This window comes from Actinomadura livida (genome assembly GCF_014648675.1).
GTDB lineage: Bacteria > Actinomycetota > Actinomycetes > Streptosporangiales > Streptosporangiaceae > Spirillospora > Spirillospora livida.
The window spans coordinates 455529-497771 of sequence record NZ_BMRO01000007.1 but is presented as its reverse complement, the minus strand read 5'-3'; the positions used below and the strand labels follow the sequence as shown (position 1 = coordinate 497771).

General features: G+C 71.9%; 36 protein-coding genes and 2 tRNA genes. 7 read left to right on the top strand and 31 right to left on the bottom strand.

Going from position 1 to position 42243, the window contains the following annotated elements:
- The first annotated feature begins 490 nt into the window (after nucleotides 1–490).
- The 3 genes from IEZ03_RS19680 (at nucleotide 491) to IEZ03_RS19670 (ending at nucleotide 2637) form a co-directional block, all read left to right on the top strand.
- Complete coding sequence (locus IEZ03_RS19680) at nucleotides 491–748, top strand: DUF7218 family protein (RefSeq protein ID WP_184882185.1); 258 nt, start codon at nucleotides 491–493, stop codon at nucleotides 746–748.
- Nucleotides 749–967: 219 nt separating this feature from the next.
- Nucleotides 968–1477: a DUF1360 domain-containing protein gene (locus IEZ03_RS19675; protein ID WP_184882183.1), complete on the top strand. Its 510-nt coding sequence runs from the start codon at nucleotides 968–970 to the stop codon at nucleotides 1475–1477.
- A gap of 56 nt (nucleotides 1478–1533) precedes the next feature.
- Nucleotides 1534–2637, top strand: coding sequence for a baeRF2 domain-containing protein (locus IEZ03_RS19670; RefSeq protein WP_184882181.1), 1104 nt, complete (start codon nucleotides 1534–1536; stop codon nucleotides 2635–2637).
- Nucleotides 2638–2719: 82 nt separating this feature from the next.
- Here the strand turns inward: IEZ03_RS19670 and IEZ03_RS19665 are convergent.
- The 7 genes from IEZ03_RS19665 to IEZ03_RS19635 form a co-directional block, all read right to left on the bottom strand.
- Nucleotides 2720–2792 (bottom strand) — tRNA-Ala (locus tag IEZ03_RS19665).
- 84 nt (nucleotides 2793–2876) lie between these two features.
- Nucleotides 2877–3284 carry a hypothetical protein gene (locus IEZ03_RS19660; RefSeq protein WP_184882179.1) on the bottom strand — a complete coding sequence of 136 codons (408 nt, stop codon included), beginning with the start codon at nucleotides 3282–3284 and terminating at the stop codon, nucleotides 2877–2879.
- Nucleotides 3285–3577: 293 nt separating this feature from the next.
- Nucleotides 3578–3650: transfer RNA gene (locus tag IEZ03_RS19655), tRNA-Ala, on the bottom strand.
- 81 nt (nucleotides 3651–3731) lie between these two features.
- A complete protein-coding gene (locus IEZ03_RS19650; RefSeq protein WP_184882177.1) occupies nucleotides 3732–4394 on the bottom strand; it encodes a histidine phosphatase family protein in 663 nt (220 codons plus the stop codon).
- Nucleotides 4387–4791: a ribosome silencing factor gene (gene rsfS, locus IEZ03_RS19645; RefSeq protein WP_131986380.1), complete on the bottom strand. Its 405-nt coding sequence runs from the start codon at nucleotides 4789–4791 to the stop codon at nucleotides 4387–4389. Before rsfS ends, IEZ03_RS19650 begins: the two co-directional genes overlap by 8 nt.
- Before the next feature lie 146 nt (nucleotides 4792–4937).
- Complete coding sequence (nadD, locus tag IEZ03_RS19640) at nucleotides 4938–5543, bottom strand: nicotinate-nucleotide adenylyltransferase (RefSeq protein ID WP_184882175.1); 606 nt, start codon at nucleotides 5541–5543, stop codon at nucleotides 4938–4940.
- Nucleotides 5544–5592: 49 nt separating this feature from the next.
- Nucleotides 5593–6879: a phenylacetate--CoA ligase family protein gene (locus IEZ03_RS19635; protein ID WP_221480612.1), complete on the bottom strand. Its 1287-nt coding sequence runs from the start codon at nucleotides 6877–6879 to the stop codon at nucleotides 5593–5595.
- Nucleotides 6880–6972: 93 nt separating this feature from the next.
- Between IEZ03_RS19635 and IEZ03_RS19630 the strand changes: the two genes are divergently transcribed.
- Nucleotides 6973–8007: a M48 family metallopeptidase gene (locus IEZ03_RS19630; RefSeq protein ID WP_184882173.1), complete on the top strand. Its 1035-nt coding sequence runs from the start codon at nucleotides 6973–6975 to the stop codon at nucleotides 8005–8007.
- Nucleotides 8008–8062: 55 nt separating this feature from the next.
- Here the strand turns inward: IEZ03_RS19630 and IEZ03_RS19625 are convergent, their stop codons facing one another.
- The 18 genes from IEZ03_RS19625 to IEZ03_RS19540 form a co-directional block, all read right to left on the bottom strand.
- Nucleotides 8063–9811 carry a TIGR03767 family metallophosphoesterase gene (locus IEZ03_RS19625; protein WP_184882171.1) on the bottom strand — a complete coding sequence of 583 codons (1749 nt, stop codon included), beginning with the start codon at nucleotides 9809–9811 and terminating at the stop codon, nucleotides 8063–8065.
- 94 nt (nucleotides 9812–9905) lie between these two features.
- Entirely contained in the window at nucleotides 9906–11162 is a 1257-nt protein-coding gene (locus IEZ03_RS19620) for a glutamate-5-semialdehyde dehydrogenase (RefSeq protein WP_184882169.1), read from the bottom strand.
- 14 nt (nucleotides 11163–11176) lie between these two features.
- Nucleotides 11177–12286: a glutamate 5-kinase gene (gene proB / locus IEZ03_RS19615; protein ID WP_184882167.1), complete on the bottom strand. Its 1110-nt coding sequence runs from the start codon at nucleotides 12284–12286 to the stop codon at nucleotides 11177–11179.
- A 27-nt stretch (nucleotides 12287–12313) separates the two neighbouring features.
- The gene (gene obgE / locus IEZ03_RS19610) at nucleotides 12314–13705 is read right to left on the bottom strand and encodes a GTPase ObgE (RefSeq protein WP_184882165.1); all 1392 of its coding nucleotides are present in this window, start codon (nucleotides 13703–13705) and stop codon (nucleotides 12314–12316) included.
- 81 nt (nucleotides 13706–13786) lie between these two features.
- Nucleotides 13787–14044, bottom strand: coding sequence for a 50S ribosomal protein L27 (gene rpmA, locus IEZ03_RS19605; protein WP_131986394.1), 258 nt, complete (start codon nucleotides 14042–14044; stop codon nucleotides 13787–13789).
- Between the two features lie 14 nt (nucleotides 14045–14058).
- Nucleotides 14059–14373 carry a 50S ribosomal protein L21 gene (gene rplU / locus IEZ03_RS19600; RefSeq protein WP_131986396.1) on the bottom strand — a complete coding sequence of 105 codons (315 nt, stop codon included), beginning with the start codon at nucleotides 14371–14373 and terminating at the stop codon, nucleotides 14059–14061.
- 513 nt (nucleotides 14374–14886) lie between these two features.
- The gene (locus IEZ03_RS19595; protein WP_184882162.1) at nucleotides 14887–17859 is read right to left on the bottom strand and encodes a ribonuclease E/G; all 2973 of its coding nucleotides are present in this window, start codon (nucleotides 17857–17859) and stop codon (nucleotides 14887–14889) included.
- A gap of 208 nt (nucleotides 17860–18067) precedes the next feature.
- On the bottom strand, nucleotides 18068–18928 hold the full coding sequence (locus IEZ03_RS19590) for a TIGR03936 family radical SAM-associated protein (protein ID WP_184882160.1): 861 nt from the start codon (nucleotides 18926–18928) through the stop codon (nucleotides 18068–18070).
- Nucleotides 18929–19121: 193 nt separating this feature from the next.
- Nucleotides 19122–21044 (bottom strand): TIGR03960 family B12-binding radical SAM protein, encoded by a 1923-nt coding sequence (locus IEZ03_RS19585; protein WP_184882158.1) that lies wholly within the window; start codon nucleotides 21042–21044, stop codon nucleotides 19122–19124.
- A gap of 52 nt (nucleotides 21045–21096) precedes the next feature.
- On the bottom strand, nucleotides 21097–22266 hold the full coding sequence (gene rodA, locus IEZ03_RS19580) for a rod shape-determining protein RodA (protein WP_184882156.1): 1170 nt from the start codon (nucleotides 22264–22266) through the stop codon (nucleotides 21097–21099).
- Nucleotides 22267–22291: 25 nt separating this feature from the next.
- The gene (mrdA, locus tag IEZ03_RS19575; protein ID WP_184882155.1) at nucleotides 22292–24364 is read right to left on the bottom strand and encodes a penicillin-binding protein 2; all 2073 of its coding nucleotides are present in this window, start codon (nucleotides 24362–24364) and stop codon (nucleotides 22292–22294) included.
- The gene (gene mreD / locus IEZ03_RS19570) at nucleotides 24361–24960 is read right to left on the bottom strand and encodes a rod shape-determining protein MreD (RefSeq protein ID WP_132045326.1); all 600 of its coding nucleotides are present in this window, start codon (nucleotides 24958–24960) and stop codon (nucleotides 24361–24363) included. Before mreD ends, mrdA begins: the two co-directional genes overlap by 4 nt.
- Before the next feature lies 1 nt (nucleotide 24961).
- Nucleotides 24962–25966: a rod shape-determining protein MreC gene (mreC, locus tag IEZ03_RS19565; RefSeq protein WP_184882153.1), complete on the bottom strand. Its 1005-nt coding sequence runs from the start codon at nucleotides 25964–25966 to the stop codon at nucleotides 24962–24964.
- Nucleotides 25967–26019: 53 nt separating this feature from the next.
- Nucleotides 26020–27054, bottom strand: a complete 1035-nt coding sequence (locus tag IEZ03_RS19560) for a rod shape-determining protein (RefSeq protein WP_131984785.1) — start codon at nucleotides 27052–27054, stop codon at nucleotides 26020–26022.
- A gap of 180 nt (nucleotides 27055–27234) precedes the next feature.
- Complete coding sequence (gene ndk, locus IEZ03_RS19555; RefSeq protein ID WP_184882151.1) at nucleotides 27235–27645, bottom strand: nucleoside-diphosphate kinase; 411 nt, start codon at nucleotides 27643–27645, stop codon at nucleotides 27235–27237.
- Between the two features lie 45 nt (nucleotides 27646–27690).
- Nucleotides 27691–29220, bottom strand: coding sequence for a hypothetical protein (locus IEZ03_RS19550; protein WP_184882149.1), 1530 nt, complete (start codon nucleotides 29218–29220; stop codon nucleotides 27691–27693).
- Between the two features lie 102 nt (nucleotides 29221–29322).
- Nucleotides 29323–29667 carry a DUF4233 domain-containing protein gene (locus tag IEZ03_RS19545; protein WP_184882147.1) on the bottom strand — a complete coding sequence of 115 codons (345 nt, stop codon included), beginning with the start codon at nucleotides 29665–29667 and terminating at the stop codon, nucleotides 29323–29325.
- Between the two features lie 7 nt (nucleotides 29668–29674).
- Nucleotides 29675–31045 (bottom strand): bifunctional folylpolyglutamate synthase/dihydrofolate synthase, encoded by a 1371-nt coding sequence (locus tag IEZ03_RS19540; protein ID WP_184890443.1) that lies wholly within the window; start codon nucleotides 31043–31045, stop codon nucleotides 29675–29677.
- A 108-nt stretch (nucleotides 31046–31153) separates the two neighbouring features.
- Between IEZ03_RS19540 and IEZ03_RS19535 the strand changes: the two genes are divergently transcribed.
- Nucleotides 31154–32356, top strand: a complete 1203-nt coding sequence (locus IEZ03_RS19535) for a folylpolyglutamate synthase/dihydrofolate synthase family protein (protein WP_184882145.1) — start codon at nucleotides 31154–31156, stop codon at nucleotides 32354–32356.
- On the opposite strand, the gene IEZ03_RS19530 is transcribed toward IEZ03_RS19535, so the two are convergent.
- Together IEZ03_RS19530 and IEZ03_RS19525 are read right to left on the bottom strand one after the other, a co-directional pair.
- Nucleotides 32325–33350, bottom strand: a complete 1026-nt coding sequence (locus IEZ03_RS19530; RefSeq protein ID WP_184882143.1) for a hypothetical protein — start codon at nucleotides 33348–33350, stop codon at nucleotides 32325–32327. The genes IEZ03_RS19535 and IEZ03_RS19530 overlap by 32 nt on opposite strands.
- A 116-nt stretch (nucleotides 33351–33466) precedes the next feature.
- The gene (locus IEZ03_RS19525) at nucleotides 33467–36085 is read right to left on the bottom strand and encodes a valine--tRNA ligase (RefSeq protein ID WP_184882140.1); all 2619 of its coding nucleotides are present in this window, start codon (nucleotides 36083–36085) and stop codon (nucleotides 33467–33469) included.
- 235 nt (nucleotides 36086–36320) lie between these two features.
- Between IEZ03_RS19525 and IEZ03_RS19520 the strand changes: the two genes are divergently transcribed.
- Entirely contained in the window at nucleotides 36321–37109 is a 789-nt protein-coding gene (locus IEZ03_RS19520) for a sensor histidine kinase (protein ID WP_184882138.1), read from the top strand.
- Nucleotides 37106–37759, top strand: coding sequence for a response regulator transcription factor (locus IEZ03_RS19515; protein WP_184882136.1), 654 nt, complete (start codon nucleotides 37106–37108; stop codon nucleotides 37757–37759). The genes IEZ03_RS19520 and IEZ03_RS19515 overlap by 4 nt, the downstream gene beginning before the upstream one ends.
- A gap of 183 nt (nucleotides 37760–37942) precedes the next feature.
- Here the strand turns inward: IEZ03_RS19515 and clpX are convergent, their stop codons facing one another.
- From clpX to tig, 4 genes are all read right to left on the bottom strand, one after another.
- On the bottom strand, nucleotides 37943–39217 hold the full coding sequence (gene clpX, locus IEZ03_RS19510; protein ID WP_131984768.1) for an ATP-dependent Clp protease ATP-binding subunit ClpX: 1275 nt from the start codon (nucleotides 39215–39217) through the stop codon (nucleotides 37943–37945).
- A gap of 173 nt (nucleotides 39218–39390) precedes the next feature.
- Nucleotides 39391–40062 (bottom strand): ATP-dependent Clp protease proteolytic subunit, encoded by a 672-nt coding sequence (locus tag IEZ03_RS19505; RefSeq protein WP_229808418.1) that lies wholly within the window; start codon nucleotides 40060–40062, stop codon nucleotides 39391–39393.
- A gap of 37 nt (nucleotides 40063–40099) precedes the next feature.
- Nucleotides 40100–40732, bottom strand: coding sequence for an ATP-dependent Clp protease proteolytic subunit (locus IEZ03_RS19500; protein ID WP_229808417.1), 633 nt, complete (start codon nucleotides 40730–40732; stop codon nucleotides 40100–40102).
- A 282-nt stretch (nucleotides 40733–41014) separates the two neighbouring features.
- On the bottom strand, nucleotides 41015–42243 hold a 1229-nt coding region (gene tig / locus IEZ03_RS19495; RefSeq protein WP_229808406.1), incomplete at its 5' end, for a trigger factor.

The following is a 42243-nucleotide window of genomic DNA, read 5'->3' as shown; positions in this document are numbered from 1 at the left end:
CACCATCTCCCACGCGACAACCAACCCACAGGCCAGAAGACCTGAAGAAGATCGTTTCGTAGGAGGTGCCCTACGGGTCGGCCACCGCTCGGTGTCCTGCACCCCGTCTGGGCTTGCCACTCCAGAGTACCTCGGCTCAGAGCAAGCTGCGAACCGTTTTCCTCTTGTTGGCTTCCCCGGGGCCGTCCGCCTTGATGGCGTCCCGCATCCCTCGGGGCATGAGAGAGATTAGGCACCCGCACGCCGTCCGTCAAATCGGCTCGTCCCGCACGCTCTCCGGCCGTGATGGCCCCGCTCACAAGGGCTCCGGCGTCCCCCATCCAAGCCCGCCGGCGCGGCGACCCACCCTCATGCCGAACAGCGGACACCTACCGACAGGGTGCAGATGCCGAAGATCGAGCCGACCGAGCGATGTGACCACTCGCGTTTGCAGCTGCTTGGTGGTCCGGTGGCCGATGTGTGGAGTCTGCGTGTCGGGTAGATGTCCGCTATGCCCAGAGCGCAGATCAAGGACGAGAAGACGTACCAGAAGCTCCGTGACCGAGGCGAGAGCAAGGAGAAGGCCGCGCGGATCGCGAACGCGTCTGCGGGCCAGGGCAAGAAGAAGGTCGGCCGTAAGGGCGGCAAGAGCCCCTCCTACGAGGACTGGACGAAGGACGAGTTGCTGAAGCGCGCCCGGGAGCTCGGCGTGGAGGGACGGTCCTCGATGAACAAGTCGCAGCTGGTGGACGCCCTCCGCAACCACTGAGCGGCCCTCGCCTCGGCGGCCGGGACGCACGGCCGGCAACGGCCGGCCTGAAACGGCTGCCCGTTCCGCTCCTCAAGCCGTGAAGAGCCGCATGCCTTCGGGACGTGGATGCCGACCTGACCTGACTCCAGCCCTCATCGCCCACGTCCCATTTGCAACACCGCCGTCGCGTGCGCCGGCGGTGCGATCCGCCGGAGTCCCGCCGGGGAAGGGAAAGTCATGAACGCGGTCGTCGACACCGCACGCAGGGAGAAGGAGCAGTACACCGGCGGAGCGGACCGTCCGCTCGGCTCGTACCTCGCCACCCTCGCCGTCTACGGGCTGACCACGGGGACGATGGTGCTCCTGGGGCGGCGGATGCGCGACCGGGCCCCCTCCATAGGGCTTTCCGACCTGGCCTTGATGACGATCACGACGCACAAGGTGTCCCGGGTCATCGCCAAGGACCCGGTGACGAGTCCGCTGCGCGCCCCGTTCACCCGCTACTCCGGGACGGCCGGGCCGGCCGAAGTGGCGGAGGAGGTGCGCGGGAAGGGCGTGCGGCACGCCGTCGGTGAGCTGGTCACCTGCCCGTTCTGCATCGCCCAATGGGTCGCGACGGCCTACAGTGCCGGGCTCGTGTTCGCACCGCAGGCGACGCGGCTGGCGGGCGCCACGATGACGGCGGTCGCGGGGTCGGACTGGTTGCAGCTCGCGTACGCGCGGCTCCAGCAGGCCGCCGAGGGCTGAGCCTCAGCGGTCACATTATTTACGTTTGCCCCAAATGGGGCGGGTACGGCCCCTCCATGGATCTGTCATTCCTCAAAACGCTGTACCAACGTCCGGGCCCCTATGCGTCGGTGTACGCGGACCTCTCCCGGACCACCGAGGACGCGTCCAAGGCCGTCGAGCTGCGGTGGCGGGCGCTGCGCGCGGACCTGGAGGAGCAGGGAACTCCGGAGGACACGCTCCGCGCGATCGAGCAGACCATCGACGGGGAGATCACCCGCCGCCGCTCCGAAGGGCTGGTGCTCTTCGCGGCGGACGGCAAGGTGGTGCACCTGGAGCGACTGGACGACCCGCCCCCGACCACCCAGGCGACCCTCGCGCCGCTTCCCGACGTACTGCCCTACCTCGCCCAGCGCGGCGAGAGGTTCCCGCATCTGCTCGCAGTCGTCGACCGCCGCGGGGGCGCGATCGACTGCGTCACCGCGGACGGACGGCGTCACCACATCAACGTGCAGGGGGACGAGGACTACCCGATCCGCAAGACGAAGGCGGGCGATTGGAACCAGTCCCGGTTCCAGCGCTCGTCGGAGAACGTCTGGAAGCTCAACGCGAAGAAGGTGGCGCGCGAGATCGACCGCATCGCCGACATGTGCGGGGCACAGGCCATCGTCATCGCGGGCGACACCCGCGCCCGTACGGCCGTCCTGGACGAGGTCTCCGAGCACGTCCTGGCGCACACTGTCGAGACCGACAAGAACACCACGGTCGACGACCCCGACCTGGAGACGGAGTTGCGGCGCGTTCTGGAACTGAAGACGACTGAGCGGATCATGACCGTCGCCGAGCGCTTCGACCGCGAACTCGCCAACGGCGAGCGCGCCGTGGAGGGCTTGCCCGCCACCGCCAAGGCCGTCCGCGAAGGCCGCGTCGAGACGCTCCTCCTGGACGACGACCTGGATTCGAGCGCCCGCCTCTGGGTCGGCCCCCATCCGGCGCATATCGCCACCACCGCCGAAGAACTCCGTGACGAATTCGGCGTGAGCGACCCCCGAGAGGTGAAGGCTGACGCCGCGCTGGTCAGAGCTACAGCCGCCACCGACGGCGAACTGGTGGTCCTACCGTCGAACGGCGGCCCGGCGCAGAACGTCCACGTAGGCGCCGTGCTGCGCTTCACCGCCTGACGCAAGAACCCGAGGTCGCTACGAAATGACGAAGGAGTGGCGGCCCGCGCTCTCCGCGGGCACACCACTCCCAACTCGTTCGTGGAGCTATGGGGATTCGAACCCCAGACCTCCTCCATGCCATGGAGGCGCGCTACCAACTGCGCCATAGCCCCGCGATCGAGGAAAAGCTTAGTGCACTTTGGGACCGCTCGGGACGCGGGCCGCGGCGGAAGCCCCGCCGCGGCCCGTGCGGCGTCTCAGTGCTGCCCCGGGGTGTCGGACTGCAGGTTGACCGTCGAGACGTACGTGGTGAGGTCCTGGATCAGCTCGGCAGGAAGGCCGAGGAGGGCGTTCTGCTGGGCGGGCTGGCCGGGCTCGGTGAGGTGGGCGCCGTTCGGCTCGTCGGCGTGCGCGTCTTGCTGCGTCGCGCCCTCCGGCGCGCTAGCGACGCTGATCGAGCAGAGCACCCGGCCGAGGTCGGGCTGGTTAGGCAGCAGCTTGAAGTAGGACAGGATCTGGACCGCCTGGGTGCAGTCCTGCTCGCTGTAGGTTGCCTCGGCCTGGGGCGGCGGTGCCTCCTCCGCGGACGCGGGCGCGCCGATGGCGGTGACGGTCGCCGCGGCCAGCGCGACGGGAAGCAGCCTTACGGCCATACGGCTCTTCATGGGTCAGCCTCATTTCGATCATGCATCGCCACCCGAGGCTGTTCCCTCATGATCGACAAGGTGAAGCGCCGCAGGACCGAAAGGTAGCCGCCACCATGGCGAACCTTTAGCAGAGCCCCGTGCATGGACGTCCAGCAGCCCGGCGACCTGCAACGGCCTCAGAGACCCCAACCACCGGGGGGCGTGGGGGCGGAGCCCCTACACCGGGGGTTCCAGGGGGTCGCCCCCTGGACGAAATGACGAAGGAGTGGCGGCCCACGCTCTCCGCGGGCACACCACTCCCAACTCGTTCGTGGAGCTATGGGGATTCGAACCCCAGACCTCCTCCATGCCATGGAGGCGCGCTACCAACTGCGCCATAGCCCCGCCGCTGCGTGGACGTTCATCCCGCAGCGCCTGGCCAGTGTATAGGACGGCGGAGCCAGGTCTCGAATCGTTTCGGGCGTGTCAGGTTCCGGTGTCGGGGCGGTCGTCGCTGAGGACGGGCTCGGGCAGGGTGCCGGCGTTGTGCTCCGTCAGGCGCCAGCCTCCGTCGCGCATCTCGGTGACGACGGACCAGCAGCAGTTCGACAGGCCGCCGAGGCGTTCCCAGGTCTCCTCCGGCAGGCCGAGGAGGTGGGACATGCCGAGCCGCAGGGCCGCGCCGTGCGAGGCGACGACGAGCTGGCCGGTGGGCGGCAGGTCGTCGAGGGCGCGTTCGAGGGCGGCGCCGACGCGCTTGGCCACCTGGGCGCTGGTCTCGCCGCCGGGGGGCTGCCAGGCGGCGTGCTCGGCCGGGTAGCGTTCGCGGATCTCGTGGGAGGTGAGGCCCTCCCAGGCGCCGCCGTCCCGCTCGATGAGGTCGTCGTCGTACCGGATGGGAAGCCCGGTGATGTCGGCGAGGGCCTGGGCGGTGGCGGCGGCCCGGCGGAGCGGCGACGACAGCAGGGCGGTGGGGCGGAGCCCGGCCAGGAGCCGGGCGGCGCGCTCGGCCTGCTGGACGCCGGTCTCGTCGAGCGGGATGTCGGTCTTGCCTTGGAAGCGGCGTTCGACGTTCCAGGAGGTCTGGCCGTGCCGCCAGAGGACGAGACGTCGTTTGCCGGGCTCGCGGGCCGGCCGGGCGTCAGTCACTCGGGCTCCCGACGGCGCGGGACTGCGGGGCGGTGACGCTCTCGGGCAGTTCGAGGACGGGGCAGTCTTTCCAGAGCCGTTCGAGGGCGTAGAACATGCGGTCCTCTTCGTGCTGGATGTGGACGATGATGTCCGCGTAGTCCAGCAGGATCCAGCGGCCTTCGCGCTCGCCTTCGCGGCGGACGGGCCTGGCGTCGGCTTCCTCGCGGAGGCGTTTCTCGACTTCGTCGACGATGGCGCGGACCTGGCGGTCGCTGGGGGCCGAGCAGAGCAGGAACGCGTCGGTGATGACGAGCTGCTCGCTCACGTCGTAGGCAAGAATGTCGTCGGCCAGCTTGTCGCCCGCCGCCTCGGCGGCGATCCGGACGAGCTGCGCCGCCCTCTCGGATGCGGTCACGATGCGCTCGCGATCCTCCCTGTAGGGGTCGTCTCCACCACCACCTTCTCACGGGTGCCGGTCGTCGGACCTCTTTGTCGCTGTACGACCGCTATGCCACTGCGGTCCTTGCGCCTACCAGGGTATGCGGCGGGTGGGACGGGTGTTCATTCCGCTGCGGCGTCGCGGTAGAGGTCGCGTTTGTTGATGTATTGGACGATTCCGTCCGGGACCAGGTACCAGATGGGTTCGCCCGAGTGGACGCGGTCGCGGCATTCCGTGGACGAGATGGCCAGCGCGGGGACCTCCATCAGGGAGACCCGCCCGTTGGGGAGACCGGGATCGGCCAGCCGGTGGCCGGGGCGAGTGACGCCGACGAAGTGCGCCAGCTCGAACAGTTCGTCGGTGTCGTGCCAGGTCAGCATCTTCTCCAGCGCGTCGGCGCCGGTGATGAAGAACATGTCGGCGTCGGGGCCGTGGATGCCGCGCATGTCGCGGAGCGTGTCGACGGTGTAGGTGGGGCCGGGGCGGTCGATGTCGACGCGGCTGACGGAGAAGCGGGGATTGGACGCGGTGGCGATCACGGCCATGAGGTAGCGGTCCTCGGCGGGGGTGATCCCGTGGTCCTGCTTGTGCGAGGACAGGCCGGTGGGCACGAAGACGACCTCGTCGAGCGAGTAGAAGTGCGCCACCTCGCTCGCGGCCACGAGGTGCCCGTGGTGGATCGGGTCGAACGTGCCGCCCATGATCCCCAGCCGCCGCTTTTGCGTCATGACGACGAGAATAGCCAGCGGGTCGCGAGCCCGGAACGACGGGCGGGGGTCAGGCCAGGCCGGGCAGCGGCGGGCCGCCGTCCTCCCAGGAGACGACGCGGACGGCCTTGCCGACCTCGACCCTGGGCACGGTGCCCTCGGGCAGGACGAACACCTCGGCGGTCAGCCCGAGCGACTCGTGGAGGCCGTGGACGAGCTCGGCCCGGGGGTCGCCCGACAGCGCCTCGCAGGCGACGACAAGGCGAACCGCCGGCCCGCGACGGTCGACGACGAGCTGGTAGTGCGGCCGGACCAGCCCGGATCCCAGCAGGACGCGCTCCACCTCGCTCGGGTACACGTTGACGCCCCGGACGACGATCATGTCGTCGGTACGGCCCAGCACCTTGCTCATCCGGACCAGGGTCCGCCCGCAGTTGCACTCGTCGCGGTCCAGGGACGCGATGTCGCCCGTCCGGTAGCGCAGCAGGGGAAGGGCCTGCTTCGTCGGCGTCGTGAACACCAGCTCGCCGGGGGTGCCGTCCTCGACCGGCTCGCCCGTCTCCGGGTCGACGGCCTCGACGATGAAGTGGTCCTCGTTGACGTGCAGGCCGTTCTGCTCCAGGCATTCGGTCGCCACGCCCGGGCCGATGACCTCGGACAGGCCGTAGATGTCCATCGCCTTGATCGGCAGGACGTCCTCGATGGCGGTGCGCAGTTCCTCCGACCAGGGCTCCGCCCCGAACAGCCCGGCCTTCAGCGCGGGCGCCTCGGCGCCGGCCTCGGCGAGCGCCTCGCCGAGCCGGAGCGCGTAGGCGGGGGTGCAGGTCAGGATGTCGGCCTGCAGGTCGGTGAGCATCCGTACCTGCCGGTCGGTCATGCCGCCGGACATCGGCACCACGGTCGCGCCGAGCGCCACGGCCCCCTGGTGGATGCCGATCCCGCCCGTGAACAGCCCGTAGCCGTAGGCGTTGTGGACGATGCTGCCGGGCGACGCGCCCGCACACGCCAGGGAGCGCGCGCACATGGCCGCCCACAGGTCGAGGTCGGCCTTGGTGTAGGCGACGAGCGTGGGGCGTCCCCGCGTGCCGCTGGACCCGTGCACCGCCGCGACCTGGTCGCGGTGGACGGCCAGCATCCCGAACGGGTAGTTGTCCCAGAGGTCCTGCTTGATGGTGAACGGGAGGTTCCGCAGGTCGGCGAGCGTCACGTCGGAGCCGCCGGCGACCCCCGCCTCCTTGAGCCGCCGCCCCTGCACCCCGCCCGCGGCGAGCAGCCGGTCGACCAGCCCCCACAGCCGGTGCCGCTGCAGCGCGGCGCGCTCGTCCGGAGGCATCGCCTCGGCTTTGGGGTCGAACATGGGTCTCCTCCCGGACGGGGGCCGGAGCCGGACGGGGACCCGGCGCCGGGGAACCCTGCGGCTCGGCGGTTCGTCGGAACTACCATGCCAGACATGACGGAGAACACACCGGATCGAGCACGTACGCGGTTCCCGGGGATCAGTTCCCGGGCCTACGAACACCCGGCGGACCGTTCGGCGCTGGTGGCGCTGCGTTCGCTCTCCGGGTTCGACGTCGTGCTGCGCAAGATGTCGGGCCTGATCAACGAGCGGTCGCTGCGGCTGATGTTCCTCGGCGGGACGGTGCGCGTGGGCGAGGACCAGTTCCGCAACATCTACGACATGGTCAGGGACGCCTCGTACGCCCTGGACATGCCGGAGGTGCCGGAGCTGTACGTCCGGCAGGACCCGACGCCGAACGCGATGGCGCTCGGCTCCGACAACCCGTTCATCGTGCTGAACACCGGGCTGATCGACCTGCTGGACGACGAGGAGCTGCGGTTCGTCGTCGGGCACGAGGTCGGGCACATCCTGTCCGGGCACGCGGTGTACCAGACGATGATGCAGATCCTGCTGCAGCTGGGGTCGCGGCTGGCGTGGCTGCCGCTCGGCAACGTCGGCATCGCAGCGATCATCATCGGGCTGCGCGAGTGGTTCCGGAAGGCGGAGCTGTCGTCGGACCGCGCCGGGCTGCTGGTCGGCCAGGACCTGGACGCGGCGAAGCGGGTGCACATGAAGCTCGCCGGCGGCGTCCGGCTGGGCGAGATGAGCAGCGAGGCGTTCCTGCGGCAGGCCCGCGAGTACGACGAGGCAGGCGACGTCCGCGACGGCATCCTGAAGTTCCTGAACCTGCTCGGGCAGTCGCACCCGTTCGCGGTGATCCGGTTCGCCGAGATCGACCGGTGGGCGCGCAGCGGCGAGTACGACCGCATCCTCGCCGGTGACTACCCGCGCCGCGACGACGACGGCGGCGCGTCGGTCAGCGACGGGGTCAAGGAGGCGGCCCGGTCGTACCGGGAGTCGTGGGAGCGGACCGCCGACCCGTTCGTGGGCAAGGTTCGCGACATGGCGGACGCGGCGGCCGGCGCGGCCGGCGGGCTGTTCGACCGGTTCGCCCGGCGCGACGGCGGGCCGACGGACCGCAACTAGCGATCAGCGCGGGCGGGGCCGCCGCGGCACGGACGCGGCGGCCCTTTCGCGTGCGCTAGAACGGCGCGGGGATCAGGAGTTCGACGTTGCGGTCGGCGGCCTCGCCGCGGCGCTCGGTGTCGCGGTCCTGCCAGTCGTTGCCCGCCAGCTCGCGGGACAGCGACGCCAGCCGGACGGGGTCGTCGATGCGTCCGCCGTAGGACGCGGGGCCCGCCGAGTCCAGGATCGTCGTGAAGATCGACAGGGTGCCGTCGCCGTTGTCGGCGAGCTCGACGATGCGGCTCTGCTGCGGGAAGTCGATGTGCGCGGCCGTGTTCACCTCCCAGAAGCCCCCGCCGCCCTGCCGGGTGTGCGGGATCACGTGGTTGCGGTGCGTGTGGCCGTTCACCCACAGGACGACGTTCGGGTAGCGCAGCAGGAGCGCCTTCACCTCGTCGCCGAGGACGCGGTCGCCGCCCAGGCCGTTCTCCATCGACCCGATCGGGTGGTGGCTGAACAGGACGAACAGCCGGTCCTTGACGGCGTGCCCGGCCACCGAGCCGTCCGGCGCGAAGTAGCGGCTGCTGCCGGCCTTGAGCTGAGCCTCCAGCCACGCGAACTGCGCCTTGTCGAGGGACCCCTCGGAGTAGCCGTTCTGGTTGACGGTGTCGAGGACGAGGCCCCGCACGATGCCCTTGTCGAACGCGTAGTACGCCGTCCCGTCGCGGAGGTTGGCCCAGGTGAAGCCGTGGCCGCGCAGCTTGCTGGTCTTGAAGTGCTCGGCGACCACCTCGGCGCGGGACAGCAGCCGCCGGTTCCAGTCCGGGGTGACCTGGCGGAACAGTCCCCCGGAGGCGCCCTGCTCGCGGCTGAGGCGGACGAGTTCGGCCGCGTCCCCCTTGCTGACCATGCGGGCGAGGCGTTCGGCCTGGCCGCCGTCGGCCGGTGCGCCGATCTTGATGCCGCCGGTGGCGAGGCCCGAGATGAGCGGGTTGACCGGCAGGTTGCCCTGGATGAGGCCGTCGTGGTTGCCGAACACCGCATACCACGGGGAGTGGAGGCCGGTCGCCTTGAACGGCCTGCGCGCGGCGTCGAGCAGCCCCTTCACCTGCGGGAAGCCGTACTCGGCGATCGCGAAGTCGGTCCCGGCTCCGGGCGGCGCGCCGTCGGGGTGCCAGTAGGCGCGGTCGTAGGCAGCCCAGTCCATGACGCCCTCGTACCGGTTCGGGTCGCCTGAGTCGGGGCGGACGCGCTCGCCGTCCAGCAGGTCGATGATCCAGCGGACCTCGTTGTACTGGGCGTTGTCGGTGGTGTCGCCGGTGTTGATGGTGAACGCCAGCCCGAGGCCGGTGGCGGGACCGCGCCCGACCTTGTTCACCGCCTGCACCATCGCCTCGCCGACCTGCGTCGACAGGATCTCCTGCGGGCGGTACCCGCCCTCGGGGAACCCGCTGATGATGTCCCGGAAGCGGTCGATGAACTCGACGCGGGCCGGGGACTGCGCGTCCAGGACGTGCACGTCGGTGAGGTGCCCGAAGGCCAGGACGCCGCGGCGGGTCGCGGCACGGCGCGCGGACGCGGCGCCGCCCAGGTCGCGCCGCAGGATGTACGGCTCGCCGGGCCCGGTGACCACGGGACGGTACCCGCCGGTGCCCGCCGCGCCGAGCACGTACGTCCGGTCCAGGGTGGTCCCGGCGACCGGACCGCGCAGCGCGGGGGCGGCCGCGGCGGGGCGCGACGGGTAAGCGGTCAGTCCGGTGGCGGCGATTCCCGCGCCCAGGGCGGCGCCCTTCAGGACGCGGCGGCGGCTGTACTCACGAGTCACAATCGTGAATCAGACCACACCCACAACGTGACATCAATGGCAAAAGTGTCACAACTTGCACGCCACCGCGCCGGACGGGCCGTCGGGCCAGGTGTCAGCCCCGCAGGTGGCCCTCACCGGTCACCACGTACTTCGTGGACGTCAGCTCCGGCAGCCCCATCGGGCCGCGGGCGTGGAGCTTCTGCGTCGAGATGCCGATCTCCGCGCCGAAGCCGAACTCCTCGCCGTCGGTGAAGCGGGTCGAGGCGTTCACCATCACGGCCGCCGAGTCGACCAGCGCGACGAAGCGCTTCGCGGCGGGCTGGGACGTGGTGACGATCGCCTCGGTGTGGCCCGAGCCGTACCGGCGGATGTGGTCGACGGCGTCATCGAGGGAGTCCACGACGCGGGCGGCGATGTCCAGGGACAGGTACTCGACGGTCCAGTCGTCCTCGGTCGCCTCCACGACGTCTTCGCCGTACGAGCGGATGCGGTCGTCGCCGTGCACCGTGACCCCGGCGCCCTTCAGCGCCTCAAGCGCGCGCGGGACGAACCTGTCGGCGATGTCGGCGTGCACCAGGAACGTCTCTGCGGCGTTGCACACCGACGGGCGCTGCGTCTTGGCGTTCAGCAGCACGTCCAAGGCCATGTCGATGTCGGCGTCGGCGTCCACGTACACCGCGCAGTTCCCGACGCCCGTCTCGATCACCGGGACGGTCGACTCCTCCACCACCGAGTTGATCAGGGAGGCGCCGCCGCGCGGGATCAGCACGTCCACCAGGCCGCGCGCCCGCATCAGGTGCTTCACCGACTCGCGGGACGTGCCGGGCACGAGCTGGACGGCGTCCCCCGGGACCTCCGTGCCGGCCAGCGCGCCCTGCATCACCCCGACCAGGGCGGTGTTCGAGTCGTACGCCGACGACGAGCCGCGCAGCAGCGCCACGTTCCCGCTCTTCAGGCACAGCGCGGCGGCGTCCACGGTCACGTTCGGCCGGCCCTCGTAGATGATCCCGACGACGCCGAGCGGCACCCGGACCTGCCGCAGCTCCAACCCGTTCGGCAGCACGTTCCCGCGTACCGACTCCCCCACCGGGTCCGGCAGCGCCGCGACCTTGCGGACGGCGTCCGCGATCGCGGCGATCCGCTCCTCCGACAGGCTCAACCGGTCGATCATGTACTCGGAGATGCCGTTCTCCCGGGCCCGCGCGACATCGGACTCGTTCGCCTTGACGATCTCCGGTGCGGCGGCGACCAGCGCGTCCGCGATCCGGTGCAGCGCGGCGTCCTTCGCCGCGCGCGGCAGCGGCGCCAGCCCCGCCGCGGCCTCCCGGGCGCGCCGCGCCACCCGCAGGAACTCCTCGCGCTCGCTCATCACTGCTCCTCGTCTCAGTCGGTGAGGACCACCAGGTGGTCCCGGTGGATTATCTCGCGCTCGTACTCGACGCCCAGCTCGCGGGACAGCCAGCGGGTCGAGCGGCCCATCAGCTCGGGGATCTCGGACGCGTCGTAGTTCACCAGCCCGCGCGCGACCACGCGGCCGGCGGTGTCGCACAGGTCGACGGGGTCGCCGGCGGCGAAGTCGCCCTCCACGCCCGTGACGCCCGCGGGGAGCAGCGACTTGCGGCGCCGCACGACCGCCTCGACGGCGCCGGGATCGAGCATGACCCTCCCCTGCCCGGTGGTGGCGTGCGCGAGCCACAGGTCCCGCGTCGACATCCGGCGCCCCTCCGCCGGGTGGAACAGCGTCCCCACCTCGTCGCCGGCGAGGGCCTGCGCGGCGGACGCGGCGTTCGTCAGCACCACCGGGATGCCCGCGATGCGGGCGGCCTCGACCTTGGTGACCATGCCGCCGGTGCCGACCCGCCCGGAGCGGCCGAGCTTCACGTCCCGCAGGTCGTCCGGCCCGCGGACGTCGCCGAGGCGGCGGGCGCCCGGCAGGCGCGGGTCACCGGTGTAGAGGGCGTCGACGTCCGACAGCAGGACCAGCGCGTCCGCGCGGATCAGGTGGGCGACGAGCGCGGCGAGCCGGTCGTTGTCGCCGAACCGGATCTCGTCGGTGGCGACGGTGTCGTTCTCGTTCACGATCGGCAGCACCCCGAGGGCGAGGAGCTGCGCGAGCGTGCGCTGCGCGTTGCGGTGGTGCGAGCGGCGCATCATGTCGTCGGCGGTCAGCAGCACCTGCCCGACCGTCAGCGCGTGCCGCGCGAACGACGAGGTGTAGCGGGCCAGCAGCTGGCCCTGCCCGACGCTCGCCGCCGCCTGCTGCGTCGCGAGGTCCCGCGGGCGGCGGGTCAGCCCCAGCGGCCCCAGCCCGGCGGCGATCGCCCCGGACGAGACGAAGACGATCTCGGTGCCGTCGGCGCGCCGGCCGGCCAGGACGTCCACCAGCGCGTCGATGCGGCCCTCGTCGATCACGCCCGCGGGCGTGGTGAGCGACGACGACCCCGCCTTCACCACGATCCGCCGCGCCTTCGCGACCGCCTGGCGCTCGCTCATGAAACGTCTCTCCTCCGGGGTCCGGCGCTACCCGCCGAGGCGGCGGTCCGTGCCGCGGGGACCGGAAGCGCCGCCGCCGGCGGCGACCTCCGGCTCCCAGTCGAAGACGACGGAGTCGTCGACGGTCCCGATCAGGACCGTGGCGCCCGCGGCGGCGCCCGCCGCGGCGAGCGCGTCCTCCACGCCGAGACGCGCGAGCCGGTCGGCGAGGTAGCCGACGGCCTCGTCGTTGGCGAAATCGGTCTGCCGCAGCCAGCGGACCGGCTTCTCGCCGGTGATCAGGTACGTGTTGTCCCCGATCTCCTTGACCTCGAAGTCGGCCCCGCCACCGACCGGCTCCGGCCGGATGACCAGGCGGGTCGGCTCCGGTGCCGGCAGCGACGCGCGGTACTGCTCCACCATCGCCGCCATCGCGAACGACAGCTCCCGCAGCCCCTCGTGCGTGGCCGCCGACACCTCGAAGACCCGCAGGCCGCGCTCCTCGAAGTCGGGCCGGACCATCTCGGCGAGGTCGCGGCCGTCCGGCACGTCCACCTTGTTCAGGACGACGATGCGGGGACGGTCCGACAGCGGCCGGTCGCCCAGGACTCGGTCGTACGCCTGCAGTTCGCGTTCGATGACCTCGAAGTCGCTGACCGGGTCGCGCCCCGGCTCCATCGTCGCGCAGTCGAGGACGTGCGCAAGGGTCGACGAGCGCTCGATGTGCCGGAGGAACTCCAGGCCGAGGCCGCGGCCCTCGCTGGCGCCCTCGATGAGGCCCGGCACGTCCGCGACCGTGAACGTCGTGTCGCCCGCGCTCACCACCCCGAGGTTCGGGATCAGCGTCGTGAACGGATAGTCGGCGATCTTCGGCTTGGCGGCGGACAGCGCCGCGATCAGCGACGACTTGCCCGCGCTGGGGAACCCGACGAGCGCGACGTCCGCGACGCTCTTCAGCTCCAGGACGACGTCGCGCGCCTCCCCCGGCTCGCCGAGCAGCGCGAACCCGGGCGCCTTGCGCCGCGCCGACGCCAGCGCGGCGTTCCCCAGCCCGCCGTTGCCGCCCCGCGCGATCACGAAGCGGGTGCCCTCGCCGACCAGGTCCGCCAGGATCTCCTCGCCCTCCTTCACGACCGTGCCGTCCGGCACGGCCAGGACCACGTCGGCGCCGTCCGCGCCGGTCCGGTGACCGCCCTGCCCCGGCTTGCCGTTGCCGGCCTTGCGGTGCGGGCGCCGGTGGTAGTCCAGGAGGCTCGCGGTGTTGGAGTCGACGACCAGGACGACGTCCCCGCCGCGGCCGCCGTTCGCACCGTCCGGCCCGCCCAGCGGCTTGAACTTCTCCCGGTGGATCGACGCGCAGCCGTTGCCGCCGTTGCCCGCGGCGACGTGCAGTACCACCCGGTCGACGAACTGCGCGCCCGATCCCGCTCCAGCGGCCACGGTGAATCTCCTCAGTGAAAAAGACGAAGGGGCGGACCGAAACCGGTCCGCCCCTTCAAAAACGTCTGGTACCCAGGCGGACTATTCCGCCGGCGGGACGACGCTCACGGCGTTGCGGCCGCGGTAACGGCGGAACTGCACCGCGCCCGCGACGAGCGCGAACAGCGTGTCGTCACCGCCGCGCCCGACGCCCGGGCCGGGGTGGAAGTGGGTGCCGCGCTGCCGGACGATGATCTCGCCCGCGTTGACGACCTGGCCGCCGAACCGCTTCACGCCGAGGCGCTTGGCATTGGAGTCGCGACCGTTACGGCTGGACGATGCGCCCTTCTTGTGTGCCATGAGACCGCTCTCCCTTACTTCCCGGCCTTGATACCGGTGATCTTGACCTCGGTGTAGGGCTGACGGTGACCCATCCGCCGCTTGTACCCGGTCTTGTTCCGGTAGTGCATGATGTTGATCTTCGGGCCCTTGACCGCGCCGACGATCTCAGCGGTCACCTCGTAGCGGGCGAGGTCGGCCGCCTTGCTGACGACGTCGTCGCCGTCCACGACCAGCAGGGCCTGAAGCTTGACGGTCGAGCCGACCTCACCGGCCAGCTTGTCGACGGTCAGCACGTCATCGACGGCGACCTTCTCCTGCCTGCCGCCTGCGCGGACAATCGCGTACACCGCGGAAACCCTTCGTCTGCGCGCGCTTCCGGAACTAACCGGTCCCACGCGTGGCTTACCAGCCCCCGGGCGGGGGCCTACCCCCGGCACCGGGCCGAGGGCGGCACACCAGAGGAAGTCCTCTGGCGCTCTCTGCTTGGTCTCACCGGATCGGCGAGGTGAGCACCGAACGGACCCCGGAGGGGGCTCGCGGTGCGAGTTCAGGCGACGCGCCGACGACGCGCCGAAGACCAAGGGTACCGGATGCCCAGAGCCGAAGCGAACTGTGCTTGCCCAGGGGGGCGACCCCCTGGAACCCCCGTTGCGCGCGGCGCACCGTGCGTCGGTTCGTGCGACCTTCGGTCGCAGCGCGACCTCCGGCCGCACGAACCGTGGGGTGATCATGCAGGTGGAGATTCGCCTTCGGTTCACTCCACAGCCGTCATTGTGCGCGTGGCCGTGAAGTCCCTGGAATGCAGGCCGGGCGGCCTTGTCTTGGCCGCCCGGCCTGCTTCCTTGAAGGCTCAGTTCTCGTTACTCGGCCTCGGCTGGGGTTTGGTGGGAGGTCGGGTCGGTGCCGTTCAGGGTCGGGTCGGTGCCGTTCGCGGTGGGGGTCAGCGGGTCGGCGCCGTCCAGGGACTCCAGGACGCCCGGGGGCGTGTCGGCCACCTCTTCGGCGGCTTCGGCGGCCTCCATCGCGGCCTGGGCCGGGGACTCGTCGTCGCCGTCGATCTCGGGCGGTGGGCCTGCGGGGCGCTTGGCCGGGCCACTCCGCCGGGGACGGGTCCGGGTGCGCACCGGGGCCGGTTCCGGTTCCGGCTTGGTCTCTTCGGCCCGGATCGGCTCCGGCTCTGGTGCCGGCTCTGGCTCGGGGGTCGGCTCGGGCTCTGGTGTTTCGTGCCTGGCCAGTTTTTCCTCTACTGCCTTCTCGACCTCGCCCTTGCGCTTGCGGCGGCGGCCGCTCTCCTTGCCGGACGCCTTGTCCGCCTTGGGCTCGACCGGGGTCAGGTGGACGTGGATGCCGCGTCCGTTGCAGGACTCGCAGGTCTCCGAGAACGCCTCCAGGAGGCCCTGGCCGACGCGCTTGCGGGTCATCTGGACCAGGCCGAGCGAGGTGACCTCGGCCACCTGGTGCTTGGTGCGGTCCCGCGACAGGCACTCCACGAGGCGGCGCAGGACCAGGTCCCGGTTGCTCTCCAGCACCATGTCGATGAAGTCGACGACGATGATGCCGCCGATGTCGCGGAGCCGGAGCTGGCGGACGATCTCCTCGGCCGCCTCCAGGTTGTTGCGGGTGACGGTCTCCTCGAGGTTGCCGCCCTGCCCGGTGAACTTGCCGGTGTTGACGTCGATGACCGTCATGGCCTCGGTGCGGTCGATCACCAGGGAGCCGCCGGACGGCAGCCACACCTTGCGGTCCAGCGCCTTGGCGATCTGCTCGTCGATGCGGAACGCCGTGAGCGCGTCCTGGTCGCCGGTCCAGCGCTCGACGCGGTCGGCGAGGTGCGGCGCGACGTACTCGACGTACTCGGAGATCGTGTCCCAGGCCTCGGCGCCGGACACGACGAGCTTGGAGAAGTCCTCGTTGAAGATGTCGCGGACGACGCGGATCGTCAGGTCGGGCTCGCCGTAGAGGAGGGAGGGCGCGGAGGCCGTCTTCACCTTCTTCTGGATGTTGTCCCACTGCGCGGCGAGGCGCGACACGTCGCGGGACAGCTCCTCCTCGGTGGCGCCCTCGGCCGCGGTCCGGACGATCACGCCGGCGTTCTCCGGCATGACCTTCTTCAGGATCGACTTGAGGCGGCTGCGCTCCTTGTCGGGGAGCTTGCGGCTGATGCCGGTCATCGAGCCGTCCGGCACGTAGACCAGGTAGCGGCCGGGCAGCGACACCTGGCTGGTGAGGCGGGCGCCCTTGTGGCCGAGCGGGTCCTTGGTGACCTGGACGAGCACCGACTGGCCCGACTTCAGCGCCGACTCGATGCGGCGCGGCTGGCCCTCCAGTCCGGAGGCGTCCCAGTTGACCTCGCCCGCGTACAGGACGGCGTTGCGGCCCTTGCCGATGTCGACGAACGCCGCCTCCATCGAGGGCAGCACGTTCTGGACCTTGCCGAGGTAGACGTTGCCCACGTACGACTGGTGCGTGGCGCGGTTGACGTAGTGCTCGACGAGGACGTCGTCCTCCAGGACGGCGATCTGGGTGCGCTCGCCCTCCTGCCGCACCACCATGACCCGCTCGACGGACTCGCGGCGCGCGAGGAACTCGGCCTCGGTGATCACCGGCGGGCGGCGGCGGCCCTGCTCGCGGCCCTCCCGGCGGCGCTGCTTCTTGGCCTCCAGGCGGGTCGAGCCGCGGACGGACTGGACCTCGTCCTCGGCGGCGCGGCTCTCGGCCGCGCGCGTGGAGCGGACGTGCACGACGGTGTTGGGCGGGTCGTCGGTGCCGTTCGCGCCGTCGCCGTCGGTCCCGGTGCGGCGCCTGCGGCGACGCCGGCGGCGGCTCGTCCCGGACTCGCCGTCGTCGTCGGCGGACTCCTGCTCGTCCTCTTCGGCCTTGGGCTTGGCGGCCCTGTCCTTCTTGGCCTTGGCGCCGTCGGTCTTGGCGGTGTCCTTCTTGCCGCTCTTGGCGGGCTGCTCGTCTCCGGAGTCGCCGGCCTCGGCCTCGGCGTCCGCGCCGTCGTGGCCGTTCTCCGTCTCGTCCTCGCCGCCTTCGCGGCCCCTGCCGCGGCCGCGTCCGCCGCGGCGGCGGCGCCGGCGGGACGGGCGGTCGTCGGAGTCGTCGTCGTCGTCGGAGGGCCGCTCGGCGGCCTCGTCGTCGCCGGTGTCGTGGTCGGCGGGTTCGGCGTCGCGCTTCGGCTCGTCCTTGGGACGGGCGGGGGGCTCGGCCTTCGGCTGCGGCGGCTGGAAGACGACCATCGGCGGCTGGAACGTCACGCCGGGGACGCCCACGCCGCTCGCGGGCTCGATGTCGGACACCTGCTCGGCGGGGGTCTCGGTCCCGGGTGAGGGGACCTCCGGCACGGCCGGGACGGCGGGCACCGTGGGCGCGTCGGGCGCGGTGGCGGCGGACGCGGAGCGGCGGCGGGTCCGGGTGCGGGGCGGCGGCGCCTCGTCCGGCTGCTCAGCGGGCTGCTCGCCGGCGTCGGCGCTCGCGGGGTCGGTCTCGGTGTCGGGGGACGTCTCGGCCCCGGTCATGGGGACGGGCTCGGACGTCTCGGCGGCCTTCCCGCTCCTGGTGCGGGTGCGCGTCCGGGTGGCGCGCTTGGGCGGCTCGGCCTCTGCGGAGGGTGCGTCCCCGGAGGGTTCGGGCGAGTGGGGCTCCGCCTCCGCGGCGGGCTCCGCGGGGGCGCTCTCCACGTCCGGCGGGGGGCCGGCGGGGCGCTTCGCGCGGCGGGGACGCGTCGTCACGCCGTTCGCGTTCTCCTGGGTCTCCGTTTCGGTGTTCTCGTGGTCGGCTGTGCCGTTGTCGGTGCCTTCGGCCGTGGCCGAATCGGCTTCGTTCTCACGCATCCGGGCAATCTCCCGTCAGGCTCCCGGGCGCGTCCGCGTCGCTCCGCCCGGGGGCGGATCGGTGCGGTGCGCCGCACGAGAGCGCTCCGTCAGTCGTCGGCGTCGTCACTGCCGGACGGTGGTCCGGCCATGACGACGAAGTCGTCGGGGGTGCGCCCGCCGTACCCTGCGGGACCGGTTCCGTGCAGCCACGGCTTCGGTCTCACGGTCAGGCGCTGACGGCATCCGCGCTCGCAGGGTCCCCGGGCTGCGGCCGCTGCGGGCCGCGGGCCGTCTCGGCGTCGTCGCCGGACGGCAGGCCGATCTCCCGGTCGGGATCCAGAGGATCCGCGAGGCCACCGGTGTCCGCGTCGAGGGGCCCCTGCGCCAGCCTGGTCACCAGCGGGGGTGACGGCGGCGCGAGGTCGGCGACCTGGCGCAGTCCGGTGAGGATGTCGTCGGGTCGTACGGCCGGTGTGGAATGCCGAACAACCATTCGAAGTATCGCACAAGGGGCATCGGCCGCTCGCGCGGCGCGCCGGTCCAGTTCACAGGAGTGCACGGCGGCGCGCACGTCGAAACGGCGTCGTCCCTTCTTGGTGAGGCGCTCGACCTCGATGGTCCCGGCGTCCATGAAAGCGGCCACGGCGGCGGCGGCATCGTCGGATGACACGCCCTCCAGCCGGATCCGCCATTCGGACGCCTCAAGCCGATCGGTGAACGCGCCGGGTTTCGGCTGCGCACTTCCGTCGCTTCCCGCCCGTACCGGCACGACATCGACGATGTCGAGCCCGGGGGGCAGTGCCGCGTCGAGATCGGCCCGCACCCGCGCAGGGTCGCGGGTCTCGGTGAGCCCGATTTCGAGGTATTCGGCCTCGCTGGCCACCCCTGTCGCCGCCGCACCCGCGTACGAGATCTTCGGGTGGGGGGTGAATCCGCCGCTGAACGCGACAGGGATCCCGGCGCGCCTGACGGCGCGTTCCACGGCCCGGGAAATGTCGCGGTGGCTCGTGAACCGCAGCCTGCCCCGCTTGGTGTAGCGGACGCGCAATCGCTGGGTCACGGGGGCCGGCGCCGGACCCTCCGGCATGGGTGCCAGGGTTCTGGTCCTTCCTACTCGTGGCGAGTCGAAATATAGGTCTCCCTATAGAGTACGGGTCGCCCGGCGGCCTTTGGCCCGGGGGCGGCCCCGCGAACCCGGGAGCCGCGCTGTTCAGGGCGTTCGCGCGGCCGTTTTCGGGCATCCGCCTCCCGGGCGGGGCGGAACACCGGCCCGCGGACGGTCAGACGACCGACAGCGGCAGCAGCTTCCTGCCCGTGGGGCCGATCTGGATCTCGGTGCCCATCGTGGGGCAGACGCCGCAGTCGTAGCAGGGCGTCCAGCGGCAGTCCTCGACCTCGGTCTCGTCGACGGCGTCCTGCCAGTCCTGCCAGAGCCACTCGCGGTCGAGACCGGCGTCGAGGTGGTCCCACGGGAGGACCTCGACCTCGTCGCGCTCCCGGACCGTGTACCAGTCGAGGTCCACGGGCTCGCCGGCCAGAGCCTTCTGTGCGCAGTCCGTCCAGCGCTCGTAGGAGAAGTGCTCGCTCCAGCCGTCGAAGCGGCCGCCGTCCTCCCACACCGCGCGGATGACCTTGCCGACCCGGCGGTCGCCGCGCGACAGCAGGCCCTCCACGATGGACGGCTGCCCGTCGTGGTAGCGCAGGCCGATGGCGCGGCCGTACTCCTTGTCGCCGCGCAGGGCGTCCTTGAGGGCGCGCAGACGGCGGTCGACGGTCTCGTGGTCGCACTGCGCGGCCCACTGGAACGGGGTGTGCGGCTTGGGGACGAACCCGCCGATGGAGACCGTGCAGCGGATGTCCTTGCGGCCGGTGGCCTCGCGCCCGGCCCGGATGACGCGCTTGGCCATGTCGGCGATCGCGAGGACGTCCTCGTCCTCCTCCGTCGGCAGCCCGCACATGAAGTACAGCTTGACCTGGCGCCAGCCGTTCTCGTACGCGGTGGTGACGGTGCGGATCAGGTCGTCCTCGGTGACCATCTTGTTGATCACCTTGCGCATCCGCTCGGACCCGCCCTCGGGCGCGAACGTCAGGCCGGAGCGGCGCCCGCCCCGGGAGAACTCGTTGGCGAGCGTGATGTTGAAGGCGTCCACGCGGGTGGACGGCAGCGACAGCGAGGTGTTGGTGCCCTCGTACCGGTCGGCAAGGCCCTTGGCGACGTCGCCGATCTCGCTGTGGTCGGCGCTGGACAGGCTGAGCAGCCCGACCTCCTCGAACCCGGACTCCTTGAGGCCCTGGTCGACCATGTCGCCGATCGTGGTGATCGACCGCTCCCGCACCGGACGGGTGATCATCCCCGCCTGGCAGAACCGGCAGCCGCGCGTGCAGCCGCGGAAGATCTCCACGCTGAACCGCTCGTGGACGGTCTCGGCCAGCGGGACCAGCGGCTTCTTCGGGTACGGCCACTGGTCGAGGTCCATGACGGTGTGCTTCTCGATCCGCCACGGGACGCCCGGGCGGTTCGGTGCGACCCGCTGGATCCGGCCGTCCGGCAGGTAGCCGACGTCGTAGAAGCGCGGCACGTAGACGCCGCCGGACGCGGCGAGGCGCAGCAGCAGCTCGTCCCGGCCGCCGGGCTCCCCCTCGGCCTTCCACTCGCGGACGACCTCGGTGATGCCGAGCGCGATCTCCTCGCCGTCGCCGAGGACGGCGGCGTCGATGAAGTCGGCGATCGGCTCGGGGTTGAACGCGGCGTGCCCGCCCGCGACGACGATCGGGTGGTCGCCGGTGCGGTCCGCGGCGTCCAGCGGGATGCCGGCCAGGTCGAGGGCCGTCAGCAGGTTGGTGTAGCCGAGCTCGGTGGAGAACGACACGCCGAAGACGTCGAACGCGGTGACCGGGCGGTGCGCGTCCACGGTGAACTGCGGGATGCCGTTGGCGCGCATGACGGCCTCCATGTCGGGCCAGACCGAGTAGGTCCGCTCCGCCAGCACCCCCTCGCGCTCGTTCAGGATCTCGTAGAGGATCTGGACGCCCTGGTTCGGCAGCCCGACCTCGTAGGCGTCCGGGTACATCAGCGCCCAGCGGACCTCGGCCGCGTCCCAGTCCTTGACCTGGGAGTTCAGCTCGCCGCCAACGTACTGAATCGGCTTCTGCACGCTCGGGAGCAGCGGCTCCAGACGCGGGAAGAGCGACTCGACCGGCATGACGGAATCCTCTGTGCAGGGGACGTGGGATGTACGCCAAGCCTACCGCCGCTCAGTCGAAGGCGCGGCGGCGTACGTGCACCGCCTGCAGCAGCCCGAACGCGATCATGTTGGCGAACGTGGCGGATCCGCCGTAGGACACGAACGGCAGCGGCAGCCCGGTGATCGGCATGATGCCGATCGACATCCCGACGTTCTGGAACGTCTGGAAGCCCAGCCAGCACACGACGCCGGTCGCGACCAGCGTCCCGAACAGGTCGGCGGCCTGGGTCGCGATGCGCAGCCCGCGCCACAGCACCACGCCGAGCAGCACGACGATGACGGCGCCGCCGACGAAGCCGAGTTCCTCCCCCGCGACCGTGAAGATGAAGTCGGTCTGCTGCTCGGGGACGAAGTGCCCGCCGGTCTGCTCGCCCTGGAACAGGCCCTTGCCGAACACGCCGCCCGACCCGACCGCGATGCGGGCCTGCCGGGCGTTGTAGCCGGCGCCGCGCGGGTCGGCCTCCGGGTCCATGAACGCGGTGAAGCGGTCGATCTGGTACTGCTCCAGCAGGCCGAACAGCAGCACCGCGGCGATCGCGAGCGCGCCGGCGCCGACCAGCCCGGCGAGCCACCTCTTGCGCACACCGGACACCGTCAGCATCCCGAACATCACCGCGATGAACACGAGCGTGGTGCCGAGGTCGGGCTGCAGGATGATCAGCACGGCGGGCACGCCGGCCAGCACGAGCGCGAGCAGGACGTCGCGGACGCCGGGGCCGATCTCGCCGTCGCGCGGCTCGCCCAGGATCATCGCGAGCAGCACCACGATGCCGACCTTGGCGAACTCCGACGGCTGGACCTGGAACCCGCCGCCGAGCACGATCCACGAGTGCGACCCGTTGATCGTCTCGCCGAGCGGGCTGAGGACGGCGACCAGGCCCACGCAGGCCACCCCGTACAGGATGGGGACGTAGGCGCGCAGCAGCCGGTAGTCCAGGACGGTGACGACGCCGCCGAGCACGAAGCCGATCAGCAGGTTCAGGACGTGCCGCTTGACGAAGCCCTCCGGGTCCTTGCCCTGCTCGGCCAGCCCCTGGAACGTCGCCGACCGCACCAGCAGCGCGCCGACCACCGACAGCACCACCACGGCCACCAGCAGCGGCCAGTCGAGCCGCCGCATCACCGCGACCCGGCTGGTCCAGTGCCGCCGCTCCCCGTAGCCCTCGACGGCCCCGCTCATCGCCCCGCCTCCGCCCGGCCGGTGCTCATGGCGCGGTCTCCGAGCCGGGGAGCTTGGGGATGTCGGTGGGCAGCCTGCCGTCCTCCAGGATCGGCTTGCTGTCCTTCGTGCCGTACATGGCCTCCCAGACCTTGCGGACGATGGGCGCGGCCGTCTGCGCGCCGAAACCGCCCTGGGAGACCATCGCGACCACGGCGTAGCGCGGGCTCTTCACCGGGCCGAAGGACGCGAACCAGGACATGTCCGCGTTGCCGTAGCGTTCGGCGGTCCCGGTCTTGCCGGCCACGGCCACGCGCTTGAGGTCGAACCCGGCGAACGCCCCGCCGGCGGTGCCGTCCGTGGGCACCTCGGCGAGCGCCTTGCGCATGTAGGCGAGGACCTTCTCGTCGATGGGCACCCGCGCGGGCTCCGGGGGGTCGATCCGCTCGGCGACCGAGCCGTCGGGCCGGACGACCGCGACGCCGATGCGCGGCGTGTACAGCTTCCCGCCGTTGGCGATCGCGGCGTAGGCGCGGACGAGCTGCAGCGGCGTCACCAGCACGTTGCCCTGCCCGATCGACAGGTTCGCCGCGTCGCCGGCGCGCCACACGTAGCCCTCGACGCAGTTCTCGGCGGCGATCGCCTTGAGGTAGGCGGCGCGGCCCGGGTCGGTCTTGGCGACGTCCGGGTAGCCCTCCTTGGCGCCCCGGCAGTTGGCCTCCCTGGTCGCCTCCCAGTACTGGCGCTTCCACGGCGCGTCGGGGATGCGGCCGCTGCTCTCGCTCGGCAGGTCGATCCCGGTGCGGGCGTCGAAGCCGAAGCCGCGCGCCATCTCCACCATCGGGTTCTTCGCGTCCGGCGGGGCGTTCCGGCCGCCGTTGCGGAGCCACATCTCGTGCGCGAACTTGTAGAAGATCGTGTCGCAGGACTTCACGAGGGCCGTGTGCAGGTTCATCGAGCCGAGGTTGGCGCCCTGGAAGTTGTTGAACGCGCGGCTGCCGACCATGTACGAGCCGGGGCAGTTGTAGGTGCCGTGCAGGTCGTACCCGGCCTTCACCGCGGCGGCCATCGACGACACCTTGAACGTCGAGCCCGGCGGGCCCTGCCCCTGCGTCACCCGGGAGATCAGCGGGCTGTTGTTCTTCTCGCCCAGGAGCTCGTCGTACTTCTTCTGGGAGATGCCGCCCGTCCAGACGCTCGGGTCGTAGCTCGGGAAGCTCGCCATCGCGACCATCCGGCCGGTGCGCACGTCCATGACCACGGCGGCGCCGGAGTCGGCCGGCCGCCCGCCCTTCCGCGCCGCCTTGATCCCCTCTTCCAGCGCCTTCTCGGCCGCGCCCTGCACTCCGGCGTCGATGCTGGTCACGAGGTGGTTGCCGGGGACGGGCTCCTTCTTCTCGGCGATGCCGGTGACGCGGCCCTGCGCGTCGACGAGGACGCGGCGGTAGCCGGCCTCCCCGCGCAGCGCCTTGTCGTACTGCGCCTCCAGCCCGTCGCGTCCGACGAGGTCGACGCCGCTGTAGCCGGTGACCTTCAGCCCTTCGCGCTTGTCGAGCTCCTCCTGGGTGACGGGCTGCAGATAGCCGAGGGTCTGGACGGCGCTCGCGCCCTCCGGCTCGGGGTAGGCCCGGACGGGCTGGATCTGCGCGGTGACGCCGGGGAAGTCCTCCTGGCGCTCCATGATCTGCAGGGCGCGCTTGGGGTCGGCGTGGTCCTCGACGGGGATCGGCTGGTACGGGGAGCCGGGCCAGCAGGGCCGCTGGACCGTGGGGCTGCACAGCCGGGTCCGCTTGTCGATCTCCTCCTGCGACATCCCGAGGACGTTCGCGAGGCGCCGCAGCACGGCCTCGCCGCCGTCGTCCTGCCGCGACAGCGTGGTCCGGTCGACGGACACGACCAGGGAGCTGGTGTTGCGGGCGAGGGGCCGCCCTCGGTCGTCGAGGATCATGCCGCGCAGGGCGGGGACGACGATGTCGCGCATTCGGTTCTGGGCGGCGATGTCCCGGTAGTGGTCGCCTTCCAGGACCTGCAGCGTCCACATGCGCCCGACCAGGACGAGCAGCAGGGCGCCGACCATCACGTACAGGACGACGAGGCGGAAGTGGGTGCGCGAGTTCACAGGCCGCCACCCCGGCCGGACATGGCGCGGTAGCGGGCGACGGGCACGGAGAGGCCGTCCCCCCGGGACCGTTCGCCGCGTTCGTACCGGCGGGTGGCGCGCAGCACCGCCCACACCACGAAGGGGCTGGCGAGCACGGTGTAGAGGACCTGCAGCGGCACCATGCTGGAGACCGTCGCCCACTCGGCGCGCGGGTCGCCGAGCATCATCCCCGTCCCCGCGTACAGGACGGTCCCGGCGAGGGCGCCCGCGGCGACGGCGAAGAACGGCACGGCCGACTGCCGGTCCATCTCGGTGGACGCGACGCCGCACAGGTAGCCGATGAGGCAGTACACCAGCGCGTACCGGCCGAGGGTGTGGTCGGCGGGCGGAATGATGTCGGCGGCGAGGCCGGCCAGGAACCCGGTGACCATCCCGGTCATCGACCCGGCGACGAGCGCCAGCGCCACGACGGCCAGCAGCACCAGGTCGGGTTGGACGCCGCCGGGCAGCGGCAGCCGGTTCGCGACCGACACCTGCAGGATCAGCGCCGCCACGATCAGCAGCGCGGTCACCGCGGTGCGGCCGGCCGGCGACGCCTCGGGTGGGTTCAGCACGTCAGTCCCCCGCGTTCGGTTCTGTGGACGGACTCCGCGACCCGCTCGGCCGGGGCGACGGATCGTCGCCGCGCGGGCTCTGCGACGGCCGGGCCGACGGGCTCGCGCTCGGCGTGGCGGGCGGCTTCGGCTTCGGGGGCAGGACGGCGTCCCGGGGGTTCTTCTTCGGTGGCGCGACGACGACGGCGACCACGTCCAGGCTGGTGAAGCGCACGAACGGGCGGACGTAGGCGGTGCGGGTCAGGCCGCCGGTGGAGCGTTCGATCCGCTCGACGACGCCGATCGGGACGCCCGGGACGAACGGCCGCTGGCCCTGCGACCCGAGCGTGACGATCCGCTGCCCGACGTGGATCGGGGCGGCGGCGTCCAGGAGCTGGAAGCGCAGCGGCGTCTCGCTCTGGCCGCCGAGGCCGCGGCGCCCGCCGCCCTGCACGATCCCGATCTCCTTGGAGCCCTCCAGGCGGGACCCGATCGAGGAGGTCTGGTCGGTGGCGAGCAGGACGGTCGCCGTCGCGGGCCCGACGCGGGTGACGCGGCCGACGAGGCCCTCGGCGCTCAGCACCGTCATGTCGCGCTTGACGCCGCTGCGGCTGCCGACGTCGATCGTGACGGTGTCCTCGAAGCCCTGCCCCGCGGAGATCACCTGCCCGGCGAGGATCTTGTAGCCGCCCATCCCGGCGGTGCCGAGCAGCCGCTGGAGCTGCGCGGCCTTGTCCTCGTCGATGCGGGCGCCGCGCAGCCGCTCGCGCAGCTCCTGGTTCTCGCGCTCCAGCCGGTCGGCGCGGCGCCGCTGGCCGGGCGCGTCGCCGATCGTCTCGAAAGTGTCGGTGACCGGCCGCACGACGGACGCCGACGCCCGCTCCACGGGGCCGAACACCGTCGCGCCGATGCCGCGCAGGCCGCGCAGCGGGGAGTCGTCCCCGCCGCGATGGTCAATGGTGATCATCGCCAGCGCCACGACGAGCAGCGCGCCGAGGACCACGCGGGTGCGCCGGGTGTCCTTCACCCACCGACCTCCGGTTTCCTAGTCCGCCCGGGTCCTAGTCCATCGGGGGGTGTTCAGTGCCGCGGCTCCGGTACGAGCACCTGCCGGAGCTCCTCGAAGTCCTCGACGCACTTGCCGGTGCCGAGCACCACCGAGTCGAGCGGGTTGTCCACGAGGTGGATCGGCATCCCGGTCTCCTCGCGGAGGCGCTCGTCGAGGTTCTTCAGCAGCGCGCCGCCGCCGGTCAGCGCGATCCCGCGGTCCATGATGTCGCCGGACAGCTCCGGCGGGCACTTGTCGAGGGTGGTCTTCACCGCGTCCACCACGGAGTTGACCGGCTCCTCGATCGCGCGCCGGACCTCCTCGGCGGAGATCACCACGGTCTTCGGCAGCCCGCTGACCAGATCGCGCCCGCGGATCTCGGCGTGCGGCTCCTCGTCGCCGCCGGGATAGGCCGACCCGATCGCCATCTTGATCTCTTCGGCGGTACGTTCCCCGAGCATCAGCGAGTACTCCTTCTTGGAGAAGGAGATGATCGCCTGGTCGAGCTCGTCGCCGCCGACGCGGACCGACTGGCTGGTGACGATGCCGCCGAGGGAGATGATCGCGACCTCGGTGGTGCCGCCCCCTATGTCGACGACCATGTTGCCGGTCGGCTCGTAGACGGGCAGGCCGGACCCGATCGCGGCGGCCATCGGCTCCTCGATGATGTAGACGCGGCGGGCGCCGGCCTGGTAGCCGGCCTCCTTCACCGCGCGCTGCTCCACCCCGGTGATCCCGCTCGGCACCGCCACCACGATCCGCGGCTTGGCGAAGTGCCGGCGCTTGTGGACCTTCTGGATGAAGTAGCGCAGCATCCGTTCGGTGACGTCGAAGTCGGCGATGACGCCGTCCTTGAGCGGGCGGACCGCGACGATGTTGCCGGGTGTGCGGCCGATCATCCGCTTCGCCTCGATGCCCACCGCGACGATCTTCCCCGTATTGGTGTTGATCGCCACCACGGACGGTTCGTTGAGGACGATGCCACGCCCGCGCACGTACACCAGGGTGTTGGCAGTACCGAGATCGACCGCCATGTCACGGCCAAGGAACGACAACTTGTTACCCATGAAGAAAGGGAGCCCTTCATGATTGACGGGCGTGTATAGCGGCTTGTCCATCGTAACGCGCGGCCACGTCCGCGGGCAGTAAGCGCGCCGCCGCGCGTCGCCCAAAAAACGGTCCCTGACCTGCCCGGGCGACTAAAGGAAGTATCGGCCCAGGGGGCGATCCCCTGGGCCTGGACATGATCAGCCCAGCTCGGGGAAGAAGAGCTTGATCTCGCGGTCGGCGGAGTAGGTGGAGTCCGAGCCGTGGACGATGTTCTCCCCGATCTCCAGGGCGAAGTCGCCGCGGATCGTGCCGGGCGAGGCGCTCACCGGGTCGGTGGCGCCGGCCAGCGAGCGGAACGCCTCGATGGCGCGCGGGCCCTCGACGACCATCGCGACGAGCGGGCCGCCGGTGATGAAGTCGACCAGTTCCCCGAAGAACGGCTTGCTGGCGTGCTCCTCGTAGTGCGACTCGGCCGTTTCCCTGGTCAGGGTGCGGAGTTCCAGCGCGACGAGCTTCAGGCCCTTGCGCTCGATACGGGAGATGACCTCACCGATGACGCCGCGGCGGACGCCGTCGGGCTTGACAAGAACGAGAGTGCGCTCGGACACGGGTGGTTCTCCTTGGGAATTTCGGTTTGTGCAAGCGCGCGAATACTACCCGCCCCCAGGCTCCGCGGACGCCTTACCGGGGAGAGTCGCGCCGTGCGCCGCGGCGCGTCGCGCGCGTGCGCGGGCGGTCGCGGCGGCCAGGAGGACGGCCGTCACCGCGGCGATCACGAGCCACAGATGGTAGGCGTCGAGCAGCGCGCCCGCCCGCTGCGTCTCGGTCACCGGTTGCAGGCGTGCCAGCCGGGACGCCTCCAGGGACAGCACGAGGAGCTGCCCGGCCAGCAGCGCCGGGAAGCACAGGGACAGGCCGAAGAGCGCGGCGCCGACGCCCGCGCCGCGCAGGGATGCGGCGAGCGCGAGCCCGGCGCCCGCGCCGAGCGGGACGAGTAGCAGCAGCGGCGTCCAGCGGTCGTGCGGGGCGCCGGCGAGGCCGAGGAGCAGCCCCGTGACCATCAGGCAGTAGCCGAGCGGGACGGCGCGGCGCGCCGGGGCGCGGGTCGAGGCGAGCGCCCCGGCGACCGCGGCGGCCGCCGCGAGCGCGAAGGGGAGGGCGGGCACGGCCGCGCCGTCGTCCCGGGCGTGGGCGGTGGCGGAGAGCAGACCCGTCATCGGTCCCGCGACCGGGAGGCAGAGGAGGCCCACGGCGATCATGACGATCGCGCAGCCTTCCGGGCTGCCCGCCGCGGCGTCCCGGCCGCCGGCGACTGCGAGGGCGAGCAGGGCGGCGAGCGCGGCCACCGCCACGACCAGCCGCGCGCCGGGCGACCAGTCGTACGCGGCGACGACGGCGAGGAACGCGAACCCGGCGGCGGGAGCGAGCGGGAGGAGCAGCCCGCCGCGTTCGGCCTGCCGGGCGGCGGGCAGCGCCCACGGGCCGCGCCCGCGCAGCAGCGGGTAGCCGGACGCGGCGGCGACGGCGGCCGCCGCGGGCCACGGGACGGGGGCGAGGGCGGCGCGCCAGTCGGGGACGGCCGTCCCTCCGGCGGGCGGCGGGACGGCGCTCAGCGCGAGCGGCATCGCGAGGATCAGCATGCCCGCGAAGACGCCCGCCCAGGCGGCGGTGAGGCCGCGGTTCCCGCGCTCCCAGACGATGACGAGGGAGGCGGGGACCACGATGCCCCCGCCCACGCCCTGCACCGCCCGGACGGCCGCCACCAGCGGCACCGAGGGGACGAACCGCGCGGCGACCAGGCCGGCGAGCAGCACGGCGGCGCCGGTGGCGAGCACGGCCCAGGCGGGGAGGCGGCGGGCGGCCAGGGCGGCGAGCGGCACGGTGAGCAGGAGGGCGGGGAGGGCGCAGCCGGTGGCGCGCAGCAGGGCGGGGACCTCGGCGTCACCGAGCGCGAGCGCGCTCGCCGCGGCGGGGACGACGTTGTAGACGGCGTCGGGCACCACCAGCACGGCGGCGGGCAGCGCGGTGAGGGCCGGCAGCAGCGCGCCGAGCACCGCGAGCCGCGTCCGGGCACCGCCCTCCGGCGGCGCGCTCTCGGACGGTGCGCCGGCGGACGGTGTGTTCGGCGCGCCGGTGGACGGCGCTTCTTCGGACAGGGCCCCGCTCCTTCGCCGGGTCGCCATCCACCGAAAGCGCTTTTTCCGGAAAGGGAAGAATGCCGGATTCAGCGGATTAATTCGATTCGCCGGCCCGGCGGATGGAAAGGGGTGCGGTCCCCCGCGAATTTAGCGCGCCTGAACGGCCGCCGCCTTGCGTCCGAGCCAAATGGCCGTCCCCCAAAGCGCGCCGAAGACGGCGCCGAGGAAGAACATGGCGGGCACCATGAACCCGGTCGCGATGATCAGGACCTGCAGCACGGTCCCGGCCGCGACCGCCCACGGGAAGCGCAGCAGCCCGGCCATCACCAGGCAGGCGACGGCCAGGCCGCCGCAGACGGCGCCGGCGGTGCCGCCGTCGACGTCCATGATGGACACCGCCACCGGGATCGCCAGAGCGATCACGATGGCCTCGCAGGCCAGCACGGTGGCGAACAGCGTCCGTGCCGGGTTGGCGGCCCTGTCGGCGCTCATGGGGCCGTCACCGTCCTTCCGCTACGCGCAGGAGTGTCCGGGCGTCGCCGGCGGTGACCACCGACCCGGTGATCAGGACGCCGGCGCCGCGGTACTCGCCGGTCTCCTCGGCGAGCCCGATGGCCCGGTCGATCGCGTCGTCCAGCCGCGGGGCGAGATGGACCCGCTCGGGACCGAAGATGCTCCCGGCCAGCTCGGCCAGTTCCTCGGGCGGCATCGAGCGGGGCGAGGAGTTGCGGCTCACCACCAGCTCCGCCAGGACGGGTTCCAGCTGGTCGAGGACGCCCGCCACGTCCTTGTCGGCGGCGATGGCGAGCACCCCGGCGAGCCGGGTGAAGCCGAACGACTCGGTGACCGTGGCGACGGTCGCGGCCATCCCGGCCGGGTTGTGCGCGGAATCGAGCAGGACGGTCGGCCCGGTGCGCGCGACCTCCAGCCGCCCCGGCGACAGCGACTTGGCGAACCCGCTGCGCACCAGCGCCGGGTCGAGCTGCCCCTGCTCGCCGCCGAGGAAGGACTCGCCGGGCGCGATGCGGGTCGCGGCCTCCAGGTTCGGCTCCCCCCTGGTCGGCGCGCCGCTGGCGAACGCCTCGACGGCCGCGAGGGCCGTCGCGGCGTTGCCGGCCTGGTGCTCGCCGAACAGCGGGAGGAAGATCTCGTCGTAGACGCCGTGCAGGCCCTGGAGGCGGATCTGCTGGCCGCCCACGGCGATGTCGCGGCTCAGCACGCCGTACTCGACGCCCTCGCGCGCCGCCGCGGCGCCGGTCTCCACGACCCGCCGCAGCAGCACCTCCGCCGCCTCGACCGGCTGCTGCGCCAGCACTACGACCGACTGCGGCTTGATGATCCCCGCCTTCTCCCCGGCGATGTCCTCCAGCGTGTCGCCGAGGTAGCGGGTGTGGTCGAGCCCGATCGGGGTGATCACGGCGACGGCGCCGTCCGCCACGTTGGTGGCGTCCCAGGCGCCGCCCATGCCGGCCTCGACCACCGCGACGTCGACCGGCGCGTCGGCGAACGCCGCGTACGCCATCGCGGTGAGGACCTCGAAGAAGGACAGGCCGGCCTGGTGCTTGCCGTCGATCAGCTGGACGTAGGGGAGCACGTCCTGGAACGTCTCGGTGAAGCGCTCCTCGCTGAGCGGCTCCCCGTCGATCGCGATGCGCTCGCGCAGCGTGGTCAGCTCGGGGCTGGTGAACAGCCCGGTGCGCAGGCCGCGCTCGCGCAGCAGCGACTCGATGAGCCGGGCGGTGCTGGACTTGCCGTTCGTCCCGGCGATGTGGATCACCGGATAGGCGCGGTGCGGCTCGCCGAGGACGTCGACGAGGTCCCGGATGCGGTCGAGCGTGGGGTCGATCTCCCACTCGACCCCCCGGGCCATGATCGCGGCGACGGTGCTGCGGTAGTCGGTCGGCTCGGGTACCTGGCTCACGTTCACAGAGCCTACTCGGCGGGTGCCGGTGGTCCCGTCCGGCACCACACTGGAGGCATGGACGTGTTCTACCGGGAATGGGAGGGCCGCGGTCCGGGCGAAACCCGCGATATCGCACGGGCGCGCGCGCTGGCGGGCGCTCTCGGCCTCCTCGCGCCGGAAGTGCCCGTTCTGACCGTCGTGGGGTCGAAAGGGAAGGGAACGGCGGCGACGTACGCTTCGGCATTCCTGGCCGCGGCCGGTCTGCGCGTGTGCACGGTCACGAGCCCTTCCCTGCGCACGGACCGCGAAAGGATCAGGGTGGACGGCCGCGCCGTTTCCGAAGCGGAACTCGCCTCCCTGGCGGACGCGCTCGGCGAGGGCGTCGCCGCGCTCCCGCCGCCCGCGGCCGGTTACCTGTCGCCCGCCGGGCTGTTCACCCTCGCCGGCGTCCTGCACGCGCGGCGCGCCGGTGCGGACGCGGTCGTCCTGGAGGCGGGGATGGGCGGACGGTCCGACGAGGTCGCCCTGTTCCCGCCGGACGTCGCCGCGATCACGCCGGTCTTCCTCGAACACACCGGCGTGCTCGGGGAGACCGCGGCGGAGATCGCGCGGGAGAAGCTCGGTGTGGCGGGGCCGGGGACGCTCGTCCTGTCGGCGCCGCAGTCCCCGGAGGTCACCGGCGCGCTCGGTCCCGTGGAGCGCGTCGCAGCGGGCGGCAGCGGGCTCCCGGCGGACCTGCTGCCCGCCGGGCTGGGACGCGCCAGCGCCGAGCTGGGCGTCGCCGCGGCCCGGCGCCTTCCCGGCGTCGTCGAGCCCCCGGCCGAGACTCTCCGGGACGTCATGGCGTCGGTCGCGCTACCGGGGCGGCTGTCCACGCATGACGTGCCCGGATCGGCGACGCGGCTGCTCGTCGACTCCGCCATCGACCGGACGGGTATCGCCGCCGCCCTCGCGGAGGCGCGGCGCGCCTGGGGAACGATCGACCACGCCGTCGTCTGCCTCCCCGACCACAAGGACCTCGACGGGGCCGTCGCCGAACTGGGCGGGCTGCCCGTGACGTTCGTGCGGCTGGCCCTGCCGCACCTGCGGTTCACCCGCGCGCTGCCGCCCGAGTGGGACGTCATCGGCCCGGACGCCGTCACCCCCGAGTCCCTCGCGACCCTCGGGCACCGCGTCGTCGCGCTCGGCACCGGCTACTTCACCGGGCTCGTCCTGGACGCGGTGGACGCCGGCACCGAGCGGCTGTTCAGGGCTTCGGCTTCTCCACGTCGTTCCTGATCCGGCGCATGACGTCCGCCATCAGCGGGAACTGCGGGTTCAGCGTGGCCCGGTTGGAGGCCACGACGCCGTAGGAGTCCCGTGTCGCCCACGCGCAGAAGGTGTGGGTCTGGGCGAGGACGGAGAACGTCCCGCAGACGGCCTTGCCGCCCCGGTTCCCCGGGTCGGCGTCCTGCCCGGCGATGAACGTCGTGGGCTGCACCTTCTGCAGGAACTCCTCGGGGTTGCCGACGGGGCCCGTCCCGCCCATGAACAGGACGTTGACCGGCCGCGCGGGCTCCTCGCCGTAGACGGCCTCCCCGCGTTCGGAGACCGGGATGCCGGCCGCCCTGATCGCCGCCGCGACGAACGGGTACGCCGCGCTGGCCTGCGGCGGGGTCAGCGGGTCCTTGGCGAGACCGCCCGCGCTCCCGCCCGCCTCGATCACCTTCCCGGACGCCGGGTCGCCGGTGGTGCGGGCGTCCCGGCCGGCGCTGCCGTCGGCCTCGCCGTCCAGCCGGAACACGAACACGCCCACCACCAGGGCACCGGCCGCGACGGCGGCCAGTCCCGCGCCCAGGACGACCCAGGGCAGCCGCTTCTTCCCGCCGGGCGGCGCGCCCGCCGGTGCCTGGCCGGGGACGGCGCGGAGCGGGCCGGTGCCGTCCGGGACGACACCGTGCGGCCCCGTACCGTCCGGGAGGACGCCGAGCGGGCCGGTGCCGTCCGGCAGGACTCCGTGCGGGCCGGTGCCGCCGACCATCGGGTGAGCGCCCGAGCCGTTCGGGCCCGCCGGGATCGTGTACGGGCCGGTTCCGTTCGCGCCCATCGGCATCTGCTGCGGACCCGTCCCGTCTCCCGAATCGGCCGACCACCACGGACGCGAGCCGCCCCAGGGCGCCGGCGCGGCGGCGAGCCGCTCCGGAGCTTCCCCGTCCTCGACGACCTGCGGCGCGTTCAGGTCATCACCGGATGCGGATTCCGGCGTGTCGGACCGAGGTGGTGATTCGGCCATTGCACTCCTGATGGTTCATGTCCTGGCAAAGCCCGCTTGCCCACCCGGATCGTAGCCGCGCCGGGCCGGGCGCGCCGACCCTTCGCTGGGCCGGACCGCGCCGTCGCTCCGCGTCATCACCCCGGAAGGGCGGTCAGCTGCGCCTCGAGCCGCCCGATGTCGGCCTCGGCCTGCGCCAGCCGCGCCCGGTTCTTGGCGACGACGGCCTCGGGCGCCTTCGCCATGAACGCCTCGTTGCCCAGCTTGCGGGTCGCCTGCTCGACCTCCCTGCGGGCGGCGGCGAGGTCCTTCTCCAGCCGCTTGCGCTCGGCGGCCACGTCGATGGCGCCCGCGGTGTCGAGCCGGACGGCGACGCCCTCGACCGGCAGCGACGCCGTGGCCGAGAAGCCCTCGCCCGGCTCGGTGAGCCGCAGCAGCGCCCGGACGCCCTCCTCGTGCGCGGCGAGCGGCGAGGCGCCCCACTCCAGCGACGCGGCGACCTTCTGCCCCGGCTTGAGGCCCTGGTCGGCGCGGAACCGGCGGACCTCGGTGACGAGGCGCTGCAGCGACTCGACCACGGTCTCCGCCGCCCGGTCGGCGCGCGCGGGCTCGGCGGACGGCCACGGCGCGGTGACGACGGTGGCGCCCCCGGTCAGGGACGTCCACAGCTCCTCGGTGACGAACGGGATCACCGGGTGCAGCAGCCGCAGCAGGTTGTCCAGGACCTCGCCCAGGACGCGGCGCGTCGGCTCGGCCCGCTCGTCGGCGAGCTGGACCTTCGCGAGCTCCACGTACCAGTCGCAGACCTCGTCCCACGCGAAGTGGTAGAGCGCCTCGCACGCCTTCGCGAAGTCGTAGCCCTCCAGGTGCGCGTCCACCTCGGCGATGACGGTCTGGAGGCGCGACAGGATCCAGGCGTCCACGGTCGTCACCTCCGCGGGCATCTCCCCGCGGACGTGGGCGCCGTTGATCAGCGCGAACCGCGTCGCGTTCCACAGCTTGTTGCAGAAGTTGCGCGACCCCTGCGCCCACTGCTCCGCCACCGGGACGTCGCCGCCCGGGTTCGCGCCGCGCAGCAGCGTGAAGCGGGTCGCGTCGGCGCCGTACGCGTCGATCCAGTCGAGCGGGTCGATGACGTTGCCGAACGACTTGGACATCTTCTTGCCGAACTGGTCGCGGACCATCCCGTGCAGGGCGATGGTGTCGAACGGCTGGACGCCGTCCATCGCGTACAGCCCGAACATCATCATCCGGGCGACCCAGAAGAACAGGATGTCGTAGCCGGTGACCAGCACCGACGTCGGATAGAACCGCTTCAGCTCCGGCGTCTCGTCAGGCCAGCCCAGAGTCGAGAACGGCCACAGCGCCGAGGAGAACCAGGTGTCGAGGACGTCGGAGTCCTGCGTCCAGCCGGCGGGCGGCTCCTCGTCCGGCCCCGGGCAGACGACCTCGCCGTCCGGCCCGTACCAGACCGGGATGCGGTGGCCCCACCACAGCTGCCGGCTGATGCACCAGTCGTGCATGTTGTCGACCCACTCGAAGTAGCGGGCCGCCATCTCCGGCGGGTGGATCGTGACGCGGCCGTCGCGGACGGCGTCGCCCGCGGCCTTCGCCAGCGACTCGACCTTCACGAACCACTGCAGCGACACGCGCGGCTCGACGACCGTGGCGCAGCGCTGGCAGTGCCCGACCGAGTGCTCGTAGGGGCGGACCTCCCTGACGATCCGGCCCTGCTCGCGCAGCGCCGCCACCACCGCGGGCCGCGCCTCGAACCGGTCGAGCCCCTCGAACGGCCCGGACGCGGTGACGACGCCGCGCTCGTCCATGATCGTCAGGGACTCCAGCGAGTGCCGGCGGCCGATCTCGAAGTCGTTCGGGTCGTGCGCCGGGGTCACCTTCACCGCGCCCGTGCCGAACTCCGGGTCGACGTGCTCGTCGGCCACGACGGGGATGCGGCGGCCGGTCAGCGGGAGCTCGATCTCCCGGCCGACCAGGTGCGCGTACCGCTCGTCGCCGGGGTGGACGGCCACCGCGGTGTCGCCCAGCATCGTCTCGGCCCGCGTGGTCGCGACGACGATATCGTCCTCCCCGGACCCGTACCGGATCGACACCAGCTCGCCGTCGACGTCCTCGTGCTCGACCTCGATGTCGGACAGGGCCGTCAGGCAGCGCGGGCACCAGTTGATGATGCGCTCGGCCCGGTAGATCAGCCCGTCGTCGAACAGTCGCTTGAAGATCGTCCGGACAGCAGTAGCACGTGCGCCGTCCATCGTGAACGCCTCGCGCGTCCAGTCGACGCTGTCGCCGAGGCGGCGCATCTGCCCGAGGATCCGCCCGCCGGACTCGGCCTTCCACTCCCACACCCGCTCGACGAACGCCTCGCGCCCGAGGTCGTGCCGCGACACGCCCTCCTTGGCCAGCTCGCGCTCCACCACGTTCTGGGTGGCGATGCCCGCGTGGTCCATGCCGGGCAGCCACAGGGTCTCGTGGCCCAGCATCCGGTGCCGCCGGACCAGGGTGTCCTGGATCGAGTGGTCGAGCGCGTGCCCCATGTGCAGCGAGCCGGTGACGTTCGGCGGCGGGATCACGACCGAGAAGTGCGGCCGGCCGGGCGCACGGCCGGGGTCGGCGGTGAACAGCCCCTCCGATACCCACCGCTCGTAGAGGCGGCCTTCAACGTCCGCCGGACGGTACTGGGTGGGCAGGTCGACGTCCGCTGCGGCCCCCTGGCCGCGCTCAGTGCTGGGCTGTGTCACGGCTGAAGATTCTACGGGGGCCGGACGTGTGCCAGACCCACCGGGCAGGCGCCCGGAGACGCCGCGGCCACGCCCCCCGCCGCACGGCCCGCCCGGCGCGACGGCCGATCGCGGACCGGGCCGGGAAGCGTTTCCCGTGAGGGTCGGGACACAGGTCACCTGACACCGGGTCGCCCCACCGGAAAGGGTGGCGGAAAACGTCCGCGACGGCGGGACGCGAAGGGAGTGGGACGGGATGCGAGCGGTACTGGCACGCGCAGCCGTGCTGGCCGGCGCGTTCACCGCGGGGGCCGTGGCGGCACGTGCCGCGACCCTCCCTCACCTCCGCAGCCTCACCGCCGACCTGCAGCGCTCCCGGGAGCGGATCCTCGCCAGCCGGGAGGAGGAGCGGCGCCGGCTGCGGCACGACCTGCACGACGGGCTCGGGCCGACCCTGGCCAGCCTCGCGATGTCGCTGGACGCGGCGCGGATCACGCTGGCCGTCGAGCCGGAGCGGATGGACCCGCTGCTCTCCGACGTCCGGGACCGGCTCGCCACGGCCGTCGGGGAGATCCGCGACCTGGCGCACGGCCTGCGCCCGCCCGCGCTGGACGACCTGGGGCTCGTCGCCGCCATCGAGTCGATCGCCGAGGGCTGCTGCGAGCGGGTGGACGTGCGGTTCGACGACGAGCACCTGGAGCTGCCCGCGGCGGTGGAGGTGGCGGCGTACCGGATCGTGCAGGAGGCGCTGACGAACGTCCGGCTGCACGCGCCGGGGAGCACCGCGACGGTCCGGCTGTCCCGGGACACCGAGCTGCGGATCGTGGTGGCCGACACCGGCCCCGGGCTCCCCGACTCGTCCCGCAACGGCGGGCAGCCGGGGTCGCGGCGCGGGCTGGCCGCGATGAAGGAGTGGGCCGCCGAGGTCGGCGGCCACTGCGTCATCACGTCCCGCAACGGCGGCGGGACACTGGTTTCGGCCCGGCTGCCGCTGGCCGCGGCGGAGTACCATCGGCCTTCCATGGGGAAGGGCGGGCGTAGATGAGCGAGAACATCCGTGTTCTCATCACCGACGACCACCCGGTGTTCAGGCAGGGCCTCAAGGGGCTGCTGCACGCGCTGGGGGTGGAGGTCGTCGGCGAGGCCGAGAACGGCCCGGAGGCGGTGCGGCTGTCGGCCGAGCTGCAGCCGGACGTCGTCGTGATGGACCTCCACATGCCCGGCGGCAACGGAATCGAGGCCACCCGCACCATCACCCGCACCAGCCCGCGCATCGGCGTCCTGGTCCTGACGATGTTCCGCGACGACGACTCGGTGTTCGCGGCGATGCGGGCCGGCGCCCGCGGCTACCTGCTGAAGGAGTCCGGCGCCGAGGAGATCGCCCGCGCGGTGAAGGCGGTGGCAGCGGGCGAGGCCATCTACGGCCCCGAGATCGCCCGCCGCGTCCTGACGTACTTCACCGACATGCCCGACCCGCGCCGGGCCGCGTTCCCGGAGCTCACCGAACGCGAACGCGAGGTCCTCGCGCTGATCGCCCAGGGCCGCAACAACGCCGAGATCGCCGGGACCCTCTTCCTCAGCCAGAAGACGGTCCGCAACCACGTCTCGAACATCTTCATGAAGCTGCACGTCGCCGACCGCGCCCAGGCGATCGTCGTGGCCCGCGAGGCCGGCCTCGGCGAATCGCGGCACTGACCCGCCCGCTCACCCGCGCCCGTACTCGGCGGGCTGCTCAGGCGTCCCGAGAAAGGCGCCGCCGCGGACGCGGCTCCGCGTACGCCGCGGCGAACAGCCGGCCGTCCACGCGCCCGGCGCGGCGGATGTGCCGCCAGGCGGCGGACACGACCGCCTCGGCGCTCGGCCGGCCGTTCGCCCCGGTCAGGCGCTCTTCTCGCGCGGCTCGCGCTTCGGGCGGTCGCGTGGGACGAGGGTCGGGTTGACGTGCTCCAGGACGGCCTCGCGGGTGATCACGACGCGGGCGACGTCCTGGCGGCTCGGCACCTCGTACATCACCGAGAGCAGGACCTCCTCCATGATGGCGCGGAGCCCGCGGGCTCCGGTGCCGCGGAGGATGGCCTGGTCGGCGATCGCCTCCAGGGCGTCGTCGGTGAACTCCAGGTCGACGCCGTCGAGTTCGAAGAGGCGGTGGTACTGGCGCACCAGCGCGTTCTTCGGCTCGGTGAGGATGTTGATCAGAGCCTCGCGGTCCAGGTTGTGGACGGACGTGATCACCGGGAGCCGGCCGATGAACTCGGGGATGAGCCCGAACTTCAGCAGGTCCTCCGGCATGACGTCGCCGAAGATGGCCGACGACTCCTCGAAGTCGGACTTGGAGCGGATCTGGGCGCCGAAGCCCATGCCCTGCTTCCCGACCCGGGACTCGACGATCTTCTCCAGGCCGGCGAACGCGCCGCCGCAGATGAACAGCACGTTGGTGGTGTCGATCTGGATGAACTCCTGGTGGGGGTGCTTGCGGCCGCCCTGCGGCGGGACGCTCGCGGTGGTGCCCTCCAGGATCTTGAGCAGGGCCTGCTGGACGCCCTCACCCGAGACGTCCCGGGTGATCGACGGGTTCTCGCTCTTGCGGGCGATCTTGTCGACCTCGTCGATGTAGATGATCCCGGTCTCGGCCTTCTTGACGTCGTAGTCGGCCGCCTGGATCAGTTTGAGGAGGATGTTCTCGACGTCCTCCCCGACGTATCCGGCCTCCGTCAGCGCCGTGGCGTCCGCGATCGCGAACGGGACGTTGAGGAGTTTGGCGAGGGTCTGCGCGAGGAGCGTCTTGCCGGATCCGGTGGGGCCCAGCAGCAGGATGTTGGACTTGCCCAGTTCGACCGGGTCGTCCCTGCCGGTGTCGCCCGACTGGATCCGCTTGTAGTGGTTGTACACGGCGACGGACAGCGCCTTCTTCGCCGTGTCCTGCCCGATGACGTAGGAGTCCAGGAACTCGTAGATCTCCCGCGGTTTGGGCAGGTTGTCCCACTTGAGGTCGGAGGTCTCGGAGAGCTCCTCCTCGATGATCTCGTTGCAGAGATCGATGCACTCGTCGCAGATGTACACGCCCGGACCCGCGATGAGCTTCTTGACCTGCTTCTGGCTCTTCCCGCAGAACGAGCACTTCAGCAGATCACCACCGTCGCCGATGCGTGCCACCCAACTGTCTCCTTTTCGTGGGGCCGCCCGCCCTGGAGGATGCGGCGCAGCTCGGTTGCGTCCCGAAGGCTCTCGACGTTGGAATCGACGTTACCGCCTCCGACGGACTTGGAAAGCCCCTCGCCCGGAAGTGTGGCGACCGGGCTCGGGGACTCCCTCGTCCTCGTGCCGTCTCAGGACGACACTACCTCGGCTTTGCGCTTCCTGCTGGCGAAGACATCGTCGATGAGGCCGTAGCTCTTCGCCTCGTCCGCCGTAAGGATCTTGTCGCGCTCGATGTCCCGGCGGACCTCGTCGATGCTCTTGCCGCTGTGCTCGGCGAGGATGCTCTCCAGCAGCTCGCGGATCCGCATGATCTCGCGCGCCTGGATCTCTATGTCGCTGGACTGGCCGTAGGTGCCCTCGGTCGCGGGCTGGTGGATCAGTATCCGCGAGTTGGGCAGCGCGGCCCGCTTGCCCGGCGTCCCGGCCGCGAGCAGCACGGCGGCGGCCGAGGCGGCCTGGCCGATGCAGACCGTCTGGATGTCGGGCTTGACGAACTGCATCGTGTCGTAGATCGCCGTCATGGCGGTGAACGAGCCGCCGGGCGAGTTGATGTAGATGCTGATGTCGCGGTCGGGGTCGATCGACTCCAGCGTGATCAGCTGGGCCATCACGTCGTTGGCCGACGCGTCGTCGATCTGCACGCCGAGGAAGATGATGCGCTCCTCGAACAGCTTGTTGTACGGGTTCATCTCCTTGACCCCGTACGTGGTGCGCTCGACGAACGACGGAATGATGTAGCGGCTCTGGGCCGGCGTCGGGGACTCGCCCCCCGGGACCAGACCGCTGAAGCCGGGTCGGATGTCGCTCACTGTGTGCCTCCGATAGATGATCAGGTCGTCAGGAGACCGTGCCCTCGGAGGGCACCTGGGTGGCGCTGAGCACCACGTGGTCCACGAACCCGTAGTCCTTGGCCTCGTCGGCGGTGAACCAGCGGTCGCGGTCGGAGTCGCGCTCGATCTGGTCGAGCGCCTGGCCGGTGTGCTCGGCGATCTTCTCGGCGAGCGTCCGCTTGACGTACAGCATCTGCTCGGCCTGGATCTTGATGTCGGAGGCCGTCCCGCCGATGCCGCCGGACGGCTGGTGCATCATGATGCGCGCGTGCGGCAGGGCGTAGCGCTTGCCCTGCGTCCCGGCGCACAGCAGGAACTGCCCCATCGACGCGGCCAGCCCCATGCCGACCGTGACGATGTCGTTCGGGACGTACTGCATGATGTCGTAGATCGCCATGCCGGCGGTGACGGAGCCACCGGGCGAGTTGATGTAGAGCGTGATGTCGCGTCGGCCGTCCTCGGCGGACAGCAGCAGCAGCTCCGCGCAGATGCGGTTGGCGATGTCGTCGTCGACCTGCTGGCCGAGGAAGACGATCCGCTCGCGCAGCAGCCGCTGGAACAGCTGGTCGCCCAGAGGCAACAGGGGCGCCTCGGCGACCCGCGCCTGGATCCGCGACGACTCGTCGAAAGTCGGAGGCATGCTCACCGGTGTTCCTCCGGTCCTTTTAATCGGTTCGGATGCTTGGACATTAACGCGCGTACGGGGCCGCTTAAGCCGTGGGGGCCGCCTTTTCGCCAGGGGCGTACCCGCGCGCCGCCGGACGGTCCGGACAGGACGGACACTCCCGGCGCTCCCCGCCGGCGCGGCACCGCCCCCGGGTCCCTCTCCCCCATCCCCCGGTTCACGCCGCTCAAAGGACGGCCCCGCACCCCGTTTCCGGGTGCGGGGCCGTCCGATGCCTCAGGGAACGTCCAGGGCGGCTCAGGCGTCCTTGTCCTGCGCGTCCTTGGCGTCCTTCGCCTCGGCGGCCGGGGCCTCCGCAGCGGCGTCCTCAGCGTCCTCGGACTTCTCGGCCGCAGGCTCGCCGGCGCCCTCCTCGGCCTGGACGGTCTCGCCCGTCTCGCCGTTCAGCTCGCGCTGGAGGGCGTCGACGTCGATCTCGTTGCCCGACTCGTCCTTCACGGTGACGTGCTCGACGATGAGGTTCAGCGCCTTGTTGCGCAGCACCTCCGAGACGATCGCCGGGAGCTGGTTGTTCTGGGTGAGGTACTCGGCGAGCTGCTGCGGCTGCACGCCCATCTGCATCGCCTGGGTGACGACGTACTCGCTGAGCTCCTCGTTCTCGACGTTGAGCTCCTCCTGGACGGCGAGCTGGTCGAGGACGAACCCGCCCTTGACCGCGAGCCGGGCGGCGTCGGCGACCTCGGTGTCGAACTCCTCCTCGGTCTTCTCCTCGCCGGAGAGGTAGTCCTCCTTGGTCATGCCGGCCATCTGCAGCTGCTGCTCCAGCTGCTGGTTGCGGCGGCCGACCTCCTCCTCCACGATCTTCTCGGGGAGCGGGATGTCGACCTTCTCCAGCAGCGCCTCGAGGGCCTTGTCGCGCGCCTCGGACAGCTGCTGCATCTTGACCTGGCGCCCGAGCCGGGCGCGGACGTCGTCGCGCAGCTCGTCGATGGTGTCGAACTCGCTGGCGAGCTGGGCGAACTCGTCGTCCAGCTCGGGCAGGTTCTTCACCTTGACGCTCTGCACGGTGACGGTGATCTCGGCCTCCTCGCCGGCGCGCTCGCCGCCGACCAGGGTGCCGGTGAACGTCTTGTCCTCCTCGGCGGAGAGGCCGACGAGCGCCTCGTCCAGGCCCTCGATGGCCGACTTGCTGCCGACCTCGTAGGAGTAGCCGCTGGTGGAGGCGTCCTCGACCTCCTCGCCGTCGATCTTGGCGACGAGGTCGATGGTGACGAAGTCGCCCTCCTCGGCGGCGCGCTCGGCGTTGGTGAGGGACGCGAACCGCTCGCGCAGGTTGCCGATCGTCTCGTCGACCTGCTCGTCGGTGACCTCGGCGTCGTCCACCACGACCTCGAGGCCGTCGTAGTCGGGCACCTCGAACTTCGGCCGGATGTCGACCTCGGCGGTGAACGCGAACTGGGTGCCGTCGTCCAGCTCGGTCACCTCGACGTCGGGCTGCCCGAGGACGAAGATCTCGGACTCCTCGA

Bases quoted from the DNA above. Each gene is read 5' to 3' on its own strand.
- IEZ03_RS19680 (WP_184882185.1), top strand. From the start codon at position 491: ATGCCCAGAGCGCAGATCAAGGACGAGAAGACGTACCAGAAGCTCCGT.
- IEZ03_RS19675 (WP_184882183.1), top strand. From the start codon at position 968: ATGAACGCGGTCGTCGACACCGCACGCAGGGAGAAGGAGCAGTACACC.
- IEZ03_RS19670 (WP_184882181.1), top strand. From the start codon at position 1,534: ATGGATCTGTCATTCCTCAAAACGCTGTACCAACGTCCGGGCCCCTAT.
- IEZ03_RS19660 (WP_184882179.1), bottom strand. From the start codon at position 3,284: ATGAAGAGCCGTATGGCCGTAAGGCTGCTTCCCGTCGCGCTGGCCGCG.
- nadD (WP_184882175.1), bottom strand. From the start codon at position 5,543: ATGACGCAAAAGCGGCGGCTGGGGATCATGGGCGGCACGTTCGACCCG.
- IEZ03_RS19635 (WP_221480612.1), bottom strand. From the start codon at position 6,879: ATGTTCGACCCCAAAGCCGAGGCGATGCCTCCGGACGAGCGCGCCGCG.
- IEZ03_RS19630 (WP_184882173.1), top strand. From the start codon at position 6,973: ATGACGGAGAACACACCGGATCGAGCACGTACGCGGTTCCCGGGGATC.
- IEZ03_RS19620 (WP_184882169.1), bottom strand. From the start codon at position 11,162: ATGAGCGAGCGCGAGGAGTTCCTGCGGGTGGCGCGGCGCGCCCGGGAG.
- proB (WP_184882167.1), bottom strand. From the start codon at position 12,286: ATGAGCGAGCGCCAGGCGGTCGCGAAGGCGCGGCGGATCGTGGTGAAG.
- rpmA (WP_131986394.1), bottom strand. From the start codon at position 14,044: ATGGCACACAAGAAGGGCGCATCGTCCAGCCGTAACGGTCGCGACTCC.
- IEZ03_RS19595 (WP_184882162.1), bottom strand. From the start codon at position 17,859: ATGCGTGAGAACGAAGCCGATTCGGCCACGGCCGAAGGCACCGACAAC.
- IEZ03_RS19590 (WP_184882160.1), bottom strand. From the start codon at position 18,928: ATGCCGGAGGGTCCGGCGCCGGCCCCCGTGACCCAGCGATTGCGCGTC.
- IEZ03_RS19585 (WP_184882158.1), bottom strand. From the start codon at position 21,044: ATGCCGGTCGAGTCGCTCTTCCCGCGTCTGGAGCCGCTGCTCCCGAGC.
- rodA (WP_184882156.1), bottom strand. From the start codon at position 22,266: ATGAGCGGGGCCGTCGAGGGCTACGGGGAGCGGCGGCACTGGACCAGC.
- IEZ03_RS19560 (WP_131984785.1), bottom strand. From the start codon at position 27,054: ATGGGTAACAAGTTGTCGTTCCTTGGCCGTGACATGGCGGTCGATCTC.
- IEZ03_RS19550 (WP_184882149.1), bottom strand. From the start codon at position 29,220: ATGGCGACCCGGCGAAGGAGCGGGGCCCTGTCCGAAGAAGCGCCGTCC.
- IEZ03_RS19545 (WP_184882147.1), bottom strand. From the start codon at position 29,667: ATGAGCGCCGACAGGGCCGCCAACCCGGCACGGACGCTGTTCGCCACC.
- IEZ03_RS19540 (WP_184890443.1), bottom strand. From the start codon at position 31,045: ATGGCCCGGGGGGTCGAGTGGGAGATCGACCCCACGCTCGACCGCATC.
- IEZ03_RS19535 (WP_184882145.1), top strand. From the start codon at position 31,154: ATGGACGTGTTCTACCGGGAATGGGAGGGCCGCGGTCCGGGCGAAACC.
- IEZ03_RS19530 (WP_184882143.1), bottom strand. From the start codon at position 33,350: ATGGCCGAATCACCACCTCGGTCCGACACGCCGGAATCCGCATCCGGT.
- IEZ03_RS19520 (WP_184882138.1), top strand. From the start codon at position 36,321: ATGCGAGCGGTACTGGCACGCGCAGCCGTGCTGGCCGGCGCGTTCACC.
- IEZ03_RS19515 (WP_184882136.1), top strand. From the start codon at position 37,106: ATGAGCGAGAACATCCGTGTTCTCATCACCGACGACCACCCGGTGTTC.
- IEZ03_RS19500 (WP_229808417.1), bottom strand. From the start codon at position 40,732: ATGCCTCCGACTTTCGACGAGTCGTCGCGGATCCAGGCGCGGGTCGCC.